This window comes from Pseudomonas sp. GW822-FHT04C11 (genome assembly GCF_058800905.1).
Map to the genome: position 1 here is coordinate 1 of NZ_JBXAMS010000011.1, position 46,673 is coordinate 46,673.

Annotated in this window: 37 protein-coding genes and 1 pseudogene; 12 read left to right on the forward strand and 26 right to left on the reverse strand. The window is 60.5% G+C overall.

The features are described from left to right. Nucleotides 1-126: 126 nt before the first annotated feature. The gene (locus tag AC1RJ3_RS18450) at nucleotides 127-1,002 is read right to left on the reverse strand and encodes a hypothetical protein (protein WP_493079749.1); all 876 of its coding nucleotides are present in this window, start codon (nucleotides 1,000-1,002) and stop codon (nucleotides 127-129) included. A gap of 65 nt (nucleotides 1,003-1,067) precedes the next feature. Next, the gene (gene cls, locus AC1RJ3_RS18455) at nucleotides 1,068-2,462 is read right to left on the reverse strand and encodes a cardiolipin synthase (protein ID WP_493079751.1); all 1,395 of its coding nucleotides are present in this window, start codon (nucleotides 2,460-2,462) and stop codon (nucleotides 1,068-1,070) included. Nucleotides 2,463-2,702: 240 nt separating this feature from the next. Here cls and AC1RJ3_RS18460 point away from each other — a divergent pair. Beyond that, a pseudogene (locus AC1RJ3_RS18460) lies at nucleotides 2,703-3,359 on the forward strand (Crp/Fnr family transcriptional regulator); the annotation flags it as partial. 195 nt (nucleotides 3,360-3,554) lie between these two features. Next, the gene (locus AC1RJ3_RS18465) at nucleotides 3,555-4,250 is read left to right on the forward strand and encodes a Crp/Fnr family transcriptional regulator (RefSeq protein ID WP_493079753.1); all 696 of its coding nucleotides are present in this window, start codon (nucleotides 3,555-3,557) and stop codon (nucleotides 4,248-4,250) included. A gap of 5 nt (nucleotides 4,251-4,255) precedes the next feature. On the opposite strand, the gene AC1RJ3_RS18470 is transcribed toward AC1RJ3_RS18465, so the two are convergent. From AC1RJ3_RS18470 to AC1RJ3_RS18485, 4 genes are all read right to left on the reverse strand, one after another. Beyond that, nucleotides 4,256-5,107, reverse strand: a complete 852-nt coding sequence (locus AC1RJ3_RS18470; protein ID WP_493079755.1) for a sensor histidine kinase — start codon at nucleotides 5,105-5,107, stop codon at nucleotides 4,256-4,258. Between the two features lies 1 nt (nucleotide 5,108). Next, on the reverse strand, nucleotides 5,109-5,558 hold the full coding sequence (locus AC1RJ3_RS18475) for a hypothetical protein (RefSeq protein WP_081013880.1): 450 nt from the start codon (nucleotides 5,556-5,558) through the stop codon (nucleotides 5,109-5,111). A 125-nt stretch (nucleotides 5,559-5,683) separates the two neighbouring features. Continuing rightward, nucleotides 5,684-5,842, reverse strand: coding sequence for a DUF3309 family protein (locus AC1RJ3_RS18480; protein ID WP_081013818.1), 159 nt, complete (start codon nucleotides 5,840-5,842; stop codon nucleotides 5,684-5,686). 531 nt (nucleotides 5,843-6,373) lie between these two features. Beyond that, nucleotides 6,374-6,934 carry a lipid-binding SYLF domain-containing protein gene (locus AC1RJ3_RS18485; protein ID WP_347926667.1) on the reverse strand — a complete coding sequence of 187 codons (561 nt, stop codon included), beginning with the start codon at nucleotides 6,932-6,934 and terminating at the stop codon, nucleotides 6,374-6,376. Nucleotides 6,935-7,333: 399 nt separating this feature from the next. Here AC1RJ3_RS18485 and AC1RJ3_RS18490 point away from each other — a divergent pair, with 399 nt between their 5' ends. Beyond that, nucleotides 7,334-7,492, forward strand: coding sequence for a DUF3077 domain-containing protein (locus tag AC1RJ3_RS18490; RefSeq protein WP_493079758.1), 159 nt, complete (start codon nucleotides 7,334-7,336; stop codon nucleotides 7,490-7,492). A 122-nt stretch (nucleotides 7,493-7,614) separates the two neighbouring features. Here the strand turns inward: AC1RJ3_RS18490 and AC1RJ3_RS18495 are convergent, their stop codons facing one another. The 13 genes from AC1RJ3_RS18495 to AC1RJ3_RS18555 form a co-directional block, all read right to left on the reverse strand. Beyond that, nucleotides 7,615-8,337, reverse strand: a complete 723-nt coding sequence (locus AC1RJ3_RS18495; RefSeq protein WP_493079760.1) for an NAD(P)H-dependent oxidoreductase — start codon at nucleotides 8,335-8,337, stop codon at nucleotides 7,615-7,617. Nucleotides 8,338-8,406: 69 nt separating this feature from the next. Further along, nucleotides 8,407-9,822 carry an aldehyde dehydrogenase family protein gene (locus tag AC1RJ3_RS18500; RefSeq protein ID WP_493079762.1) on the reverse strand — a complete coding sequence of 472 codons (1,416 nt, stop codon included), beginning with the start codon at nucleotides 9,820-9,822 and terminating at the stop codon, nucleotides 8,407-8,409. Continuing rightward, nucleotides 9,815-11,005 carry a pyridoxal phosphate-dependent aminotransferase gene (locus tag AC1RJ3_RS18505; RefSeq protein WP_493079764.1) on the reverse strand — a complete coding sequence of 397 codons (1,191 nt, stop codon included), beginning with the start codon at nucleotides 11,003-11,005 and terminating at the stop codon, nucleotides 9,815-9,817. Before AC1RJ3_RS18505 ends, AC1RJ3_RS18500 begins: the two co-directional genes overlap by 8 nt. Before the next feature lie 60 nt (nucleotides 11,006-11,065). Next, the gene (locus tag AC1RJ3_RS18510; RefSeq protein WP_493079766.1) at nucleotides 11,066-12,673 is read right to left on the reverse strand and encodes a 5-guanidino-2-oxopentanoate decarboxylase; all 1,608 of its coding nucleotides are present in this window, start codon (nucleotides 12,671-12,673) and stop codon (nucleotides 11,066-11,068) included. 10 nt (nucleotides 12,674-12,683) lie between these two features. Continuing rightward, nucleotides 12,684-14,783 (reverse strand): acetate--CoA ligase family protein, encoded by a 2,100-nt coding sequence (locus AC1RJ3_RS18515; RefSeq protein WP_493079768.1) that lies wholly within the window; start codon nucleotides 14,781-14,783, stop codon nucleotides 12,684-12,686. 18 nt (nucleotides 14,784-14,801) lie between these two features. Continuing rightward, nucleotides 14,802-15,962, reverse strand: coding sequence for an acyl-CoA dehydrogenase family protein (locus tag AC1RJ3_RS18520; RefSeq protein WP_054597340.1), 1,161 nt, complete (start codon nucleotides 15,960-15,962; stop codon nucleotides 14,802-14,804). A 45-nt stretch (nucleotides 15,963-16,007) separates the two neighbouring features. Further along, nucleotides 16,008-16,799, reverse strand: a complete 792-nt coding sequence (locus AC1RJ3_RS18525) for an enoyl-CoA hydratase/isomerase family protein (protein WP_493079770.1) — start codon at nucleotides 16,797-16,799, stop codon at nucleotides 16,008-16,010. Between the two features lie 368 nt (nucleotides 16,800-17,167). Further along, nucleotides 17,168-18,580, reverse strand: coding sequence for an amino acid permease (locus AC1RJ3_RS18530; RefSeq protein ID WP_493079772.1), 1,413 nt, complete (start codon nucleotides 18,578-18,580; stop codon nucleotides 17,168-17,170). A gap of 209 nt (nucleotides 18,581-18,789) precedes the next feature. Next, on the reverse strand, nucleotides 18,790-21,051 hold the full coding sequence (locus AC1RJ3_RS18535; protein WP_493079774.1) for an ATP-binding protein: 2,262 nt from the start codon (nucleotides 21,049-21,051) through the stop codon (nucleotides 18,790-18,792). Then, complete coding sequence (locus tag AC1RJ3_RS18540; protein ID WP_493079776.1) at nucleotides 21,048-21,821, reverse strand: substrate-binding periplasmic protein; 774 nt, start codon at nucleotides 21,819-21,821, stop codon at nucleotides 21,048-21,050. Before AC1RJ3_RS18540 ends, AC1RJ3_RS18535 begins: the two co-directional genes overlap by 4 nt. Nucleotides 21,822-21,826: 5 nt before the next feature. Further along, complete coding sequence (locus AC1RJ3_RS18545) at nucleotides 21,827-22,543, reverse strand: response regulator (protein ID WP_347926651.1); 717 nt, start codon at nucleotides 22,541-22,543, stop codon at nucleotides 21,827-21,829. A gap of 92 nt (nucleotides 22,544-22,635) precedes the next feature. After that, nucleotides 22,636-23,283: a TetR family transcriptional regulator C-terminal domain-containing protein gene (locus AC1RJ3_RS18550; RefSeq protein WP_103314581.1), complete on the reverse strand. Its 648-nt coding sequence runs from the start codon at nucleotides 23,281-23,283 to the stop codon at nucleotides 22,636-22,638. A 141-nt stretch (nucleotides 23,284-23,424) separates the two neighbouring features. Beyond that, nucleotides 23,425-24,474, reverse strand: coding sequence for an ABC transporter substrate-binding protein (locus AC1RJ3_RS18555; protein WP_493079779.1), 1,050 nt, complete (start codon nucleotides 24,472-24,474; stop codon nucleotides 23,425-23,427). Nucleotides 24,475-24,691: 217 nt separating this feature from the next. Here AC1RJ3_RS18555 and AC1RJ3_RS18560 point away from each other — a divergent pair, with 217 nt between their 5' ends. Further along, nucleotides 24,692-26,653 carry an oxidoreductase gene (locus tag AC1RJ3_RS18560; RefSeq protein ID WP_493079781.1) on the forward strand — a complete coding sequence of 654 codons (1,962 nt, stop codon included), beginning with the start codon at nucleotides 24,692-24,694 and terminating at the stop codon, nucleotides 26,651-26,653. Between the two features lie 88 nt (nucleotides 26,654-26,741). Continuing rightward, a complete protein-coding gene (locus AC1RJ3_RS18565; protein WP_054597331.1) occupies nucleotides 26,742-27,338 on the forward strand; it encodes a cupin domain-containing protein in 597 nt (198 codons plus the stop codon). Here the strand turns inward: AC1RJ3_RS18565 and AC1RJ3_RS18570 are convergent. Then, nucleotides 27,335-28,267 carry a helix-turn-helix domain-containing protein gene (locus AC1RJ3_RS18570; RefSeq protein WP_103314577.1) on the reverse strand — a complete coding sequence of 311 codons (933 nt, stop codon included), beginning with the start codon at nucleotides 28,265-28,267 and terminating at the stop codon, nucleotides 27,335-27,337. The two genes, AC1RJ3_RS18565 and AC1RJ3_RS18570, sit on opposite strands and share 4 nt — an antisense overlap. 173 nt (nucleotides 28,268-28,440) lie before the next feature. On the opposite strand from AC1RJ3_RS18570, the gene AC1RJ3_RS18575 reads away from it, so the two are divergent. The 5 genes from AC1RJ3_RS18575 (at nucleotide 28,441) to AC1RJ3_RS18595 (ending at nucleotide 33,715) form a co-directional block, all read left to right on the forward strand. Beyond that, nucleotides 28,441-29,799 carry a glutamine synthetase family protein gene (locus AC1RJ3_RS18575; protein WP_103314576.1) on the forward strand — a complete coding sequence of 453 codons (1,359 nt, stop codon included), beginning with the start codon at nucleotides 28,441-28,443 and terminating at the stop codon, nucleotides 29,797-29,799. A gap of 80 nt (nucleotides 29,800-29,879) precedes the next feature. Continuing rightward, nucleotides 29,880-30,968, forward strand: a complete 1,089-nt coding sequence (locus AC1RJ3_RS18580) for a polyamine ABC transporter substrate-binding protein (RefSeq protein ID WP_054597328.1) — start codon at nucleotides 29,880-29,882, stop codon at nucleotides 30,966-30,968. Continuing rightward, a complete protein-coding gene (locus tag AC1RJ3_RS18585) occupies nucleotides 30,965-32,275 on the forward strand; it encodes an NAD(P)/FAD-dependent oxidoreductase (RefSeq protein ID WP_493079784.1) in 1,311 nt (436 codons plus the stop codon). The genes AC1RJ3_RS18580 and AC1RJ3_RS18585 overlap by 4 nt, the downstream gene beginning before the upstream one ends. A gap of 36 nt (nucleotides 32,276-32,311) precedes the next feature. Beyond that, on the forward strand, nucleotides 32,312-32,809 hold the full coding sequence (locus AC1RJ3_RS18590; protein WP_347926637.1) for a GNAT family N-acetyltransferase: 498 nt from the start codon (nucleotides 32,312-32,314) through the stop codon (nucleotides 32,807-32,809). 108 nt (nucleotides 32,810-32,917) lie between these two features. Beyond that, nucleotides 32,918-33,715, forward strand: a complete 798-nt coding sequence (locus AC1RJ3_RS18595) for a DJ-1/PfpI family protein (protein ID WP_493079786.1) — start codon at nucleotides 32,918-32,920, stop codon at nucleotides 33,713-33,715. 15 nt (nucleotides 33,716-33,730) lie between these two features. Here AC1RJ3_RS18595 and AC1RJ3_RS18600 read toward each other — a convergent pair whose 3' ends face one another. Both AC1RJ3_RS18600 and AC1RJ3_RS18605 read right to left on the reverse strand, forming a co-directional pair. Next, on the reverse strand, nucleotides 33,731-35,995 hold the full coding sequence (locus AC1RJ3_RS18600) for an ATP-dependent DNA helicase (protein WP_347929982.1): 2,265 nt from the start codon (nucleotides 35,993-35,995) through the stop codon (nucleotides 33,731-33,733). After that, nucleotides 35,992-37,644: a VRR-NUC domain-containing protein gene (locus tag AC1RJ3_RS18605; RefSeq protein ID WP_493079789.1), complete on the reverse strand. Its 1,653-nt coding sequence runs from the start codon at nucleotides 37,642-37,644 to the stop codon at nucleotides 35,992-35,994. Before AC1RJ3_RS18605 ends, AC1RJ3_RS18600 begins: the two co-directional genes overlap by 4 nt. 280 nt (nucleotides 37,645-37,924) lie before the next feature. On the opposite strand from AC1RJ3_RS18605, the gene AC1RJ3_RS18610 reads away from it, so the two are divergent. Continuing rightward, a complete protein-coding gene (locus AC1RJ3_RS18610) occupies nucleotides 37,925-38,149 on the forward strand; it encodes a YgdI/YgdR family lipoprotein (RefSeq protein WP_054597322.1) in 225 nt (74 codons plus the stop codon). Nucleotides 38,150-38,158: 9 nt separating this feature from the next. Here AC1RJ3_RS18610 and AC1RJ3_RS18615 read toward each other — a convergent pair whose 3' ends face one another. Next, entirely contained in the window at nucleotides 38,159-38,545 is a 387-nt protein-coding gene (locus AC1RJ3_RS18615) for a hypothetical protein (protein ID WP_493079791.1), read from the reverse strand. 284 nt (nucleotides 38,546-38,829) lie between these two features. Here AC1RJ3_RS18615 and AC1RJ3_RS18620 point away from each other — a divergent pair, with 284 nt between their 5' ends. Next, nucleotides 38,830-39,273: a hypothetical protein gene (locus tag AC1RJ3_RS18620; RefSeq protein WP_256585097.1), complete on the forward strand. Its 444-nt coding sequence runs from the start codon at nucleotides 38,830-38,832 to the stop codon at nucleotides 39,271-39,273. Between the two features lie 238 nt (nucleotides 39,274-39,511). Here AC1RJ3_RS18620 and AC1RJ3_RS18625 read toward each other — a convergent pair whose 3' ends face one another. The 3 genes from AC1RJ3_RS18625 to AC1RJ3_RS18635 all read right to left on the reverse strand — a co-directional run bounded on the left by AC1RJ3_RS18625 (nucleotide 39,512) and on the right by AC1RJ3_RS18635 (nucleotide 46,292). Next, nucleotides 39,512-41,365 (reverse strand): polyurethane esterase, encoded by a 1,854-nt coding sequence (locus tag AC1RJ3_RS18625; RefSeq protein WP_493079793.1) that lies wholly within the window; start codon nucleotides 41,363-41,365, stop codon nucleotides 39,512-39,514. Nucleotides 41,366-41,458: 93 nt separating this feature from the next. Further along, a complete protein-coding gene (locus AC1RJ3_RS18630) occupies nucleotides 41,459-43,153 on the reverse strand; it encodes a polyurethane esterase (protein ID WP_493079795.1) in 1,695 nt (564 codons plus the stop codon). Between the two features lie 43 nt (nucleotides 43,154-43,196). Further along, nucleotides 43,197-46,292 carry an autotransporter domain-containing protein gene (locus AC1RJ3_RS18635; protein WP_493079797.1) on the reverse strand — a complete coding sequence of 1,032 codons (3,096 nt, stop codon included), beginning with the start codon at nucleotides 46,290-46,292 and terminating at the stop codon, nucleotides 43,197-43,199. Between the last annotated feature and the right edge of the window lie 381 nt (nucleotides 46,293-46,673).

Sequence of the window (46,673 nt, forward strand, 5' to 3'; positions counted from 1 at the left end):
GCTCCCGCTGGACTGCGTAGCAGGCCCAATTCAGGGCCGCTTCGCGCCCCAGCGGGAGCAAGCTCCCTCGCCACAACGGCGGATATGTCTGAAACATCGAGCATTGCGGCTCTAGAGCCGGCCTTATTATTTCGCTGCTGCCGAACCTTCTACTTGCTGGGGCTGGACTTCACTGCGCTTCATGGAGAGGTACTCGCTGCGCTCAATCTCATGCAACTGCAGCGGGTAACGTTCAATCCCGGCATACCAGTCGCTCAGACGTTTTTCGAGCTGTTGCGGCGCGGGTGTCGTCAGCGCGCCGAGGTAGGCTTCGATCGCCACGTAGTAGCGCATCGCATTGCGCTCGACGAGACCACGCATATCGCCGATATAGGCTGGCTGACCATCGGCCTTGCGGCCAACGATGCTGAAACCGACCTTGTTGCGACCGACTGTCGCCAGATAGCCCTGCATGGCCACACGGGCCGCAATACCGTAGTCGTACGAATATGACAAATGCAGGAAGCTGCGTTGAGCATCGAGCTTCACCACTTCAAGCTTGACCCGATAGTTACTCGTTCCAAACGGTCCTTGCGCGGAGCTCAACACAACCTGAAGGTAATCGGCACTATCGGTCACAACCCGATAAACAAAATCGAACGGGTAGGTATCGGCCAGCGGCTGATCTGACTTGCGCCCTATATTGACGAGTAACCCTTCCTCTGCGCCGGAAGAGGCGTGACAACTCTTCACGTTCAAATGCAGGATCAGGATATCGCACCAATGGCCAATGCCCTGCAGCGCCGGACTGACCACCGCATAGGGTTGCTCGATCAAGGAATAGACGTCGCCTGTCAGGCTGCCTGACGTTTCAGTTGATTGAAGATACAGCGGGCGGTGGAACGGGTTGTTGGCCAACTGTTCACGCAAGGCGCCGTAGCGTGCGGTCAGTGCTTGAGCATCCTGCGCGTGGGCCAGCGGCATTCCGATCAACAGATAGAACAAGACCACGCGAACCAGCATGGCGCCTCTGCAGAAACTGATATTCGCCCGGCTCAAAAGCCCCATGGGCGTCGTTTGTGTTTGCCTCACAGCCAGTACTCCCAGAGGTGCGCAAACTGTTCCTTGGCCCTTGCATCAAGGGACCGCCGCTGCCACTTCTCAAGTGTGATTTCGTTTGATTTCAGCAAATCGGCAAGGAATGCCGCGCGCATTTTCTCGCCGAACCCGGGGCCGAGCACCACGACGTTGACTTCCCGGTTGTGCAGAAAGCTGCGCCAGTCAAGATTGGTCGAACCCACCGTGGACCAGACGCCATCAATCACCACGGTTTTGACATGCAGCAAGGCATCGCGGCGTTCGTAGAGCTTGACACCGGCCTTCAGCAGCTCGGTGTAGTGCCTGCGGCCAGCGTTGAATACCAACCAGGAGTCAGTGCTGCTGGGCAGCAGCAGCTTCACGTCGACGCCGCGAGCCACTGCATCCTTAAGCTCAGTCAGTAGTTGCGGATCGGGCACGAAGTAGGCGTTAGTCAGGAAGATTTCAGTTTGTGCATTGCGCAGCGCCGAGATAAGCGTGGCGTAGATCAGGCTGTAGGGTTCGTCTGGTGAGCTACCGATGGCGCGTACTACCTCGTGGCCTTTGCGTTGGGCCGTCGGGAAATAATGGCGTGCTGCGAGTGGTTTGCCTTTCTGCTTTTCCCAGGTCTCGATAAACAACTTTTGCAGCTCAGTGACTGCCGGCCCTTCAAGCCGCAGGTCGGTGTCGCGCCAAGGCAGCTTGCCATCGGGTCGGGCTTTGGTGTTCGGCCTGAATGAGTCGCCTGAATAGACACTACTCACGTTGATACCGCCGAGAAAGGCAATACGCCCATCAACAATCAGCAGCTTACGGTGATCCCGCTGGTTTACCTCCCACCCAGCCTTGGCGGTCACTGGATTGACCGGATTGAATTCCAGCACGTTGACGCCCGCGGCGGTCATGCGGGTAAAAAAAGCCGAAGGTGTGCCAAGGGTACCGACGCTGTCCCGGATCAGATTGACCTGTACCCCAGTCGCCTGTTTGGCGATCAACGCCGCGGCGAAACGCTGGCCGACTTCATCGTCGTCAAAAATGTAACTCTCGATATTAATGTGATCGCGCGCGTGGCCAATTGCGGAGATCATTGACTGGTAGGTCGTCGGACCGTCCTGTAACAGTTCGACCGTGTTGCCGTCCGTCAGAGGGCTGCCGACGATGGACTCCTCGATCGCCATGTGCAGGTTGAAGATGTTTGTCTGGACGCCATTGGCCTTCAGACGATCAACAATGGCCTTGCTGCGTTCGGCTGACAGCGGTCCGTGCGGACCTTCGATCTGCCCAGGAGCCGGCTTGCTATAGGCCATATCGGGAACAATGGTGGGCAACGAACCACAGGCCATGAGCAGTGTCAGGCTCAGCGCTGTCAGTGTTCGCAGCAACGTCCGGATTGAAAACAGGTTCATTCGGCATCCGCCCGAAACTGAAGGGGGACTCCTATCGTGCCAGTAACCGAACACGGTTTCGGTGCGATACCACGCATACCCGCAGACTCTAAACAGCAGGCCCGCCGCCATTTTTTATCGCCGGCAACGAATGTGAATAGGTAGCATAAAACCGACAGACGGATTCGAGCAGCAATGAACTCAGCGCACCATGGATTAATCTGTAGGTATGGGTAATCTCACCTACGGACGGTGGCTGAAATGTTTGATGCTCCCAAGCCACAACAGAACCACCTGCTGGCGGCCCTGCCCGCGCAATCGCTGGAGCGTTTGCTGCCGCACCTCGAGCCGATCACCTTGCCGCTCGGCAAAGTGCTCTACGAATCCGGGGATGCCCTGCGGCACGTTTATTTCCCCACCGACTCCATCGTGTCCCTGCTGTACGTGATGGAAAACGGCGCATCGGCAGAAATTTCAGTGGTCGGCAATGAAGGCTTGATCGGCATCGCCGTCTTCATGGGCGGTGAAAGCACGCCAAGCCGGGCGATTGTCCAGAGTGCCGGGCATGCGTTTCGGTTGCCCGGCCAGCGACTTAAGGATGAGTTCAACCGCCACGGGGAGATGCTCCTGCTGATGTTGCGCTACACCCAGGCGTTGATCACCCAGATGGCCCAGACTGCGGTGTGCAACCGCCACCACTCGATTGATCAACAATTGTGCCGTTGGCTGCTGCTATCCCTCGATCGCCTACAAGACAATCAACTGATCATGACCCAGGAATTGATCGCCAACATGCTTGGCGTACGCCGCGAAGGCGTGACCGATGCCGCCGGCAAGCTGCAACGCCTCGGCGTTATCGAATACAGCCGTGGCCACATCAAGGTGCTGGACAGGGCTGCGCTCGAGGAACTGAGCTGCTAGTGCTACGCGGTGGTCAGAAAAGAAACCGAGCGTCTGTTGCCCTACGTTCCGCTAAAGCCGACCCGCTGACTGCCTGTATCTGCGTGTTCTAGCGAACAGACCGGCCTGCCAGAGTCACCCACACTTAACGCATGAGACGGCCCCGGCACCTGTCCCGCCCATCCAGGGCCCACTGTGCCGCAGGATCTGCGCATGCCAATTACGTCTGGGCGACCAATAGAAAACCGGCTACTCCAGGGGCTGTCGAAGACTGACTACGGCCGGTTGCAAGCACAGTGCGATAACGTCGAACTGGCCTTTGGCACTGTCCTATTCGAACCGGGCCATCCGATCCTGCATGTGTATTTCCCTCAAACAGCGCTCATCGCTGAAGTGGTGACGTTATACCGCCACCCTCCTCTGCACATGAGCCTGATCGGTAATGAAGGGATGCTTGGGGCGACACTCGCTCTGGGGGTTAATACCGCCCCCATGCGCGCCGTGGTGCAAGGCGCCGGCACGTGCCTGAGGATGAGAGGCTTGCAGTTGCAGGTCGCACTGCGCGAGAGCCCGTTATTGTTGCGCAGGCTCAATCAGTACCTGTACGTGCAGATGATGCAGCTCGCTCAAACTGCCGCCTGTACCCATTTTCACGAGATTGAGCCACGCCTGGCGCGCTGGTTGCTGATGACCCATGATCGCGCGCACGCCAATCACTTTCATCTGACCCACATGTCCCTTGCGGACATGCTCGGGGTTCGGCGCAGCGGCGTGACATTGGCCGCCGGCACGCTGCAACAGCGTGGATTGATCCGTTACACCCGTGGTGAAATCACGATTCTTGACCGCAAGGGATTGGAAGCGGCGTCATGCGAGTGCTATAGCGACACCCTATCGACTCCGTTATGACGCAGTTATCGTGGTAAGGGAAAGGTCGCCGTGAACGTAGTGCCGCCTTCTATCGAGGAAGTCACCCTGATATCGCCGTGATGCGCCCTGACAATCTCTCTCACAATGAACAGGCCGAGCCCGACACTACGCAGTTTTGCGTTATCGTGACTGCCGCGAATCATCGGTTCGAATACGTTGTCGAGCAACTCCGAGGGTATCGGCGTGCCAAGGTTGTGTACGCCAATGATTACCTGGTCCTCGAAGCACGAAGACACCGTGACCCCACCCTCAGCCATGCCATAGGCAATCGCGTTGGCAACCAGATTGCCAATAAGCTGATGGATCCGGTCACTGTCGGCGATGAAATGACCTTGGCCGACACAAAGATGGGTCAGCGTGTGCTCAGGGAACACCAGACTCAGCTCATCCAGGCATTCGCCCACCAATGCGTGCAAATCAACCGGTTTGAGGGAAACCGCAATGCTTCGCCCGACTTGCCTCAGGGTGAAGTCCAGCAGGTCTGCCACCAGACGTTGCGCGCGCTCTGCAGCGTGCGTGATGTGGCCGAGTATTTGGGCTTGCTTGGGAGGCAGGTCAAGACATCCGAGCAATTGCGAAGCCATTTTTATCGCCGCCAACGGATTGCGCAGGTCGTGACTGACAATCCCGATCAGCTGTTCGGCGAACAGTGCCCGCTCTTCTGCGGCGGCGTTGTTGCTCCATAACGCATCCCGTGCAACGTCCATTGCATATTGGGCTTTGAGGTTCATCGCCAGATACCGCTCGGCAAGCAAGCGGGCAGCGAGAGGCCGTTCATCTGTCTTGAACAGCCTCACCTCATGAAACGTGCCGTGGTACGCAATACTCGGCTGCACGCTATTCACTCCAGTGCAAGTTCAGTGTTTCGATGGATTTACCACCGACTGAAATGGTGTGGCGCTCTTCATGACCATTCAAACTGGCGATGACCAGGTATTTGTTTGCCGGCAATTGCGCGTAAACGATGGGCCCCACCTGACTCAGCGATAACAGGGGGCTACCTTTTTCACTCTGGATCACCACGTCGACATTGCTGACGTACTGATTGGCAGGTCCCGTTGAAAAGGTCATGTGAAGGTTGTAGCCCTGGGTCTGGAGCAAAGCTTTTGACTCATCCAGGCCGATGCCTCCCGTCAGATAGCGGATGCCATTCTGCTCCTGCGGCTCCAACTGCACGGCCGACATGTCAACCGGTTCTGCGGTGGCTGCATGCAACACCACGGGAGACAAACCGAGCAATAGGGCCAGGGTGAGTCTTGAAAGCGTCAGTGAATGGTTGAACAACATAAGGGTTTTCATATTTTCTCCGGTCAATAACCAGCAGTAATCTGCTTGGCACTCAGCGTGCGCGTAGTCGCCAGATGGGGTCTGTGCGCTAGTGCACCGAGGTGTGCGCGTTTTATTAACGGGTGTCAGATTCTCCCTAATAAAAGCAACACAACCAGGACAATAACGACCACGCCTAATAAACCGCTCGGCGCATAGCCCCAGCTTCGGCTGTGCGGCCATGTCGGAATAGCGCCAACCAGCAGCAAAATCAGCAGGATCAACAGTATGGTTCCCAAGCTCATGGCTTTTCTCCTTGAGTCTGCAGTAGGTGGATGTTGTGCAGGCAGTGAGACCTTGATCTGCGCGTTGCAGGCTACCAACTTGACACACGTACCCGGTACAGTCTGTACGGCAACACACATATCGTCAGTGTTTGATTGATCAGGGGCTCGGTCGTTGTTATTCCGCTTGTGCAACGTTTTTTGCGTTATTTAGATCACCCAGTGTGTGATGGCGTACAGAACGCCGCGACGATCAGGCACAAAATAAAAACAATAACAGAGCAGCTTTCGCTGCAGCGGGTAACACCATGAACACAATGACCGATTCAGCCCTGGTACAGCGCATTAATGCACAGTGCCATCCCTTGATGCGCTACCTCCACAAATTAAGTGGCGTACGCTATTTGGCCGCCTATGACGCAGCCGGCAGTTATGAACTTAACCCTATAAACGGTCACGCAAAACACGCGACCGACAGCGAGTTAGCCAATACGGAAGTCTGGGAGAGACTGCCTTAGGCAGCCTCTCTAACCCGGATGTATGTTGTCGGGTTTATCGTTTGATCAGCGAAATCTTGGTGCCTTCAATGCTGACGCCCGCCATCAGGCCTTGCTGGTCAAAGACAAACGCATAAGCATCATCTTTCAATGTCGAGCTCGACAGATTTTTCGCAACGCCTTGGTCAACCAGGACGACAGTCGGCCCTACGCCAACTTCCCAGCCCTTGGTCTCACGTACATACTTGACCGCTTTGTCAGTCATCAGGAACACGGCATAAGCATAGGACTGGGCGCCCGCCTGCAAGCCCCATGAACCGGTCACTGTGTTGTAGTAATTGTCTACTTTTGAACCGCTGAACATGACCCCCTCACCATAACTGCCACCAAATACCAGACCCGCCTTGATAACTTTAGGGAATACGAGCACGGCCTTGGCAGTGCGCGACATGGTCTCGGCCACCGGATTAGCTTTGTAGAGCATTTGCAAGGCATGCCGCGAATCCTGTTCCAGGTCCGCGGCCGTTGCGGCGCTTGCGGTATTGAGCAAACCTGTTGAGGCCAGTGACAGGGTTGTGAGGGCGATAAACAGAAGTGAGCGTAATGAACTTGTCATGGTTGTACTCCAATGCGAGCAATGCAAACAATGCGGCGAGCCGATAACCATCAGGATTGGCTGCCGTTGACTGTTTATTAAAGTGTAGTAGCGACCGGCCGATGTCTGTTCGGTGGCGCACATTGGCAGCTGCTGAAAGGCTTCAATCGGGGCGCAGCCATTTGATGAGGCGAGCTGGAAACAACTGAGAAAGGATCAACGCCATCCGTAGCAGCTGCCGAGCCTGCGAGGCTGCGTTCGAGGACGTAGTCCTCGCAAAGCGAACCGACGCGGTATGCCCGGAAGACCGCGCTGCCTGGTTTTACGACTGCTTCGCAGCCGAACGCAGCCTCGCAGGCTCGGCAGCTGCTACGACGGTTACGCCAGCCTTCATCTGTGTCAGTCGAGGGCTACGCGGCCTTGCGTTGTGACCTACATCTGCGCCGGAACCCACCGGCTTGCGCGTCTGGCACCGGGTTTCTATTGTTAGCGGTGCACTACTTGCAGGAAATGAGCAAGGCGGTGATCGATGATGTGGTGAAAGTGCTGGGCGCGGTGGACGGCCAGCGCACTCAGTAAGCACCCACGCATAACCTGTGGGAGCGGGCTTGCTCGCGAAGGCGGAGTGTCAGCCAACGGAGATGTTGAGGTTGATGGCCTCTTCGCGAGCAAGCCCGCTCCCACAAGGTGTGTGGTGTTGATCAGGCGTCGGCGGTTGCCGGGTTGCGCAACGGATACAGTTGTTCATCGAACTGCGACAACCGCGGGAATTCCAGCGGTTGTTCATCGCCAAGGTGCTCCAAACGCAGGCGATAATCTTCGAGGAATGCCTGGCGCGCCTCATCGCTGATGTATGGCACATGCCAGGCCACGAACGGTTCCAGCACCTCAAACCCGACGTAGGCCAGCGTGCCGCGCAGGATCGGCCGCAGCATGTCCTGCAGCGGGCCGTGAATCGCATCCTCGCCGAACATATGCTCGCGACCGCCAAGGGTCACGCTCACCAAGGCTTTCTTGCCGCTCAACCCGCCCTGATCGTAAAAACGCTTGCCGCCGTAGCAGACACCGGACACCAGCACCCGGTCGATCCAGCCCTTGAGCATCGCCGGGGCGGAGAACCAGAAGATCGGGAAGTTGAGGATCAGCAAGTCCGCCCACAGCAGCTTGTCGAGTTCTTGCTGGATATCCGCCGCCAGCGACTGGCTCTTCACGCCCAAACGTTGCTCCAGCGCATAGACCAGGTACTCGGGGTTTTCCCGCGACGAAAAGTCATTGCTGCTTGCCACGGGGTTCCAGTTCATCGCGTACAGGTCACTGACCTGGACCTCATGCCCTTGGGCTTCAAGGGTCGCGACAGCCTGGTCACGTAGTGCAGCGGTAAAGGATTTCGGCTCCGGATGGGCGTGGACGATCAGTACTTTCATGGTAATTCCTTGGACGTTTGCACGCTGTGTATTTGAAGACGGTCATGGGTATGTGGAGTCATCGGGTGCTCACACCTGGATCGCCTTCACTTCGACGAATTCGTTGAGCCCCTCCTCCCCCCATTCGCGGCCGTTACCCGACTGTTTGTAACCACCGAACGGCGCCAGATAGTTGAACGCCGCGCCATTCAGGAAACACTGGCCTGCTCGCAATTGCCGGCCCAGTTGCAAGGCGCGTTCAGCGCCGCTAGCCCAGACACCGCTGGACAGGCCAAACGGCGAATCGTTGGCGATCTGAATCGCCTGCGCCTCGTCGGTGTAGGGAATCAGGCACAGCACCGGGCCGAAGATTTCTTCCTGAGCGATGCGCATCCGATTGTCGACATCGGCGAACAGTGTCGGGCTGACGTAGTAACCGCGCTCGAACGCGTGCGCCGTGTCGCCGCGACACACCAGCCGCGCACCTTCCTGCTGGCCGACCTGAATGTAGTCGCGCACGGTACGCCGTTGGGCCGCCGAACACATCGGCCCGAGAAAGCTCTGCGGGTCGAGCGGATCGCCCATGCGCAAGCTCAAGGTTTCCGCCAGCGCCAGTTCCACCGCCTCGGCGTAACGACTGGCTGGCAGCAACATCCGGGTCAACGCGGTGCAGGTCTGCCCGGAGTTGATCATCACGTCCTGCACGCCGTAGCGCACCGCGGCGGACAGGTCCGCATCCTCGGCAATCAGCAGCGGCGACTTACCGCCCAGCTCCAGGCAGACGCGCTTCACCGACGGTGCCGCCGCTTGCGCCACCCGCACGCCGGCGCCGGTGGAGCCGGTGAACGACAGCATGTCGACGTCCGGGTGTTTGGCCAGTGCTTCGCCGACCTTCGAACCCGGCCCGCTGACCAGGTTGAACACCCCGGCCGGCAAGCCGATGGCCTCGATCATCTGCGCCAGTAAAAACGCGTGCAGCGGGGTTTCCTGACTCGGCTTGACCACCACCGTGCAACCGGCGGCCAGCGCCGGCGCGAGCTTGCCGATCAGTTGATGCAGCGGGTAGTTCCATGGATTGATAAAGGCGCAGACGCCTACCGGTTCGCGAATCACCAGCGAATTGCCGACTTCGCGCACTTCATCCATCAAGCTTGCGAGCTCGACGTATTGCTCCAGCCCGGTGATCGGCCCGTCCACCTGAACCGAACGGCACCATTGCACCGGCATTCCCAGTTCAGCGGTAATGACCGCCGCCATCTCGTCGGCCCGTGCGCGCAACTGCTCGGCGAGGGCGCGGATGTATCCGGCGCGCACGCTGGACGGCGTTCGCGACCATGGTCCAAAGGCCCGGCGTGCTGCGGCCACGGCGTTCTCGACATCACGCTCATCGCCCAGCGGCACCGAACCGGTCACTTCTTCAGTGGCCGGGTTGATCACCTCGGCGATGCCCTGCCCCGACGGCGTTTGCCAGCGGCCATCAATAAACAGCGCGGTGTGGTTATGCATGGAGTTGGGCCTCCATCAGTTCACTGGCACAGCGGGCGATCCGCTGGCAGGCGTCGCGCAACGGTTCCGCCCCCACCACCAACCCCAAACGAATATGCCCGGCGGCACTCGGGCCGAACGCTTCACCGGCCAGCACCGACACGCCATGTCGGTCGAGCAAACGATCGGCGAACGCCTGGGCGCTGAGCCCGGTTTCGCGAATGTCGACCATCACGAACATCCCGCCATCCGGCTTCAACGGGCGCACACCTGAGCAGCCAGCCAAGGATTCACAGACCAGATCACGGCGCTGGCGATAGGCGTCGCGCATGGCGGCCAGCTCCGGCAAGTTGCTTTCCAGCGCCACGACGGCGGCGTCCTGAACGAAGTCCGGCGAGCCGTAAAGCATGCACAGCGCAAGGTTTTCCAGATGCGCCGCGAGGGATGGCGGCGCCACCACCCAGCCGACGCGCCAGCCGGTCATGGCGTGGGATTTCGACAGGCTGTTGAGCGTCGCGGTGCGCTCGGCCATGCCCGGCAAACTGGCCGGGCTGATGTGTTCGCCCTCGAACAGTAACTCGCTGTAGACCTCATCGGAAATCAGCCACAGGTCGTGGGCGATGCACAGTTCAGCCAGCGCCTGCCAGGTGGTGCGCGGCAAACTCGCGCCCGAAGGGTTGTGCGGGCTGTTCAGCGCCAGCGCCCGAGTGCGCGGGGTGATGCGGGCGGCAACGTCTTCGGGTAGTACCCGAAAACCGTTCTCGGAACGCACCGGCACCGGGACTACCACAGCGCCGCAAGCACCGAACACCGCTTCATAAGTGACGTACATCGGTTCGGCGACAATCACTTCATCGCCTGGGTTGAGCACGCACTGGGCGACGCTGAACAGCGCACATTGCGCCCCGGCCAGCACCGTGACCTGATCGGCCGAAACCGGTTGGCCGCTGCGTTGCTGGTGGCGCTTGGCGATGCTTTCACGCAGTGCGCGTTTGCCACGCACTTCGGCGTAGTGAGTGTTACCGGACAACAGGCTGTCGATAGCCGCCTGCACGATCGGCACCGGCGTATCGAAATCCGGGTCGCCCACTGACAGCAGCAGAATGTCTTCGCCCTGTTCTTGCAGCGCCAGTGCGCGGTAATGAATGTCCCAGGCGGCGGCGCCGTCACCGGCAATACGTTGAGTCAGATCGGAAAAGCGCATGGCCCCATCCCCTTTTAAAAAAGCCCCGAAACAGTGTTTGAAAGCAACAGTGTTTGAAAGTCAGCGCGCGCACGCATGCTTGAGTTCGATCAGGGTCACGCCGTTGCGTTTGAAGCCGTGGCGCAAATCGGTTTGCAGCTCAGCCAGACTCTGCGGCTGGCTCACGCTGCAACCAAAGGCCCGGCCAAGGGCGGCGAAGTCCGGGTTGCGCGGCAGCACGCCAATCGGCTCGATATCCAGCCCGAGCATGTCGTCGCGAATCTGCCCCAGCGCGTCGTTGTTCCACAGCAGCACCACCAGCGGGCTGTCCAGCTCCTCGACGGCAGTCGCCAGTTCCTGCGCGGTGTAGAGAAAACCGCCGTCGCCAACCAGCACCAGCCCCGGCCGTTGCGGCGCACCGAACTTGGCGCCGATGCCCGCCGGCAAGCCATAGCCCAAGGTGCCGTAGCCGGTCGGATGCAGCCAACTGCGCGGCGCCAGGCTGTTGAAGGCGTAGTTGCCGGTGTAGGCCAGTTGGGTCATGTCGGTGCTGATGAACGCGTTGTCCGGCAGCTCCGCGGCGATACGCTCAAGAATCGCCTGATGGATCGACTGCAACGGACCGTGGCCGGCCTGCACCGCTTCTCGCAAAGCAGCGACTGCCGCTATCGGCGCGCTGGCATCGCGCGTGGCGGGCGACAGACGCTCCAGCAACGCTGCGAGGGTTTGTTGCGCATCGCCGTGCAACGCCACCGCGCACGGATAAAAGTCGTTGAACTTGCGCGGGTCGATGTCCACGCGCAGCAGTTCGGCATTCAGTGGCAGGCGCTCGCGCCAGAAATCGGTGTCGGCCATTTCGGTGCCGACTGCCAGCACCACGTCGGCTTCGGCGATCAGTTTCCAACCCGGCTCTACGCACAAGGTCGAGCCGGCATTGAGCGGCGCATCTGGCGGCAACAAGCCTTTGCCAGCAACACTGGTGAAAAACGGCGCCGCCAACCGGGTGCTGAGGCTCTGAAGTTCCTGCGCCGCGTTCAGTGCGCCGCCACCGGCAATGATCATCGGTCGCTTGGCCGCCTGCAGCTTGGCCACGGCTTGATCCAGCGCAGTCGCTGCCGGTACGCCGCGTCCGGGGCGACGCACCACTTCATGACTCCAGTCGCGAGTGACCTGTGCCGACAACACATCCAGCGGCACAGAAATGTGCACCGGCCGTGGCCGTTCGCTGTCGAACACCGCGTAGGCACGGGCGATCAGCCCGGGCAGGTCCTCGGTGCTCAGCGCCACCGCCGAGAATGCGGTGATCGGCGCTGTCATGGCGCGCTGGTCCTGGGTTTCGTGCAGGCAACCCCAACCCTTGCCGAGGCTGGCAGTGTGGTTGACGCTGGAAATCACCAGCATCGGAATCGAGTCGGCATAAGCCTGGCCGATGCCGGTCGCGGCGTTGGTCACGCCGGGGCCGGTGATGATGAAGCACACGCCGGGTTTGCCGCTGACCCGCGCATAACCATCGGCCATGAAACTGGCGCCTTGCTCGTGGCGGGTCAACACGTGGCGAATGCCGCTGCCGGGCAGGCCGCGATACAGCTCCAGGGTGTGCACGCCGGGAATCCCGAATACGGTGTCGACGCCGTAGTTGGCCAGCAGGCGTACCAGGGCCTGGCCGCCGGTCAAAGTTGTGGTTTGCATGTTCATATCCTCACTTGTGGCCGAGGCGAATCAACGCATCGACCGCTGTCGTGCCGTGGGCACCGACCAACAATGGGTTCACATCGAGTTCCAGCAACTGCCCGGCGTTTTCGCAGGCGTAATCGGCCACGGCACGGATCGCCGCCACCAATGCGTCCAGATCTGCCGCTTCACGACCGCGAAAGCCTTGCAGCAACGCGGCACTGCGCAGGCTCAACAACGCTCTGCGAATCGCACCATCGGTGGTCGGCAGCAGCAGGCTGCGGCTGTCCTTGAGCAACTCCACCAAAATTCCGCCAGCACCGATCACCAAGGCCAGGCCAAAATCGTTTTCGCGTTTGATGCCGACGATCAGTTCGGCCAATGGCGCTGTGGCCATGGGCTCCAGCAGCACCCGATCGAACGGCACATTCGGTGCGTAATCGGCAATGCTCGAGCGCATGGTTTCCAGCGCGGCACTCAGGGCCGCGCCATCCTTGAGGTTGAGCGCCACGGCGCCGGCTTCGGTTTTGTGCGGCAATTGCGCGCTGAGCGCCTTCAGCACCAAGGGATAACCCAGCGCATTGGCGTCATTCAGCGCCTGGTCCGGGGTGCTCAGCACGCCGTTTGGAGTCGGCAGACCAAACGCACGCAAGGCCTGTTTGGAGTCCCACTCGTTGAGCAACTGGCCTTCGCCATCCAGCGCCTGCGGACACAGCGGCACCAGTGCCGATTCACCAAGGGCCAGCAACGCCTGGCGATTGCGCTGATAACCGGCGATTCGGCCCCACGCAGCCAGCCCATCTTCCACACCTTGCAACGCCGCCACGCCTTGAGCGTGCAACCGCTCGCGGGCACTGGCCGGTAGCAGTTCGGGAAAGGCCGAGGTGACGAAACCGGTCTTGCCGTGACGGACCAACGCCTGGCAGTACAGCTCAAGCAGCAAGTCGCACTCTTTGCGCTCGCCGGTGAACTCCGGCGGATAGTCCAGCACCAGCATCGCCGCATCGGCTTCAGTGCGCAGGGCACTGTCGAGCATGCGCTTCAAGGCATCGCCATCGCCCCAGATTGCGGTGGTGAAATCCAGCGGATTAACCAGGTTGGCGTAGCTCGGCAACACCTGCGCCAGCTCATCGGTTTGACGCTCATCGAGCTTGGGCAGGCTCAGGTCATTGCGTTCGGCGTAGTCAGCAATCAGCCCGGCATCGCCGCCCGAACAGGCCAGCGCAATCAGGCTGTTGCCCGCCGGCAGCTTGCCGCATGCCGCGGCCTTGAGGGTTTCGACGAAACTCACCGGGCCGCTGACGCGGATCACCCCAAGCCGTGCAAACAGGCTGTCGTAGAGCGCATCGGAGCCCGACAGCGAGCTGGTGTGACTGAGGGCCAGTTCGGCACCGATCTGCGACACGCCGGTTTTCAAGGCGATGATCGGAATGCCCTTCTCCAGCGCCTTGTGCGCCGCGCGGGCGAAACCGGGAACGTTTTTCAGGCCTTCCAGGTGCAAGCCAATGGCGGTGACCCGAGGTTCGTCGAGCAGCACGTCCATCAACTCGGCAATACCCAGTTGCGCCTGATTACCGACCGAGGCCATGTAGGCCACCGGCAACGAACGGTCGCTCATCGACAGGTTGTAAGCGAAGTTGCCGCTCTGGGTCAGCACCGCGACGCCCTGCTCCACCGGTTTGCCGCCGTGGGCCACCGGCCACAGCGCCGAGCTGTGCAGATAATCCAGCAAGCCGTAGCAGTTAGGCCCGAGTAAGGCCATGTTGCCGGCGACCTTGAGCAACTGCTGTTGCAGTGCCTGACCTTCAGCGCCGGTCTCGGCAAAACCGGAGGCGTAGCAAATCACCCCGCCCGCACCTTTGGCGGCCAGTTCGGCCACACAGGTCAGGGTCAGTTCACGGTTGGTCGCGACAAACACCGCGTCCGGGCCGCACGGCAGCTCGGCGATGCTGCGCACGCACGGCACGCCTTCAAGGCTTTCATGTTGCGGGTTAACCAGCCACAGTTGCCCAAGGTAGCCACCTTCAGCGCAACGCTTAAGGGCCCGAGCCATGCTGCGGCCACCGACAAACGCCAGATGGCGCGGCGCGAGCAGGCGTTTGAGGTTGTCACGAATCGTCTGGGACATGGGTTTTCTCCGGGGCGATCAGCGCAACAGCGGCCGCAGCAGCTCGCGGGAAATGATGTGGCGCTGGATTTCCGAAGTGCCCTCCCAGATCCGCTCGATCCGCGCGTTACGCCAGATGCGCTCCACCGGTCCTTCATCCATCAGGCCCATGCCACCAAAAATCTGCACCGCTTCATCTGCGGCCCGCCCCAACACTTCACTGGCGAACAGCTTGGCCATTCCGGCCTCGCCATCGGTCATCGTGCCTTGATCCATCTTCCACGCCGTGTGCAAGGTCAGCAGTTCAGCCGCGCGGATCTGCGTGGCCATGTCGGCCAACTTGAACGACACACCCTGATAGGTGCCGATCGGCTGGCCAAATTGCTTGCGATCCGCCGCCCATTGCAGTGACACATCGAGTGCGCGCTGAGCCTGGCCCACGCAGTTGGCGGCGACCATCACTCGCCCGGCGGTCAGCCACGCGTTGGCGACTTCCCAACCCTTGCCGACTTCGCCGAGTACTTTGGAGGCCGGTACGCGGCAATCGTCGAAGAACATTTCGAAGGTGTGGTAACCGCGGTTGCTCACGCACTTCGGCCCACGGCGAATGGTCATGCCCGGGGTATCGCGATCCACCAGGAACGAGGTCACGGCGTTGCGCTTGCGGCCGTTGTGTTCGTAGGTGTCGGTGACCGCGAAAACGATGGCGAAATCGGCGTGCCCGGCGTGGCTGATGAAATGCTTGCTGCCGTTCAGCACGAAGTCATCGCCGTCACGCACCGCGCGGGTCTTGATCGCGTTGGCATCGGAGCCGGCACCTGGCTCGGTCAGTGCGAAGCAGTCGATTTTCTCGCCCTGGATGCACGGCAACAGGTAATCGTTGATTTGCTGGCCGGTGCAGGCCATGAGGATTTTCGACGGCCGTGCGACAAACACATGCAGCGCCCAGGAAACCTTGGACAGCTCACGCTCGATCAGCGCCTGCGACAGGTAATCGAGACCGCCGCCACCGACTTCTTCGGGCATGTTAAAGGCATAGAAGCCCGCCGCGATGGCCTTGCCGCGAATCTGTGCCGCCAGCTCCGGAGAGACTTCGTCGGCGCGATCGACCGCTTCCTCGTGGGGCAGCAATTCCTTGGCGACAAAGCTGCGGACCGCATCCACCAACATTTCTTGTTCTTGGGTCAGTTGGAAATTCATGGTGTTACCTGTTGTTCGTTCACTGAATAGATGAGCTGCGCGGGCCTACTTGCCGACAAACTGTGGCGGACGCTTTTCCATGGCCGCGCGCAGGGCTTCGGCACCGTCTTCGCTGCGACCGCAGAGCAAACCCGCCGCCAGTTCGGCGTGCAGTTGCTCCGGCAGGCTGCGCTGGGCGCCTTCGCGCATGAGCTTCTTGGTCTGGGCAAACGCAAAGGTCGGGCCGTTGGCCAGGCGCGTGGCCAATTCACTGGCGGCGCCGAGCAGTTGTTCGTCGGCGCAAACTTCGCTGACCAGCCCCGCTGCCAAGGCGCGATCGGCGCCCCACAATTCGTCGAGGAACAGCAGGCGTTTGGCCTGTTCGGTGCCGATCAGGCGTGGCAGATGCCAGCTGGCACCGGCGTCCGGCGAATACGCCATGCTGGTGTAGCCGGCCTTGAACCGCGCCGATTGCCCGGCGATGCGCAGGTCACAGCACAGCGTCAGGTCCATCCCGGCGCCGACGGCGGTGCCGTTGATCGCTGCGATGGTCGGCTTGTCCAGGCTGTACAACCGGCTCATCAGCGCGTGGGCGGTTTCGGTCCAGCCGTAGCTTTCCAGCGCGCCACGCGCTTCGGCTTCAGCCCATTCGGCGAGGTCGGCGCCGGCGCAGAAACTGCGGCCGCTGCCGGTCAATACAACGACCCGAACGGCCGGGTCGGCATTGAAGCCATCGAGCAAGGCATGAAGATTTTTCAGGGTTGGAATGTCCAGCGCATTGCGCTGTGCGGTGCGATTGAGGGTGATCCAGGCAACGCCCGCTTCGACCTGACTGAGCAGAGAAGATTGAATAGTCATGCGAGTCCTCGAATTATTGTGTTTGGCATGAGGTGATGCGACTTGAGGCCATACTAAACGAGTGTTCAGCAAGACGGCAATCTGCGAGAAAATTGGCTGTAACAGCCTTAAAAATCCTTTAAATTATTGTTTTTATTGAGTTATTTTCTGATGCATGACCGTGCGACAGCTGAGCTGTTACAACTTTGAACAACTGGCTACAGACCCCATGCCGCCTACAATCCCGTAGCAACGGTCGCAGGCCGCGCCAGCTGCTACAAAAGCCGTGGCGTGCACAAACCCATAGCGTGCGCAGGTCCGTGCTTCGGCACTGCGGACATAAAAAAACGCGACAGGCGACTGTCGCGTTTTTTGTTGATCGCGTGCCGTTACACAGTCGGCAAGCTCGGTGCCAACACCGCCTGGCGTTTGCGCTGAATCAGGAAATACGCGCCGTAGCACAGCGCCATGAACCCAAAGCCCCAATACAACGAAGGACGCTGGGTTTCATCCATGGCCAGGAATACGAACAGCGAGCAGCACAAGGCAATGCACAGGATTGGCAGCAGCGGGAACCACGGCGCACGGTATTTCAGGTCGCTGAGCTTGCCGCCATCGCGGATATAGGCGCGGCGGAACTTGTACTGCGCCAGTGCAATGACGATCCAGGTCACGGTGCCGGACATCCCACTCACCGCCATCAGCACCATGAACAGCGTGTCGGCAGCGATGAAGCTGGTCATCAGCGACACCAGCGCGAAGCACAAGGTGATACTCAGCGCCCGCAATGGCACGCCGCGCTTGCTCAACGGCGACAGGCTTTTCGGTGCCATGCCGGTCTTCGACATCGCCCACAGAATCCGGGTCGAGGCGTACAGGCCGGAGTTACCGACCGACAGAATCGCGGTGAGGATCACGAAGTTCATCAAGTCGGCAGCGTAAGGAATGCCGACCATGTCGAACACCTGTACGAACGGGCTCTCCATCAACCCAGCCTGCTGCCATGGCACGATGGCCGACAGCACTACGATCGCCAGCACGTAGAAAATCAGCACGCGGAACACCACGTTGCGCACAGCACGCGGGATGCTTTTTTCCGGTTGATCGGTTTCGCCGGCAGCCACGCCCATGATTTCGCACCCCTGGAACGCGTAGACCACAGTCATCATCACCGCGAACACTGCAGGCAAGCCGTTGGGGAACAACGAGTCGCCGATCAGGTTGCTCATCATCGGCGCCGGTGCGCCACTGGTCAGCGGGATCGCGCCGAAGATCACCAGGACGCCGACCACGATGAAACCGAGAATCGCCGCAACCTTGATTCCGGAGAACCAGTATTCCGCTTCACCGAAAGCACGGGTGGCCAATGCATTCAGCCCGAACAAGACGACCACGAACAGCGCCGACCAGTACCAGATCGGCACTGTCGGGAACCAACGCACCATCAACATCCCGGCCGCGGTGAATTCCAGGCCGACGGTGGACGCCCAGCTCATCCAGTACACCCAGCCGATCATGAACCCGGTGGCTGGGCCGATGAACTTGGTGGCATGGGTCTGGAACGAACCGGACACCGGCATCTGTACCGACAATTCACCGAGGCAGACCATCACCAGGTACATCAGGAAGCCGGCGACCAGGTAGGCCAGAATCGCCCCCACCGGACCGCCCTGATTAATAGTCACGCCAGAGCCCATGAACAGCCCGGTGCCGATCACGCCGCCCAGCGAGAGCATGAATATGTGCCGGCTTTTCAGGGCACGGGTCAGTTGGATGCCTTTGCGTTCGATAATTTCGCTCATGTCGGCACCTCAGTAGTCGGCGAGGTGCGCGGCGGATGACAGGACGTCATGACGCTGGGAAGGATCAGCTTTACGGCAGTTCATTATTATTATCTCCAATAAGCTTCGAAGACCGCGCTGACGGCGGTTGTGTCGATTATTGGAAACCCGTGTAAGTTCGCGTTGAACGTAAAGATCAAAGATGTAAAAAGTCGTAACGATCTTGTATGTCAGGCGTTCAACAGCTCGGCCAGCGTCTGTTGCGAATGCTGCAATTGCTCATGCACCTGCGGCGCCAACGCCCGCAACGCTGACTCATCGTTGACCAGCGCCGCCTCTTCCAACAAACGCAGCACATTGGCCAGTGCGCGAAAGCCCAATGAGTCGCTACTGCCAGCCAAGCGATGCGCCAGGTGGGCGACTTCGGTGCAATCGTCGGCCTCGATGGCCTCCGTTAACGCCTCTTGATGCTGAGTGATCGAATTGCGCAACACCGCGAGCAATCCCTGAACCTTCTGCTCACCGAGCAAGGTCCGGTGAGTCTGTAACAGTGGCCAATCCATCGCCTCGTTATTGGGTTGCGGCTCGGGAATTGGCGACTGCCCGGCCAGCGCCTGCCGCAGGTTTTCGAGCTTCAAGGGTTTGGCGAGAATGCCGTCCATGCCGGCATCCAGATAACCGCGCACCAACGCCGGTTGCACGCTGGCCGTCAGGGCGAAAATCCGGCTGTGGCGGTTCGGCCCGGCGCTGCTGCGGATCAGTTTGCACAGCTCGACGCCGCTGATACCCGGCAGGTGCACATCGAGCAGGATCAAATCGAAGGTCTGGCTCGCGCATTGCGCCAGCGCCTGTTCGGCCTCTTCGGCGAGCCAGACCTGATGCCCGTCGCGTTGCAGCAAGCCGCTGACCACGTCACGGTTCAGCGCCACGTCCTCGACCACCAGAACGTTCAGCACGTGACCCGCTGCGCTGCTCGACACTACATCGATCATGCCGGTGGCCGGTTGCAACGTCAGCTCGAACCAGAAACAGCTACCCTGCCCCCTCTCGCTCTGAACACCGATCTGTCCACCGAGTTGCTCCACCAGGTGTTTGCTGATGGACAGGCCCAGGCCGGTACCGCCAAACCTTTGCGCAACATCTTCGCTGGCCTGAGTGAAACGTTCGAAAATCTTTGCCTGCATCGCCGGAGCAATGCCGATGCCGTTGTCGGTCACGCTCAGCCGCAGCCGTTGGCCGGTTTGCCCCGAATCTTGCGCCAGCAACGTGACTTCGACGCTGACCCGCCCGCCTTCGGTGAACTTGATCGCGTTGGCCAGCAGGTTGCTCAACACCTGACGCAAGAACTGCTCGGCACCGTGCTGCCGGTCGGCGACCTGCGGATCGATCCGGCAATGCAGTGTCGTGTCGTTGCTCAGCGCACGCGGTTCCAGCAGCGTCAGCACCTCGTCGAGCAAGTGCCGGACCGAGAAATCGACCGGTTCCGGGTGGGTTTCACCCTCTTCCAGCCGGGCGAAATACAGCACTTCGTTGAGAATCGTCAGCAACCCTTCGCCGGCCTTGTACAGCGCATCCAGACGTTTACCGTCGCGCTCGTCAAGACTGGCGCCACGCAGCAACTCGGCCATGCCGAGGATGCCATTGAGCGGTGTGCGCAGTTCGTGGCTCATGGTCGCCAGAAACCGCGACTTGGCGAGGTTGGCCGCTTCGGCTTCGTCCTTGGCGCGCATCAGGCTGGCCGTGCGGCGCTCGACCATTCTCAGCAGTTCATCGCGGTTATCCTGCAACGCCAGGCGATCGGTTTCGCGCCGATCAATGTCACTGAGGATCGCCCGGCGCATATCGTCCAGCGCATGGGCCACCGTGTCGATTTCGTCTTCGTTGACGCCGCGGCTCTTGTCCAGATGCAAAGGCTCATGCCACTCACCCGCCGCGATGCGCCGGGCAAACCCGGCCATGACTTGCAGGTGCCGCGTGACCAACCGGTAAAACAACCCCGACAGCGCCACCGCCAACCCGCAGAGAAATACGCTCATCCACAACAGACTGGTCAAACCGGTGGCGAACAGCCGCTGATGCACCGCGCCCAGATCGGTGCTGACTTCCAATTGCCCCAGATGCCGCACGGGACCTGCCGGCGGTTGATAGTCCAGTTCAAAGCGCTCGACACGCAACGGTCCGATCGGGGCCTGGTTGCCTTGCAGCAGATCGAAGTCCGGGCTGGTCAGACGAACCCGAGCCACGTCGGAAAAATCCACCAGGCCGCGCAGTTGCACATTCAACTGTTCCTGGTTCAGGTCCCAGAGGCTGCGCTCCAGGCTGGCCAGGTAACCGGCGCGAATCAGTTCCATGCGCGAGTCGATGTCACGCATCTCGCGGCGGTACTCGAAATACAGTTGCACGGTGCTCGCCAGTACGGTGAAACACAGGCTGAACAACAGAATGAACAGCAGCAGGCGCCGCAACAGTCCGCCGGGCCGTGCGCGGATCATTGCGCATCTGCCGGCAGGTTGATCATGTCGCGGTAGGTGACTTCACTTTCGTTCAGCCAACGGTCGATGTCCCCGGCATCGACCATCCGCTTCAACTGCGCATCGATGTCCGGCATGCGGCTGGCCAGCGGAGAACGGCGCGATACCGCGACCCGCAGATAATCCACGCTCAAGGCGTTAGGCAAGGCCACGATGTCTTGCGCCCCTGGCAGGTTTTCGACGTACAACTGCCCGGTGCGCCGTTCCGATGTGATGAAGTCGATGCGCCCGCGAATCAGTTTGCCGAAGTTCTGGCTAGTGTCGGACACCCATTCGATGTTCTGGTGTTCGGCGACCAAGCGATCGAAATCCACGCCGTAGCTTTCACCGAACAACAGCCCTCCACGGTAATTGGCCAAGTCCTCCAGGCGTTCGAACTTCACCGGATGCTGACGATTGGTGAACAGCGCGACCTCTTCGCGCAACACCGGCACCGTCGAAAAAACCATGCTCTGCTCGCGTTGCACAGTGCTGTAGGCCAGCACCACGTCGACCCGGCCCTCGGCAGCGTCCAGCAGGCAGCGTTTCCAGTTGCCCAGCACGACGATCTCGACCTCGTAGCCCAGTTGCCCGAAAAGGTTTTTCACCACGCTGGGGGCCAGGCCGCGGACCTGTTTGCCGTCGCTCCAGGAGATTGGCGGGTACACCGGATAATCGCAGTAGCGAACCTTTCCCGCCGCTATCGCGCTGTTGGCCACCATTGCCAACATCAGCCAAAACAGCCGCAACATATGGCTCAGGCCGCGACGCTGGCGGTGAACAGGTAACCGGCGCCGTGGATGGTGATGATCAATTGCGGCTCGGCCGGATCGTCGTTCAACTTGCGCCGCAAGCGCCCGACCAGCACATCGATGGAACGATCGTTGGGCACCCACTCGCGGTTGCGGATCTGGTCCATCAATTGGTCACGGCTCAAGGTGTGGCCGCTGTTGCGCAGGAATACGCTGAGCAACTGGTACTCGCCATGGGTCAGCAGGGTTTCGCTGCCAGAGCGGTCGATCAGCCGTCGGCGGTCAGTGTCCAGCGCCCAGGCGGCGAACTGCTTGACCGGCCGAGGAATCGCTGCAACCGGTTGCGGCGTCTGGGCATGACGAACCCGGCGCACCAGGTTTTTTGCCCGGGACACCAGTTCGCGTGGATTAAGGGGTTTGATCACATAGTCATCGGCGCCGCATTCAAGGCCGACGATACGGTCGATTTCATCGTTACGGCCGGTGATCAGAATGATCCCGACTTCCGAACGGACCCGCAGCTCCCGGGTCAGGGTCAGGCCGTCCTTGCCCGGCAAGCGAATATCGAGCATCACCAGATCGACCGTCTGGCTCGCCAGAAAGGTTTCGGCGAGTTCCGCCGTGGCGGCGCAATGCACCTCATAACCTTCCTGGGACAGGTAGGCGTGCAGCAGTTCGCGAATCAGCGGATCGTCATCGACGATCAGTACCCGAGGAGCCATCGCTTGGAATCCTGCGTATGCCCGAAGGCGTGTTTCTTATTAGAGTTTTTTCCTGCACCGGCGCCAGAGAGTATCCATTGCTGAACGGGCGATCAACAGTCAGTCGTCTGCAAGCAAAAACGCTGGCGCCCACCGGCCTGTAAACCGTCGACCCAGGCTTCGCAAATCTGCATGCCCTGCTCCGGGGTAAAGGTCCCCGGGTTGAGTCCCGACTCCAGCCACAAGCCGTCGAGCAAGGCACTGAGGCTGATGGCCGCAAGATCGGCGTCGAAGTGTTCCCAGCCCTCCTCCTGCGCCAACTCCATCAGCACCTTGCGCAGTACGCCGCGGTACTCGCCATAGGATTGATCGTGCGCCTGGTTGATTGCCTCTGCGGTCTTGACCGCGCCCCAGAACGCCAGCCAGGCGTCCAGCAGTTGCGGGTCCAATATCTCGGCGGAAAACGAGCCGCGGAAGAACGCCGACAAACGCTCGCGGGCATTCGGTGCAGCCTGTTCCATGGCCTCGCGCAGCAGGCTCATGACTCGTCCGGTGATCGACATGTAGGCTTCGGCCACCAGTTCGTCCTTGCCCGAATAGTGATGGCTGATCAGCCCGACCGAAACCCCGGCCTCGGCGGAAATCTTGCGGATCGATGCGCCCTGGAAACCATGCCGCTTGAGGCACACCAGCGTCGCCTCGATCAGATTGGCCTTGCGCAACTCCGGCTCCATGCGGGAAAAACGGGCTTCCTGACTCATGCGCGACACTCTCCTGGATCAATCGTTGGGGCCACGGTCGGGAAGACCGCGAGCTAAACGACTGTACAGCAAGAGCGACAAAAGTCTCCAGCGTCAGATCCCGGGTTTTCCCGCACGGCTCGGTCAGTCGCCCCGTTGCAATTACTTGCTGGCCCAGGCGTTGAAGCGCTCTTCAAGCTCCTCGCCGTGATCGACCCAGAACGCCACGTTCATCGACAGTGCACCCTTGAGGTTTTGCGGCGCAGTCGGCACCCATTGCGCCAGTTTGCTGTCCAGTCGCGCTGCGGCCTGGGTATTGGTCGGGCCGTAGGGAATCTGCTCGACATACTTGACCTGGGCATCCGGCTGATTGGCGAAGGCGATAAAACGCTTGGCCTGATCGACGTGTCTGGAACCCTTGATGATCGCCCAGTAGTCCATGCCGTACAGGCTGCCCGGCCAGACCAGCCCGAGGTGACTGCCGCTTTGCGCAGCAGCGGCCACCCGCCCGCTGTAGGTCGAGGTCATCACCACATCGCCGGCGGTCAACCATTGCGCCGGTTGTGCACCGGCTTCCCACCACTGGATATGCGGCTTGAGTTCAGTGAGCTTGGCGAACGCCCGGTCGACGCCTTGCGGGGTGCTCAGCACCTTGTACACGTCCTCGACTTTCACCCCGTCCGCCAGCAAGGCGAACTCCAGGTTGTACACCGCACGTTTGCGCAGCCCGCGTTTGCCGGGGAATTTCTGCACATCCCAGAAGTCGGCCCATGAGGTCGGGGCCTGCGCCAGCTTCTGGGTGTCGTAGGCAATCGCCACGCTCCAGACCAGCGCGGCGGAACCGCATTCCTGCGCGGCCTCGGGGATCAACTGCTCGGCGTGTCCCAGAGCTTTCCAGTCCAGTCGCTCGTACATGCCTTCGTCGCAGCCGCGCATCAGGTCCGGGCCTTCGATCTGCACCACGTCCCAATCGACGTTGCCGGTGTCGACCATCACTTTGATCCGGGCCATTTCGCCGTTGTATTCGCTCTGGATCAGCGTGCTCCGATCCGCCGTGCTGAAGGGTTGGAAGAACGCCACATCCTGGGCTTTTTGTCCGGCTCCGCCGTAACCTACCACCACCATCTCCGGTGCTGCCTGAGCGTTGCCAAGGCCAATGGCCAGGGTCAACAACAAGGGATAAAAACCGTGCTTGAGCGTGTTCGATTTCATCAGTGGTTCCTCGTGCAGGTGTCACTCAGGCAATGCCGGCGTGACCCATTTTTTATTGTGGTGAGGTTCGCCCCAGGAGTGGGCGCCAAAACAAGCTACTGCAAGCATCAGTAAAAAAACAAGTTGATTTTTTACTGGCGGTAAATTTCTATAGGGCAATAATAACAACGCCGAAAACCCGGCCTTTCGGCTTCAGCCCGCCTGGAGTACCCGTACCATGCCGACCTCGACCCCAGCCTTTGCGCATCTGTTCGAACCCTTGCAGATTCGTGGCAAACGCCTGAAAAACCGCATCATGTCCAGCGGACATGACACCTCGATGCCCACCGACAACCTGGTCAATGAACAACTGATCGCCTATCACAAGGCGCGCGCCGAAGGCGGTGTCGGGTTGATCGTGTTGCAAGTGGCCGGTGTGCATGACAGTGCGCGCTACACCTCGCATGTGCTGATGGCGACCGACGACGCCTGTATCGAGGGCTACCGGAAACTTGCGCAAAGCTGCCACGCCCACGGCACCGTGGTGCTCTCGCAGATCTTCCATCCGGGACGCGAGATCATGGAGTCCAGCGATGGCCTGCTGGCGGTTGCCTATTCGCCTTCGGCAGTACCCAACGAGCGTTTTCGGGTGATGCCGCGCGCGCTCGATCAGGCGATGATCGACGAGATCGTCGCCGGTTATGGTGCCGCTGCCAGGCGCCTGTATCAGGCCGGACTCGACGGCGTCGAAGTGGTCGCCAGCCATGGTTACCTGCCGGCGCAATTCATCAACCCACGGGTCAACCGCCGCACCGACGACTACAACGGTGACCTGCAACAGCGCCTGCGCTTTTTGCGCGAAGTGATCGCCGCCGTACGCGCCAACACCGACGAGCAGTTCATCATCGGCTTGCGCATTTCCGCCGATGAGCGCGACCCTGAAGGGCTCACCGAAGACGAGTCGCTGCAAGCCGTCCAATCGCTGCAAGCGCAGCTGGATTACGTGCACATCGTCGCCGGCACCTCGGCGTCGTTGGGTGGCGCGGTGCATATCGTGCCGCCGATGGCGATCGAAGCCGCCTACCTGGCCAAGGACGCCGGAACCTTCAAGGCCAGCCTGAGCATTCCGTTGTTTGTCACCGGGCGCATTAACCAGCCACAGGAAGCCGAACTGATTCTGGCGCGTGGCCAGGCCGATGTGTGCGGCATGACCCGTGCGCTGATTTGCGACCCACAAATGCCCAACAAGACCGACGCCGGGCGCGCCGAAGATGTGCGGGCCTGCATCGCCTGCAATCAGGCATGTATCGGGCACTTCCACAAAGGTCTGCCGATTTCCTGTATCCAGCACCCGGAAACCGGTCGCGAGTTGCTGTTCGGCCACCGGCAACCGACCACCCAGCGCAAACGCATCATGATTGCCGGCGGTGGTCCGGCCGGAATGAAAGCCGCTGCCGTGGCTGCACAACGCGGGCATGAGGTGACGCTCTACGAGGCCAGTTCGCAACTCGGTGGGCAAGTGCTGTTGGCGCAACTGTTGCCACGGCGCAGCGAGTTCGGCGGTGCCAGCACCAACCTCCAGCGCGAGATGGAACTGGCCGGCGTGCGCGTGGTGCGCAATACCCGAGTCGACCGGGCGTTGGTTGCGCGCGAACGGCCGGACATGGTGATCGTCGCCACCGGCGCCGAGCCCTACTGGCCGGCGTTCGAACGTGGCGGTGAGTTGCAGGTGGTGGACGCCTGGCAGGTGCTGCGCGATGAGGTGCAGATTGGCCGTTCAGTGGTGGTGGTCGACTGGCGGTGTGACTGGATCGGCCCCGGCATTGCCGAACGCCTGGTGCGCGCCGGGCATCAGGTGCAACTGGCGGTCAACGGCACTCATTGCGGGGAAAACCTGCCGCTGTACGTGCGCGATCAACTGGCCGGCGAACTGCATAAGCTGGGCATCCCGATCACGCCTTATGCGCGGCTTTACGGTTGCGACGACAACACCGTCTACTTGCAACACACCGCCAGCGGCGAACCGATGCTGTTCGAAAACGTCGATACGCTGGTGCTGTGTCAGGGCCATCAGCCGGTGGACACCTTGGGTCTCGAGCTGCAAGGTCTGGTGGAGTTTCGGCGGATCGGTGACTGTCTGGCCCCGCGCACCGCCGAAGAAGCGATTTATGAAGGCTTGAAAGTCGCCTGGGAGCTTTGAGGCTGTTTATACTCCGGGTCCGTATAACCTGTGGGAGCGTGCTTGCTCCCACAGCGATTGCGCTCATCAGCCCGGTTCGGAACTCACCATGAGCAACAACAGCACGACACAGCCCGCAACCGGCAGCGCCGAACCGCATTTTCTCGGCACGCGGATTCGCGGCCTGCGCAAACGTCGGGGCATGACCCTGGCGGAGCTGGCGCACATGAGTGAGTTGACGGCAGGCTACATCAGCCAGCTCGAACGCAACCTCGCCTACCCCTCGATTCCCGCGCTGTTCAACATCGCCCGAAGCCTGGGCGTGACCATCCAGTGGTTCTTCGCCAGCGAAGCCAACACCGCGCCCGAAGACCACGGTTACGTGGTGCGCAAGAACAGCCGCATGAGCGTGCATTACGAAGACGGCATCGTCGACCAACTGCTGACCCCGCAACCCAACCGTCAGCTGGAAATGCTCCACTCACGCTTTCCGCCAGGCACCTACAGCCAGCACAGCTACAGCCACGAAGGCGAAGAAGCTGGTTATCTGCTGTCGGGCACTTTCGAGTTGTGGGTCGCAGAACGTCATTTCCAGCTCAACGAAGGCGACAGCTTCAGTTTTTCCAGCCAGGAACCCCACCGTTATGGCAACCCCGGCGACGTCGATGCAGTGGTGATATGGGTGATTACCCCGCCGACATTTTAACGGCGCAGGCGCGCATTCGGCTGAGTGGCGCAAGCGCGCTTCAAGGTGTCACTCGGTAATTCCTTGAACAGCGCCCGGTAGCTGCTGGAAAACCGCCCAAGGTGCCAGAACGACCAGTTCATCGCCACTTCGGCCACCGTGGTGTCGGTCGCGGTGCGGCTGAGCAATTCGCGACGGGCGCTGTTGAGCCGGCGCAGGCGCAGCCATTGCGTCGGCGCCATGCCGGTGTAGGTCTTGAATGCGTGTTGCAGCTGGCGCAGCGAGACTTCGGCGACCTGGGAAAGCTCCAGCAAATTGAGGTTCTCTTCCGGCGTATCCGCCGCCCATTCACCGATCCGTTTCATGATCGCTCGCTCCCCTGTCCGGCGCTGCAACGCGCCCTGGTCCAGGCACACGCAGGCGTTGTCGAGAATAAACAGGCAGTCGTCCAGCAGCTGTTGAGTCAGCGCGTCCTTGCTTGGCGGATCGATGGTGTGCGACAGCCGGGTCAGGGTGCCGCTCAGCCAGCGGCTGAACAATGCGTTCTGCTGCGAGTTGAGCGGCGCCATGAACAGGCCTTCCAGCCGCTCTACATTCAATCCATTGCGCTGAACGAATTCCGGGCCGAACACCACGGCCACTTCCTGATAGTTCTCTGGCGTGATCCAGATGTTGCGACTTTCGCCGTTCAGCACATACAGCGCGTTGTCACTGCGATCGAAACAGAACGCCAGCGAACCCGGCGGCGCGCTGAAATTCTGCTCGACGCGGGTGTTCATGCACTCCTCGTAAATCTCCACGCCTTGCAGGTCCAGATAACGCACCAGGCCTGCGAAATGCCCGGGCGACATCTGCTGATAGTGCTGCACCCACCCAGGCGTCGCGCGGATCTGTTCGGCGACATCAGCGGTGTTGAAAGCCTGCACGTGCAAGGGGTTTGACTCTGTCATGGAATGACCTGTGTGCACTTTTTTGGTGCGTTTTGGTTCTGCTTAAAGTGGATAGATGGAACGAAACGCGTCGACCAAGATAGTCGTCAACGCGCTACAGGGAAAGTCTCTCGCCACTTGTACGAGATGCAGAGACCGACTCTGGCGCTGATAAAACCAACAACGAGGTCTTTATGAATGCCCCTTTCGATCAGCTGTCTTCATGGCTGAAAGAACACAAGATTACCGAAGTCGAATGCGTGGTCAGTGACCTGACCGGTATCGCTCGCGGCAAGATAGCGCCCACCAACAAGTTCCTGCATGAGCGAGGCATGCGCCTGCCGGAAAGTGTGCTGTTGCAAACGGTAACCGGGGACTTTGTCGACGACGACATTTACTACGACCTGCTCGACCCTGCCGATATCGACATGGTTTGTCGGCCGGACTCTTCAGCGATTTACGTGGTGCCGTGGGCCATCGAGCCGACCGCCATCGTGATTCACGACACTTTCGACAAGCTCGGCAATCCGATCGAGCTGTCGCCGCGCAACGTCTTGAAAAAAGTCCTCAAGCTCTATGCCGACAAGGGCTGGCAGCCGATCGTGGCGCCGGAAATGGAGTTTTACCTGACTCAGCGCTGCGAAGATCCGGACCTGCCGCTCAAGGCGCCATTGGGTCGCTCGGGCCGCGCCGAAAGCGGTCGCCAATCGTTTTCCATCGATGCGGCCAACGAATTCGATCCGCTGTTCGAAGACGTCTACGACTGGTGCGAACTGCAAGGTCTGGACCTCGACACGCTGATCCACGAAGACGGCCCGGCGCAGATGGAAATCAACTTCCGTCACGGCGATGCGCTGGATCTGGCCGACCAGATCACTGTGTTCAAGCGCACCCTGCGCGAAGCGGCGCTCAAGCATAACGTCACCGCGACCTTCATGGCCAAGCCGATCGGCGACGAACCGGGCAGCGCCATGCACCTGCACCAGAGCGTGGTCGACATCGCCACCGGCAAGCCGATCTTCGCCACAGACGACGGGCAGATGAGCGAGCTGTTCCTGCACCACATCGGCGGCCTGCAAAAGTACATTCCGAAACTGCTGCCAATGTTCGCACCCAACGTCAACTCGTTCCGCCGCTTCCTGCCGGACACCTCGGCACCGGTGAACGTCGAGTGGGGTGAAGAAAACCGCACCGTGGGGTTGCGTGTACCGACTTCCGGTCCCGAGGCCATGCGCGTGGAAAACCGTTTACCGGGCGCCGATGCCAACCCGTACCTGGCCATCGCTGCCAGCCTGTTATGCGGATACCTCGGCATGATCGAGCGCATCGAACCGAGCGCGCCGGTGCAGGGCCGCGCCTATGAGCGACGCAACCTGCGCCTGCCGATCACCATCGAGGATGCACTGGCGCACATGGAAGACTGCCCGACCATCGAGCGTTACCTGGGGGCCAAGTTCGTCCGCGGCTACGTCGCGGTCAAGCGCGCCGAGCACGAAAACTTCAAACGGGTGATCAGTTCCTGGGAGCGCGAGTTCCTGTTGCTGAGTGTTTAACCCGCAGCGCTGATGATCGTTCCCATGCTCTGTGTGGGAACGATCAAACATCGAAAACAATCATTCAAAGGGGTGTCGAAATGCGTCTATTGAAATCAGTCGTTCCTGCAGCGCTCGCGCTGTTCTGCAGCCTCGGCGCGCAAGCGCAGCCGAGCGTCAGTGTGTACAACTGGACCGACTATATTGGTACGACCACCCTCGCCGACTTCCAGGCGAAAACTGGTATCAAGGTCATCTACGACGTATTCGACTCCAATGAAACCCTGGAAGGCAAACTGCTCGCCGGGCGTACCGGGTATGACGTGGTGGTGCCTTCCAACCATTTCCTTGCGCGTCAGGTCAAAGCCGGCGCGTTCCTCAAACTGGACCGCTCGCAGCTGCCGAACTGGAAAAACCTCGACCCTAAATTGCTGGCACTGCTGGAGAAGAACGACCCGGGTAACGCGCATTCGGTACCGTACCTGTGGGGCACCAACGGCATCGGCTACAACGTCGACAAGGTCAAAAAAGTGCTGGGTGTCGATCACATCGACTCCTGGGCCGTGTTGTTCGAACCGGAAAACCTGAAAAAGCTCAGCCAGTGTGGCGTGTCGATGATGGATTCGCCCGACGAAGTATTCCCGGCGGTGCTCAACTACATGGGTATGGACCCACTCAGCTCGAATGTCGAAGACTACAAGAAAGCCGAAGCCAAGCTGCTGACCATCCGCCCATACATCACCTACTTCCACTCCTCCAAGTACGTGTCGGACCTGGCCAACGGCGATATCTGCATCGCCTTCGGCTACTCGGGGGACGTGTTCCAGGCGGCAAACCGCGCCAAGGAAGCGAAGAACGGCGTGAACATCGCCTACGCGATTCCCAAGGAAGGCGGCAACCTGTGGTTCGACTTGCTGGCCGTGCCCGCCGACGCCGGTAACGCCAAACAAGCCCACGAATTCATCAACTACCTGCTCGAGCCGGAAGTGATCGCCAAGGTCAGCGCCACCGTCGGTTACGCCAACCCCAACCCTGCGGCCAAGCAGTTCATGGACGTGGAACTGGTGAACAATCCAGAGGTTTACCCCTCCCAGGCGGTGCTGGACAAGCTGTACATCTCGACCACACCGACAGCGGAAATCATGCGCGTGATGACCCGTTCCTGGAGCAAAGTGAAGTCCAATAAATGAATCAGATCGCTATAAACCTGTCGGCGGAACACGCCCGCTCCTATTACAACGCCTCGGCCAATGCGATGGTGCAACACCCGACGCTGACGTCGGATCTGCAAGCCGACGTCTGCGTGATTGGCGGCGGCTTTACCGGCGTCAACACCGCGATTGAGCTGGCCCAGCGCGGACTCTCGGTGATTCTGCTGGAGGGGCGGCGGATCGGCTGGGGTGCCAGCGGCCGCAATGGCGGGCAGTTGATCCGCGGCATTGGCCACGACGTTTCGGGTTTTGCCCGTTATGTCGGCCAGGAAGGCGTGCGCTATCTGGAGCGCGCTGGCATCGAATCGGTCGAGGTGGTGGGCAATCGCATCCGCGAGCATGGCATCGACTGCGACCTGCGCTGGGGTTTTTGCGAACTGGCCAACACACCCGCGCAATTCGCCGCGTTTCAGTTGGAGCAAAAAAACCTGGACGCCCAGGGTTATGCCCATGCAACCCGGCTCGTCAGGCCCGAGGACATGCGCCAGGTGGTGAACTCCGGTGTGTACGCAGGCGGACTGGTGGACATGGGCTCCGGCCATCTGCACCCGCTCAACCTGGTGCTCGGCGAGGCTCGGGTCGCCGAGTCGCTGGGGGTGCGGGTTTTCGAGCAAAGCCCGGCGCTGGAGATCATCCATGGCAGCACCGTGCAGGTTCGCTGCGCAGGCGGTACGGTGCGCGCCGGCAGTCTGGTGCTGGGCTGCAACGCGCACCTGGAGGATCTGGAACCACGGCTCAGCGGCAAGGTGCTGCCGGCGGGCAGTTACATCATCGCGACCGAGCCATTGTCAGCGCAGGCTGCCGCCGAATTGATCCCGCAGAACCTGGCGCTGTGCGACCAGAAAGTCGGACTCGACTATTACCGATTATCAGCAGACCGGCGCTTGCTGTTTGGCGGCGCCTGCCATTATTCCGGGCGCGATCCAGCGGACATCGCCGCCTACATGCGCCCGAAAATGCTCAAGGTGTTCCCGCAGCTGACCGATGTGCGCATCGACTATCAATGGGGCGGCAGGATCGGCATCACCGCCAATCGTTTCCCCCAGGTCGGGCGGTTGTCGCAGTACCCGAACGTGTTTTATGCCCAAGGCTATTCCGGTCATGGCCTCAACGTCACACACTGGACCGCGCGATTGCTGGCCGAAGCGATTCATGCCGGACACAGCCACGGCCTGGACGTCTTCAGCGCAGTGCCGCACATGACCTTTCCAGGTGGCCGTGCATTGCGTACACCGCTCCTGGCACTGGGCATGTTGTGGCATCGTTTGCGTGAGGTGCTAGGTTAATGACCATCGCCATCGAATCGTCTGGAGCTTCGGGCAATGGCCGCGATCGAGCTGCACCGCGCACAACGGGATGAACTGGACTGCATCGAAAACCTGATGCAGTTCTATCTGTACGACTTCAGCGAGTGGCTGCCGCTGACGATTGGCGCCCATGGATTCTTCCCCCTTCAGCCCATGCTCGACTACTGGCGAAAGCCTGCGACGCAAGCGTTCCTGATCAAGGTTGACGGAGATATCGCCGGGTTCGTGACGGTTGACGACGCAGTTCGTTTCGACGACGTGCAGTACAACATCGGTTATCTCTTCGTCAGCCGCCGCTATCGCGGGCGCGGCGTCGGCAGGTTTGTGGTGTCTGCCCTGCTCCAGCAGCTTCCCGGTCAGTGGCAGATTTTTCATATCGACGCCAATCAGCCGGCGCAGGCGTTCTGGTCAAAAATCATCCCCGAGCTGACCCAGGGTCAGTTCACTCTTCATCAGCTTCCCGTCGACGGCTACCCGTGCACGCTGTTCAAGTTTCGGTTCACTGAGGCTTGAGCCGCTGACTGCATCAAATCGGCAGGTAACGGCTGGCGAAGTCCAGTCCCTGCGTCCAGACTCAGAGCAATAGACGATCCCCAGCGCTGACGACTCGAGGCTTTGAGCATGTTGCTTTTCCTGTTACCTCAGGCTGACTACGACCCCACCGAAAGCAGCGTGCCTTGGCAGGCGTTGCATGACGCCGGAATCGAGGTGTGCTTTGCGACACCAAAAGGCTTGCCGGCCTACGCCGATGCGCGACTGGTGGACATCGGTTTCGGGCCACTGAACTCGCTACTGATGACCCGCAAGGAAGATCTTCAGTGTTACGCGGCCATGACCGCCGACGAAGGTTTCAAATCACCCATGGCCTACGCCGAAGTAGACCCCGAGCAGTACGAGGGGCTGGTGATCCCGGGCGGTCACGCCAAGGGCATGCGCAGTTTGCTCGAATCCGAAGACGCCCGGCGGATTGTCCGGCACTTCTTTGATGCACAGAAACCGGTTGCGGCGGTCTGCCACGGTGTCTTGCTGCTGGCCCGCACGCTGGATGCCGACAACGTTCTTTCGGTACTGCACGGGCGCAAGGTGACCGCGTTGCTGGCCAACACCATGGAGCTGCCAGCGTGGTGGATCACCGCGCCATGGCTTGGCCGCTACTACCGCACCTATTCGCAAACGGTGCAGGCCGAAGTCACCGCGGCATTGGCGAGCGTCCATGACTTCTTGCCGGGGCCAAGATTCTCGCAACGTGATTCGACAGAAAACCCGCAATGCGGGTTTATCGTGCATGACGGCAACCTGTTGACCTCACGTTGGCCGGGCGACTGCCACCGTTTTGCCGCGGAGCTGGTCAGCATGGTGCACCAGGCACGCAGTGTTCAGACCTCGCGCCGGACCGACCGGACAGTCGGCATGCATTGACGGCGGCGGCGCGTCTCACGCGCGCCCGCTGACCGACCACCAGCGCGGCAACAACTGCTGGACCTTGCTTTCGCCAAAGCGGTCATCGATCAGCATCACCACGCCTTGATCCTGCTGGGTACGAATCACCCGTCCGGCGGCTTGCACCACCTTTTGCACACCGGGAAACAGGTAGGTGTAGTCATAACCTGCACCGAAGATCGCCGCCATGCGCTGCTTCAGTTGCTCGTTGACCGGGTTCAGTTGCGCCAGCCCCAGCGTCGCGATGAACGCACCGATCAAGCGTGAGCCCGGCAAGTCGATACCTTCGCCGAACGCCCCGCCCAACACCGCAAAACCGATGCCCTGGCTGGTGGGTGTGAACTGCTCCAGAAAGGCCTGACGCCGGGCTTCGTCCATTCCGCGTGACTGTGACCACAGGTTGATCTGCGGCCAAGTCTCGGCAAACAGCTGCGCCACCTGTTGCAGATAATCAAAGCTGCTGAAAAACGCCAGGTAATTGCCGGGACGCTCAATGAACTGTCGGGCCATCAACTCGACAATCGGCGCAAGCGAGGCCTGCCGGTGCACGAATCGGGTGGAGATCCGGCTGACAATCTGCACCTTGAGTTGCTCGGCGTTGAACGGCGACTCAACGTCGATCCACACCGTGGTAGCCGGCAACCCGAGCAGGTCGGCGTAATAACGCTGCGGGCTCAAGGTCGCGGAAAACATCACCGTGCTGCGCGCCGCCGTCAGGCGCGGGCGGATGAAACCGGCTGGCACCACATTGCGCAGGCACAGCTGCGAAAGGCTGCGCGTGTTGCCGAGGTCGCGCTTGCTGATGTCGAACAGGAAATGTTCATCGAACAGTTCGGCGACCCGGCTGAATTGCAGCGCATCGAAATAGAAGCTCTGCACCGCAGCATCCAGCCCTTGCGGGTGATCGTTGAGGTAATCGCCAATGGCGGTCGTGCAGAGCGACAGCGCTTGCAACAGTTTTTCCGGGGCCTTGGCGTAAGCCTGATAAGGGCTTATCTGTGTTTTGTGCAGCGCGTTCCATTCACGGTTGACCCGCTGCAAGCTCTTCTTCAGCACCTCGGGGGCGCTTTTGCGCAGCGTATTCAAGGCGAATTGATCGAGGCTGGCGCTGTACATCTGCCGACCGCGCTCCACCAGGTTGTGGGCCTCATCCACCAGCACCGCGACCTTCCACTGGTTGGCCTGGGCCAAACCGAACAGCAACGCGCTGAAGTCGAAATAGTAGTTGTAATCGGCAACCACCACGTCAGCCCAACGGGCCATTTCCTGGCTCAGGTAATACGGACATACCTGATGTTCCAGGGCGATCCCGCGCAGGGCCGTCTGATTGAGCAGCGTCACTCGGCTCGCCGCCTCACGGGCCGCCGGCAGGCGATCGTAAAAGCCTTTCGCCAACGGGCAGGATTCGCCGTGACAGGCTTTGTCCAGGTGCTCGCAGGCTTTGTCGCGCGCAATCATCTCAAGCACTCGCAACGGTAAACCGTCGCTGCGGTCGACGATCACCTGTGCCGCATCCAGCGCCAATTTGCGTCCGGGTGTCTTGGCGGTGAGGAAGAACACCTTGTCCAGTTGCTGCGGCGCGAACGCCTTGAGCATCGGGAACAGCGTGCCGACCGTCTTGCCGATGCCTGTCGGAGCCTGGGCCATCAGGCAGCGACCGGTGCTGACTGCCTTGAACACCGATTCGGCGAGGTGACGTTGCCCCGGGCGGAAGTCCGGGTACGCAAAGCCCAGTACCTGCGCGGCCTGATTGCGCGCTTCGCGATGGGCCATTTCCTGCTCGGCCCACTGCAGAAACAGCCCGCACTGCAGCGTGAAGAAATGCTCCAGCTCAAGCGCGCTCCAGGTTTCGACCAGGCTGGTTTCCTTTTCGCTGACGATATCGAAATACACCAGCGCCAGCTTGATCTCGGCCAGCTGCAATTTCTGGCACATCAGCCAGCCGTAGATTTTCGCCTGGGCCCAATGCAACTGGCGGTGGTTGACCGGCATCCGCTCCAGTTCGCCACGGTAGGTTTTGATTTCCTCAAGGCGGTTCTGGTCGGGGTCATAACCGTCCGCCCTGCCCCTGACTGTCAACTGCCGATATTCGCCTTCGAGGGCCACTTCGTTTTGATAGGTCTCACTTCGCCGCGAAGCGACGGTACGGTGACCGACGATGCCTTCCAGGGCAGTCGGCGACGGGGTGAAACGCAGGTCGAGATCACCGACCTTGGCGGTGAACTCACACAGCGCACGCACCGCAACGCTATAGCTCACGCCTCGTGCTCCGCCCATTGCACATAACAGACGGCGATAGGCATCTGGTGCTGGTGGCAGAACTCCAGCCAGCGCAGTTGGTTGTCTTGCAGGCGATCGCCCGGGCCTTTGACTTCGATCATCCGGTAGGTCTTGTGCTGCGGCCAGAACTGGATCAGGTCCGGCATCCCGGCACGATTGGCCTTGATGTCCAGCAACAGGCGATTGAACCAGTGCTTGAGGTGTTCGGCCGGCAGACAGTCCAGCGCATGCTCAAGCAGCTCCTCGGTCAGCACGCCCCAAAACACGAAGGGTGACTGCACCCCCGACTTGGCGCGAAAGCGCTGGCGGATGGTCTCGGCATAACGCCCATCGTCCAGCTCTGCCAGGCACGCCTGGAACAGATCGGCACGCCGGGAATGAAAATCCTCGCTGAGCAGGTCCACCGGCCCACGCTGGAATGGGTGAAAAAATGCGCCAGGCAACGGTGCGAAAATCGCCGGCCAGCAGAGCAGCCCGAACAACGAGTTGATCAGGCTGTTTTCGACGTAATGCACTGGCGCCGTGGGTTCATCGAGATGAGCCTGGACGTAGAACTCAACGGACAGTGCCGGGTCGATTCGCGACAGACTCAAGTCCAGGCGCTCAACCTCGCGCGTCTTGACCCGAGGCGCTGGCGGGCCGCCGAGTTTACGCCGCAACCGGGGCAGAACCCGCGACAGCTGTTGTTGCTCGGCGGCGCTCTCCGGCGCGTGTTCGGCGTGGGTCGCCAACTCCAGGGCCAATTGAAACTCGGCACAACGTTCCAGCACCCGGATCAAGCGCAACCTGGCGCCGGGGTACGCACATTCGCGGTAGATCGTCAGCGCTGCCGGGAAATCAGCAATGCGCTCGCAGTGTTGCCCGATCTGAAACAGTAGCTTGGCGCGTCGCCGTTCGAGCCAGGGGTTGGCGGTTTGCAATATACGGATCTGTTCGACGACTTGTTCCAGCGGCTCCCCGGCTTCAAAACGCAGTTGGCAATCGTGCAAATAGAGAAACGCCTCGACGTCGTCACGACTGCGCAAGCCTCGGGATTCGGCGCAAAACTCGACTTTCTCGTAGGTAAAGATCCCAAGATCCGCCAGGACAAACTCCGACCAGTCCTGATACAGGTTGCCGAAGAACATCAGCCGCAGCCGATCGCACAGGTCCATGATGGTCAGGCTCAATAACCGGTCATCCAGCGTCGGGCACCAGTTCTTGAAGGGCTGCGCCTCGGTGAACTGCTCGCTCAGTGCGGCCAGCCACTCGGACTTCTTCGCTTTGGGGTGCACGATGGCCGTGCTGAAGCACTGAAGGATTTCCGGTTTAAGCAGCACCTCGAACAGTTGCTCAATCGACAGTGGCGCCTGTTCGTAAACCCAGCCAAGGGTCAGCAAGGGTTCTGCCGCGCTGGCGATCTCGCCTATTTCGGCGTAATGCAACTTGCCGAGGCGAAAATGCTCGCCCTTGCGCATGACCATCCTGACCAGCAGTGCCTGAGAGGCGCGCGGCAACTGGCCAAAATCAACGATGAATTGCTGCTCCTCCGCGCTCAGCACATCGGCATAGCGCTGTTCAAGCCAGGCGAGCACTTGTTGGAAGTTGTTCAGGTAATAGAACGGATCTTCGAGCGGATTGACTGTCACGAATAGAAAGCGCCATGGCGAGCAGATACTGGTTATGCGTACAGATATCAGCTGAGCCCGGTGCTGGCAAACGGAAAAAGATCGGCGGCCGGTTTTGCGTAATGAAGGTCACCATGTCCGGCTCGTGTTACGGCTTAACTGATCGTCATCATTCGGTTTTCGACTTTTTCCGTCATAAACCGAACTTTCCTGGAGTGAGTGACACCAACAACGGTCGGTATCGAAATGACGCACCTGTGCGTCGAGACGATCAAAAGAATTCTGTAAGAGAGGTTTATTGATGAATATCCGTATTCTGAGCATGCCCTTGGCGATCGTCGGCTTGCTGGCATTAGGCGGTTGCGCGTCGCCAACGGTGGTGACGTTGCAGAACGGTACGCAATATTTGACCCAGGACACGCCGAAAACCAAAGGCACAGACGGTTTCATTGAGTTCAAGGACATTTCTGACGCCAAGATCAAGGTCAAGGCGGACGATGTCGCCACCATCCGCACCGGAAAATGATCGAAAGCCTCAGGGCATCTGCAATGCAGGGTCTTGCCCCGGGATACTGTTATCGCAGGAAATGACCTGCCCGCCGCGTCGCAGCAATTGCCCCCTGATGGTTTGGCAGCGCTCGTATTCCCGGGCATTCGCGTTGTCGATGCTGATATTGCCGGTCACGGGTGGTTGCTTGCCGTCACCCAGGCTCAGTTTCACCCAGGGTTGTTCCGGCTGAATCTGGAAACGGCTGTTCTCGGGTTCAGGCTCAGTCTGTTCAACCTGTGCGGGTGTTGGCAGTTGATCGGCGGTCACGCCATATCGATTCAAAATCGAGCCATGAGGCAACTCCTCAGCCATCGCGCCCGCCGATAACATCATCAGCGCTGCTGCGACTGCCTGCCTCTTGCTGTTACTCACTGTGTTCAATCTCCTGTTTCGGTTCACCGCGCCTGGTGTCTGTGTTGCTCGAAGGTGGCGCCCTCTGGAAACGCATGGCCTGCCCGGTGGTTTAATGCCATGGCAAAAAAAATACCGGGGCACACCCGCAAAATTCTAATTTACGCCTGGCTCACCGGAACATTGTGGCTATGCTTTTCAGAGTCGACGGGCGCTTTCCTGATCCCGGGGAAATGCTTTTGTCCGGTATTTGAGCCTGTCGTGTAGCGACAGGTCACCTTTTCCAATCAGAAGGAATTACCAGCGTGCAGCCCCTACAACGCCCATTGAGCGATAAGGACTTCGCGCTTCCCCTGCCCGGCTTCAAAGTTCTCGCACTGGCCCTTGCCGTCTTCGGGCTCAGTGCGTGCAGCAGTATCCACGCGCACACCACCGAATACGCGGGGGCCCAGCACACAACCGCGACGTCCCCGGACTCGGTGCAAATACTGCGTACCGCGCCGACACGACCGTACACGCGGTTGGGTGAAGTGATTCTGCACACACGCACGCAGCCGGCCCCGCCCGTCAGCGAGTTCGAGCAGAGACTGCGTGAAGAAGCGGCGAAAATCGGCGGCGATGCGGTGGTGGTGATCTACGACATGACCCTACCCATTTCGGATTACGTCAGCGTCGCGCTTCCGCTGGACCGGGATCTCCATTCCGAGCAGAGACGCAAGCTCAAGGGCATCGTGATTCACTATGAATAAACGCTGAAAAGCCCGACGCGAACCGCAATGCTGTTCACTTAAGGAAGTCTGGAGGCCTGAGAAATATCTGTGGCGAGGGAGCTTGCTCCCGCTGGGGTGCGAAGCGGCCCTGATTTGGGCCTGCTACGCAGTCCAGCGGGAGCAAGCTCCCTCGCCACAACTGCGGTTGTGCCTGAAACATCGGCTTAAGTGAATAGCATTGCGACGCGAACCGAGGTTCGCGCCGGGCTTTTTGGCGTCAGGCGATCACCACGCCTGAACTGGCCAGGTGATCGAGCCCAACCCCGACCAGCGTCACCGAGTCATTACCGAAGCTCAATACGGTATCGGCGCCAACCGCTTTGGCGTGGTCACGTACGTCGTAGTTTTGCCCCACGCCTTCGACGCCGAGGAAGACCAGCTTGTCGCTGCTCTGGTAGCCGAGGATCCGGTCATTGCCGAAGTGGCCACTGAACAGGAAGGTGTTGCTGCCGCCTCCCGACTCCATCAGGTCATTACCGGCACCGCCGACAAACACGTCATTGCCCTTACCGCCGATCAGATGATCATTGCCGTCCAGACCAAACAGCCAGTCGCCAGCTGCATGCGCCGTGAGGACATTGTCTCCCGCGTCGCCCTTCACCGATGACGCGTACTGGGTCAGGTTATTGCCGACCTGCAAGCCTTTGTCGGTGACGCTATGGGTCACGTCATCCTTGAGCAAACCCCAGAGAAAGCCCGGTTCTTTACTGATGAAGCTGCCGATATCGCGGGTGATGCTGATCCCGCCGTTCGCATCGCGCACGTACACAGTACCGGCGCCATCGTTGGCAAAATCGAAGTTTTTCACCGACTGCTGCAAGTCCAGCGTGTTGCTGCCCTTGCCGCCCAACAGGATGTTGTAGCCACCGGCATCCCTGAAGGTGTCGTTGCCATCGCCGCCCTCCAGATAGTCATTACCTTTGCCGCCCTGGATCAAATCGTCACCGTTACTGCCGATAATAAAGGTGCTGCCCTTGTGCGGCTCGGCGTTGCGGTTGAGGTCCTGAACCCAGGTGTTGCTGCGCGCCGGGTCCGACAGGTTGGCGACGATGATCGTCGAGTCCTTGCTGGTCAGGTCGTAGAACTTCGACTCCAGCACCCGGGTCATGCCATCGCCGTAACCGGTGGGCAGATGGGAAATCCAGGTCGGGACGTTGAGGATCGAAAACGGCAACATGTTCCATGCCGCCGAGGCGTAATGGTCGTTGAAGCTGACGATGTTGTTGGTTGCCGAATCCTGATGCGCATCGTGTACGCCGACCGATGCCAGGTTGAACGTTGAACCGTCCAGCGCGCGGAATACCGGATCGTTTTCGTAACCGATGTTGAGCACCTTGTCGGTACTGCTTTGGGTCGGTGACGCGTAGGCGATGTAGTTGGAATCCTTGTAGAAGCCGTTCCAGTGATCGCCGCTCAGGTCCGCCAGGCTATTGACCGCCAACCCGCCGAGGCTGTGGCCGCTGACCAGTACGTCCTTGCCGCTCAGGCCATTGGCGGTGGCAAATGCGGCGACATTCTTGAGCAACGAACCAAAGGCTTCGCCGACGTAGTTCTTGGCGTAATCCTTGGGGCCCAGTGCCGCCATCAGGTCGTTGATCACATCGCCAATGGAGTCGCTGATCTGTATTTCACGGGGGCCGCTGGTGCCGCGAAACGCGATACCGATTTCGGTGAGATGGCCTTGAGCGTCGTACTTGCCGAGGATCTCGACCTGAGCACTGGTGTAACCGGCTTTCTCGCCGAAGAAAGTTCCGCGGACATCGACCTTGCCGCCATAGCCTAACTGGCTGGCGGTGATCGGGGTCCAACCGGCCTTTTGTACCGCGTCCAGCGCAGCTTTTTCCGAATCGGGGTTCCAGGGAACGCCGGGAATCACCCCTTGCGAGTCGGTGCCGCCGATCAGCGCAGTGACCAGCGTCGCCGGCAGCCCAAGGCCGAAACCATTGTGCTGATAGCCCGTGGCAAAGCCATTGTCGAGGTTGTGATAGGAGTACAGCGTGATCGCCAGCGCATCGGAAAACAGCGCTTTGGATTCGGCTGAGTTGTGGTTTTTGTAGTCATAGACACCCATGGTATTGCCTCTCTTTTGTTGAAATTGTTAGAGATAGCTCATGCAGCTGGAGCGCCCCGCAGCGCAGGGCGTTCCATTTAGTGCTTCTGTGGTTTAAGCAAATATGATCTCCGCACCCGACAGGTTATTCAGGCCGACACCCACCAGCGTCACCGCGTAGTCGCCGACCTTGAGCAGCGTGTCGTTACCCGATTGCGAAACGTGCTGGCTGTAGTCATAGCCCTGCCCTGCGCCTTGAACGCCCATGAACACCAGCTTGTCGCTGCCCTGGTAACCATTGATGGCGTCGAAACCGAACGCACCGCTGAACAGGAAAGTGTTGTGGCCGCCGGAGGCATACATGACGTCATTGCCCTCGCCGCCGACGAACGTCACCTGACTCTTGTCGCTGCGCAGCACGTCGTTGCCCGATAACCCGAACAGCCAGTCACCGTCGGCGGTCGCCACCAGCGAATTGCCGTAGGCATCGCCATTGAGCGAGTGGTTGTAGTGAGTCAGCTCGGTGCCGGCCAACAAACCTTTGGCGCTGACGTTGTAGGTGACGTCCTTGTTCAGCAGACCCCACATCGCCCCCGATTCCTTGCTGACCAGCGCGCCGATGTCGCGGGTGATGCTGATGCCGCCGTAGCTGTCGCGCACATACAGCGTGCCGTCGCCATCGTTGGCAAAGGTGAAGTTCTTCAGCGGCTGTTGCAGGTCGAAAACGTTCTGCCCTTTGCCGCCCAGCAGGATGTTGTAGCCACCCGCGTCCCTGAAGGTGTCATTACCGTCGCGGCCTTCGAGGAAGTCGTTGCCTGTGCCGCCGCGCAGCAAATCGTTGCTGTCGGTGCCGATGATGAAGGTACTGCCGGTGTGCGTTTCACCACTGCGGCCCAGGTCTTCGATCCAGGTGCTGGCGCGCAACGACTCCGACAAGGTCGAGACGAGGATCGTCGAGTCCTTGCTGGTGAGGTCGTAGAAGCTCGAACCGATCACCCGGTTCAGGCCGTCGGCATAACCGAGGGAACTGTGGGCCGCCCAGTGTTGCGGGTTGGCAATGCTGAACGGGGTCATCTGGGTGGAGACGTAGTGGTCGTTGACATTGACCATGTTGTTGGTCGCCGAGTCCTGAACCTTGTCGTGCTTGTACAGCGATGAACTGGTGAAGGTGGTGCCGTCGAGCACACGAAACACCGGGTCGTTTTCGTAACCGATGTTCAATACATGGGTGCCCGCCGGGCTTTGCGTCGGCGAGGCGAAGGTCATGTAGTTGGCATCCTTGAAGTAACCGCCCCAGTGGTCGGCACTCAATTCGGCCACGCTGTTGGCCCCCAGGCCACCGAGGCTGTGGCCGGTGATCAGCACGTCCTTGGCATTCAGGCCCCTGGCGCTGGCGAACGCGGCAACGTCCTTGAGCAAGGTGTCGAAGGCGCTTTTGGCGTAGTTCTTTGCATAATCCTTCGGACCGATAGCGGCCAGCAGATTATTCTTCATGTCGCCGTAGGTGTCGCTGTAACCCAGGCCTCCGGTCCCGCGGAACGCGATGCCGAGGGAAATCAGCTTGCCTGCCGCGTCGTACTTGGCCAGTACTTCGGCTTCGGCGCTGGTAAAACCTTCCTGCTCGCCAAAGAAGGTGCCCTGGGCGCCGACCTTGCCTTGATAACCCAATTGCCCGGCGGTGACCGGCGTCCAGCCGGTAGCCAATGGCTTGCCGGTCGGCGTGTAGGCGTAAAGCGTCAATGCAATCGCATCGCTGTACAAGGCCTTGCTGGCCTCGCTGCCGAACTTCCTGTAATCAAAAACACCCATTTTCTTGCCTCTTCATTGCTGGTACGTGTTGCGGTTTTTCAAATCAGAACTGCCAGTCGAGGGTCAGCCCGACGCCGTGGGTCTTGTCCCGCGAGCCCAGCAGTCCGTTGTAATCCAGGTTCAGCGAGACATCGCGTGCCAACGCCAGCCCTGCGCGAACACCGACCACCGCCGCATTGCGGTCCATGGCAACGCTCTGCACGGCGAACGGCGTACTGCCGGAGGCAAACGCGAGGTTTTCCTCGGCGTGGATGTTGCTCAGGTTGTGCTGCCAGCCGAGGGTCCCGGACAGGTCGAGTTGCTGATGTTCGGTGAGTGCCAGGCGTTTGCTCGCTCGCAGACCCAGTGTGGAAAGCACCGCGTCACGGTTGTCGTCGCCGCCCTTGAGCGCTGCTGCACCGCCCTTCTCGGTGAAACTGTCACTGTCCAGGTGCACGTAGGCCAGATTGGCGAACGGCTCCAGTGCCAACGGCTGCAGGTCCAGGCGATAAGCCGCCTCAGTGAACACTTGTGTGGTGTGGGCATCGCGCTTGGATTTCTGCTTGGCACTGACATCGCCGAACTGCAGGTCGCGTTTGGCATCGATGCGGTGCCAGCTGTACGCACCGCCGACGCTCAGACGCAGCGCATCCATTTCATGCCCGGCGTACAGGCCCAAGTGGTAGCTGTCGACCGTGGCGGAAGAATGGGTGCCATCGCCCATGTTCAGCGAACTGTTGCTGTAACCGGTGACGAAACCCAGGCGCGTGTGGTCGGCAATCAAACCGTCGGCCCCGGCCAGCAGACCGCCGATGGAGCTGGTGTAGTTGGCGTTGTCGTGGCCGCTGTCGGTCTTGCCCCAGGCGCCCAGGACTTTGACCCAGGCGTTGTTCTCGGCGCTGTTCGGCGTTGCGGCGTCATACAGACCACCATCGCGCAGGCGCTCACCGACGGCATCACGCAGATAGCGCGAGTCGTTGACCAGCAAGGTGCCGATCGCCGGATGAATTTCTCCGGACAATTGCTGGAAGGCTTGCTGCGCGCTCGCCGCGTTCGGCGACAACAGCAGGCTTTCATACACGGCGTTGCCCGCGCCCAGATGTTCGGCAGCGACAGCCACGGAGCGTTGATTCGGGGTTTGCCCGACGCTGGCGAAGGAGTTGCCATTGCGCTCGATCGCCAATTGCACGCCGGTCGCCGAGTAATCGAGGCTGCCACCGATAAACGCGTAGTTCGGCAACACCGCGCCGAACTGGCCCTGGATACCGCCGGCCGCTTGCAGGATGTTGTACTGATGACCGATCAGGCTGCGCACGTCGCCGGGGCTTAACAGCGTCGGGCTGTTTTCCAGCGACAGGCTCACGGTCGCGCCCTGGATCGTGGCTGTGCCACCGGCAACGATGCTGTCGCTGCTGGTCGGGGACAGCTCGACGGCATAGGTCGAGCCGGGCTCGAAGGTCACATCGCCGGCCACGTGCAAGGTGCCGATCGAGTTGCCCGGCGCAACGGTGCCGCCGCTTTTCGCGGTCAATGCGCCGACCTGCCCGGAGCCACCGAGGATGCCGCTGTCGTTGACCGTGACCGCCGACAGCAACGAACCGTTGACCGCCAACCGCCCCTGATTCACCAATGTTGGCCCGGTATACGTGTTGCTGCCGGTCATCACCAGTGTGCCGATGCCCTGCTTGGTCAAACCGCCGTGGCCGGAAATATCGTTGCGCCAGACGTCGAACCCGCAACTGATGTCGTTACAGATCCGCTGCGTTGGCTTGCCGGCATCGATGAGCGCACCGACGCCTGGCAGGTCGGCGACAAACTGCCCGGAGCCATAGGACCCGTCCACCCGGAATTCCTGCGGAATGTCGGCATCGGCGACAAACATGCCGGGGCCGTCGATGCCCTTGCGCAGGTTGATCATGCCCCAGCCGTACAACGAATCGATGCCCGGTGCGCCCATGTCGGTGGCGGTGGTTTTCAGCACCGTGGCGACCTGCGCGCCGGTCATGTACGGGAAACGTTCCATCAACACGGCAGTGGCGCCGGCAACGTGTGGCGCGGCCATCGAGGTGCCGTTCTTGTTGGCATAGCCCACGGTCAGGTCATCGGCGTTGGTGCCGCCGAGCACCGCGCTGTAGATCTTGGTACCCGGTGCCGACACACAAAAGCCTGCGGTATAACCGCAACGCGACGAGAAGGTGCTGATGATGTAGGGATTGGCGCTAGTGGTGTCCGGGTTCATTTGCAGCGCCGCGACCGTGACCCAGTTTGCGGCAATGTCCGGCACGAAGTAACCCAGGCCGGCAATCGCGTCCGGGTTGTTGAGGTTGTAGTCGTTACCCGCGGCGAAGATGGTCACGATACCGCTGCGCGCCGCGTCGATGGCGCCCCGGTACGCACCGCCCTGTTTGGTGTTGAGCAGCGGCTGGATCTGATCGAACTGTGCCTGGCCGTCCTGCACGGTGAAATGCGGGAACGCCGGGTCCTTGCCGCCCTTTTTGAAGCGATCGGTGATGCCGATGCCCCAGCTGTTGTTGATGATCCGCGCGCCGCTTTCTCGTAGGCCGTCCCAGCCGGCTTTGTAGACCGCGCCGTCGTTGCCGAGAATGATCCCGTCTTCAGGTCCCGGGTCGCCGTTGTCAGCGCTGATGATTTGCGCGTTGAACGCCACACCGTGCATCGGACTGCCATCGCGGCTGCCGGCGGCAATCCCGCCGACGTGAGTACCGTGGTACCCCAGCTTGCCGTCGGAACCTATCGTCGGTGTGCCGTCATACCGAAAGGCATCTCCGGCTTTGACCGGAATGTAGGGGTCGGTGTATTCGCGGATACCGCTGGTGATCAGCGTCACTACTTTATCCACGCCGGAAAACTCCGGGTGTTTGGCGTAGACCGGTTGATCGAAGATGCCCAACTTGACGCCTTTACCGGTGTACCCGGCTGCGTAGGCATCCTGGGCGTTGATCGCGCCCAGCCCCCACTCGGCGTTGAATTCGGGACTGCGCCAGCTGTTCGGATCGCCGAGCTTGGCGCTTTCCACATAGGGCGCGGCCTGAGCGACCCCGATCGCCGCCATATAAGCGATAAAGGCTCCATTGAGAGCTTTGGCCTTGCGGCTGATGCCGATTTGCACAGGTGTGTTGTTGCGCGACTTGCCTTTCATCCAGCTACCTTCCTTAGTTGACTTGCTTGAATCCCCGCGTGTTTATCCGCACGCATCTTGTTGTGTTCCATGCTCCCCCGTAGCAGCGGCCGCAGGCCGCGTTCGGCTCGGTCCGCGCTCGGGCGCAGCAGTCGTAAAACCATGCCCCGCGGTGCATCAGGCTCACCGAGCCGTCCGCATGGCGAGCGCTTCGCTCTCGAACGCCGGCTGCGCCAGCTGCTACAAAAGCTGCGCTGTACACAACCCTGTAGCAGCGGCCGTAGGCCGCGTTCGGCTGCGCAGCAGTCGTAAAACCATGCCCCGCGGTGCATCAGGCTCACCGAGCCGTCCGCATGGCGAGCGCTTCGCACTCGAACGCCGGCTGCGCCAGCTGCTACAAAA

Bases quoted from the DNA above. Each gene is read 5' to 3' on its own strand.
- AC1RJ3_RS18450 (WP_493079749.1), bottom strand. From the start codon at position 1,002: ATGCTGGTTCGCGTGGTCTTGTTCTATCTGTTGATCGGAATGCCGCTG.
- cls (WP_493079751.1), bottom strand. From the start codon at position 2,462: ATGAACCTGTTTTCAATCCGGACGTTGCTGCGAACACTGACAGCGCTG.
- AC1RJ3_RS18465 (WP_493079753.1), top strand. From the start codon at position 3,555: ATGCCAATTACGTCTGGGCGACCAATAGAAAACCGGCTACTCCAGGGG.
- AC1RJ3_RS18475 (WP_081013880.1), bottom strand. From the start codon at position 5,558: ATGTTGTTCAACCATTCACTGACGCTTTCAAGACTCACCCTGGCCCTA.
- AC1RJ3_RS18480 (WP_081013818.1), bottom strand. From the start codon at position 5,842: ATGAGCTTGGGAACCATACTGTTGATCCTGCTGATTTTGCTGCTGGTT.
- AC1RJ3_RS18485 (WP_347926667.1), bottom strand. From the start codon at position 6,934: ATGACAAGTTCATTACGCTCACTTCTGTTTATCGCCCTCACAACCCTG.
- AC1RJ3_RS18495 (WP_493079760.1), bottom strand. From the start codon at position 8,337: ATGAAAGTACTGATCGTCCACGCCCATCCGGAGCCGAAATCCTTTACC.
- AC1RJ3_RS18500 (WP_493079762.1), bottom strand. From the start codon at position 9,822: ATGCATAACCACACCGCGCTGTTTATTGATGGCCGCTGGCAAACGCCG.
- AC1RJ3_RS18505 (WP_493079764.1), bottom strand. From the start codon at position 11,005: ATGCGCTTTTCCGATCTGACTCAACGTATTGCCGGTGACGGCGCCGCC.
- AC1RJ3_RS18510 (WP_493079766.1), bottom strand. From the start codon at position 12,673: ATGCAAACCACAACTTTGACCGGCGGCCAGGCCCTGGTACGCCTGCTG.
- AC1RJ3_RS18515 (WP_493079768.1), bottom strand. From the start codon at position 14,783: ATGTCCCAGACGATTCGTGACAACCTCAAACGCCTGCTCGCGCCGCGC.
- AC1RJ3_RS18520 (WP_054597340.1), bottom strand. From the start codon at position 15,962: ATGAATTTCCAACTGACCCAAGAACAAGAAATGTTGGTGGATGCGGTC.
- AC1RJ3_RS18525 (WP_493079770.1), bottom strand. From the start codon at position 16,799: ATGACTATTCAATCTTCTCTGCTCAGTCAGGTCGAAGCGGGCGTTGCC.
- AC1RJ3_RS18530 (WP_493079772.1), bottom strand. From the start codon at position 18,580: ATGAGCGAAATTATCGAACGCAAAGGCATCCAACTGACCCGTGCCCTG.
- AC1RJ3_RS18535 (WP_493079774.1), bottom strand. From the start codon at position 21,051: ATGATCCGCGCACGGCCCGGCGGACTGTTGCGGCGCCTGCTGCTGTTC.
- AC1RJ3_RS18540 (WP_493079776.1), bottom strand. From the start codon at position 21,821: ATGTTGCGGCTGTTTTGGCTGATGTTGGCAATGGTGGCCAACAGCGCG.
- AC1RJ3_RS18545 (WP_347926651.1), bottom strand. From the start codon at position 22,543: ATGGCTCCTCGGGTACTGATCGTCGATGACGATCCGCTGATTCGCGAA.
- AC1RJ3_RS18550 (WP_103314581.1), bottom strand. From the start codon at position 23,283: ATGAGTCAGGAAGCCCGTTTTTCCCGCATGGAGCCGGAGTTGCGCAAG.
- AC1RJ3_RS18555 (WP_493079779.1), bottom strand. From the start codon at position 24,474: ATGAAATCGAACACGCTCAAGCACGGTTTTTATCCCTTGTTGTTGACC.
- AC1RJ3_RS18560 (WP_493079781.1), top strand. From the start codon at position 24,692: ATGCCGACCTCGACCCCAGCCTTTGCGCATCTGTTCGAACCCTTGCAG.
- AC1RJ3_RS18565 (WP_054597331.1), top strand. From the start codon at position 26,742: ATGAGCAACAACAGCACGACACAGCCCGCAACCGGCAGCGCCGAACCG.
- AC1RJ3_RS18570 (WP_103314577.1), bottom strand. From the start codon at position 28,267: ATGACAGAGTCAAACCCCTTGCACGTGCAGGCTTTCAACACCGCTGAT.
- AC1RJ3_RS18575 (WP_103314576.1), top strand. From the start codon at position 28,441: ATGAATGCCCCTTTCGATCAGCTGTCTTCATGGCTGAAAGAACACAAG.
- AC1RJ3_RS18580 (WP_054597328.1), top strand. From the start codon at position 29,880: ATGCGTCTATTGAAATCAGTCGTTCCTGCAGCGCTCGCGCTGTTCTGC.
- AC1RJ3_RS18585 (WP_493079784.1), top strand. From the start codon at position 30,965: ATGAATCAGATCGCTATAAACCTGTCGGCGGAACACGCCCGCTCCTAT.
- AC1RJ3_RS18590 (WP_347926637.1), top strand. From the start codon at position 32,312: ATGGCCGCGATCGAGCTGCACCGCGCACAACGGGATGAACTGGACTGC.
- AC1RJ3_RS18595 (WP_493079786.1), top strand. From the start codon at position 32,918: ATGTTGCTTTTCCTGTTACCTCAGGCTGACTACGACCCCACCGAAAGC.
- AC1RJ3_RS18610 (WP_054597322.1), top strand. From the start codon at position 37,925: ATGAATATCCGTATTCTGAGCATGCCCTTGGCGATCGTCGGCTTGCTG.
- AC1RJ3_RS18625 (WP_493079793.1), bottom strand. From the start codon at position 41,365: ATGGGTGTCTATGACTACAAAAACCACAACTCAGCCGAATCCAAAGCG.
- AC1RJ3_RS18630 (WP_493079795.1), bottom strand. From the start codon at position 43,153: ATGGGTGTTTTTGATTACAGGAAGTTCGGCAGCGAGGCCAGCAAGGCC.
- AC1RJ3_RS18635 (WP_493079797.1), bottom strand. From the start codon at position 46,292: ATGAAAGGCAAGTCGCGCAACAACACACCTGTGCAAATCGGCATCAGC.